Genomic DNA, 57,671 nt, shown 5'->3' with positions numbered 1-57,671 from the left:
ATCCGAAACCGCCACCGCTAGTTTTCGCCCATCGTGCGACGGTTTCATATAGCCTTTTTTCTGCAAATGTGGATGTCCTGACCCATAAACCGATTGATGATTACTACCTACAGTATACACTTTGGCTGGCAGAATCAGGCCATTGTCGTTCAGCAGATAGACCACAAATGCATTGGTAGCAGCATCGTGGGCAATAATCCAGTGATTCAGGTTATTACAGTGTGGGATTGTCGTTATTTTTTCAGCCGCCGGAGCCAGTAGTTGCCGGTTTTTAAAGGTGAGGCCACCGAGTCCGCCATTCAGATTCATATCCACCTGCGCATACTGAATCCCTCCCGGTTCGTTCTGGCCAGCAACCGAAAAAACATAAAACAGCGCATCGCTGTTTTGATAGGGAACAATCAGCGCCGACTGCGAACTCTGGCTGCTTCCTCCCAGATTGGTAGCCCCCGCCATCACGTCATGATTACGGTTCCAGATCGTACGGCCGTCGGTATAAAACAATAACTGGCCATTGGGCCCCGATCGGGCAGCGCATCCTTCTCTGGTATGTACCTTCCCATTCGTTAGCGCCTGGGGAGCTCCGCCATTGAACGTAAGGCCAGCGCCTTCGCCAAAGTACCAATTGCTGTTACGTTTAGACGACTGCGCCTTTGCCGAACCAGCAAAAACCAGCACGGCCAGCAAACAGCCTGTTAGCAAACACACATCCGAACAATTCAACAGAAGGTAGTGGTGGTGTAAATAGGTCAACTTCATCGGTCTATAAGGCTAAAAGCGAAACAAATAGCACTCTTGCACGCACCTGTTGATGTTTGCCATTTTTATACTAACCGAAAGACATATGATAACCGACTTACTCTAATCGTTGGAATTTTTAATCTCTTTTTTAATAAACATTCTCCAGAAAACCACAAAAAACCAACCCTTTGCTTCCTAATCAGGTCTTATTCATAAAACAGCAAGTACTATGAACACGATACAGATAGGCATTTTATGCACTGGCTTACTCTTGCTTGGGACTGGCTGTCGGCAGAACAGCTCGCCGGTAGCCCCCGATCCAAATTATGCCGTATACTCGGCCATAATTGATTCAGACTGCCCTACTACCCAATCCGGTCAGCAGGCATTTCTGATTATCAACCCTAAAACGGCCAAACCAGGCATAAGCGACTGGAATTCTCTGATACAGCAAATCAATCAGCCTTCGATCAGCAATGACCCAGCCTGGCAGCAGTTCATTCTCTCAATCGACTCTACCGCATTTAACACCAATCCGCTAACGGGGTCTGTTCCATCAACCTGTTTTAGAACCCAGGTGCTGACCGATGAGCAATGGATGCATTATTTCGGAACACCAACCAATCCGGGTATTGAGGGATTACGCAACGATTTTTCGGGCTTTAGCTCTTACCTAACATTCTCGTCGGTGGTCTATTCTGCTGATCAAACCAAAGCCATTTGCTATCGGGCTTCGGTTTGCGGTGGGCTTTGCGGTAGTGGCAATCTGTTCTTTCTGGAGCGAAAATCGGCAACCTGGACCGTTGTTGGTTCGGTTCTGTTATGGATTTCCTGACAAACTACAGTTTGTGTTTTCCTATATGGTTTTTTCTGCCAACTTTGGGCTATAAAACTAAGCCCTTAAGACCTTGAAAACCCTCTTTTTCTGCCCAATGTGGGGCATGGAAAGCCTTTCCTATGGCGAAGCCGCCAAGCGTGTCAAAGCGGTTGGCTACGATGGTATGGAAATTGCTGCGAGCCCCGATCAACGTAAAGAAGCCGTTCGGGTTATGCACGACAACGGCCTCGAGGTTATTTTGATGGCCTTTGGCAGCGGCAGTAACTTCAGCGAGCACAAAAAAAAGTACTACGACGATCTGCTCGACATTGCGTCATACAAACCGTTGTTCATCAATGCCCACACTGGTCACGACTATTTTACCTTCGAGCAGAATGCCGAACTGATACGGGTAGCAACCGACGTGCAGAAACAAACAGGCATTCGGATTCTGCACGAAACACACCGGGGACGGTTTTCGTATAGCGCCCCCGCCATTCAATATTACCTGCATCAACTTCCGGAACTTCGGCTAACGGCCGATTATTCGCATTGGGTAAACGTAGCGGAGTCTTATCTGAGCGATCAGATGGAGAACGTGAATCGGGCCATTGCCGTCAGCGACCATATTCATTGCCGGGTGGGTCATCCCGAAGGGCCGCAGGTGAATGACCCTCGGGCACCCGAGTGGAACGATGCACTCGAAAGTCATGCCAAATGGTGGGATTCTATCCGTAACAGATTACAGAAAGCCAATTCGCCAACGCTGACCATTACCTGCGAATTTGGCCCCGCCGGGTATCTACCTACGCTCCCCTATACGCAGCAGCCCATTGCCAGCCAATGGGACATCAATGTGTTCATGAAAGACTATCTGAAAAAAAGATGGCAGGTCTGATAAGACCCATATAATAAAGCACAAAGTACGATTTTTGCTCTGGATCGTTAATCGTAGATCATACTTTGTAAATTTGGTCCTATGGTGCGCACGCTACATATCTGCTGCTTGCTTTTTCTGGGAATAGCGGTGCTTCCACTACGGGCCCAGCTAACCAATTCCCTACGCATTGAAATTCCATCAAACCCTAACGAATCGGAAACCTTCGACGTTACGCCACTGGCCGAACGCGGAGTACTAATGACTATTGGTTCGGGCGGTTATTATAGCAACTCGCCCAACCATTTTAGTTTTCAACGGTATAATACCGATCTGAAGCAGATCTGGAAACGGGAATTTTCGCAGGATATAAAGTACCGGCCGCTGCAAACCTACAACAATGAGCACTTTGTGTATTACCTCTTCCAGGAATACGACACCGACCAGTTTCAGTTTCTGCGTCTTCACCTCGACGATGGTGTTATTGAAACCTTTGAGGGTACATTACTCGACCAGTTCGATATACAGCATTTTAAGGTAATGGGCAGCCAGGCCTATGTTGGAGGTTATCATCATAGTCGGCCGGTGGTGATGTCGTTTTCATTTTTCGATCAATCGACCAAAGTGCTGCCCGGCATGTATGTCAATCATATGGAGTTGAGTAGCCTCGAAATTGACGAAGGGCGTCAGGAAGTGAACGTGCTCGTTCACTCTACCAAACGAAATTGCCGGTTTTCGATCAGGACCTATTCATACGACAGCAAACTCCTGCGAACTGTCGATTTCGACAAAGCCAAATACACACTAATTACAGGAAAACTATTACCCGTCAGCCAGACAGAGTCGTTGCTGGTCGGCAATTACTCGACCGATTGCACACCTTATTCGCAGGGCATTTACATAACCCGCATTCATCATAGCGATCAGATCGATGCGTCGGACGATGCCGTCAAAAACCTTCAGTACATCGAGTTTTCGCAACTAAAAAACTTTTTTAATTTTCTAAAGCCTCACCGGCAACAGAAACTGCTGGCTCGGGCCCTGAAAAAAAAGGAAGAAGGTAAGGATTTTAAGTTCCACTATCGGCTACTGGTCCACGACCTTCAGCCTACCCCCGATGGACTGACGCTGATTGCCGAAGTTTATTATCCGCAATATCGGGGCAACACGCTGGCCTATGGTGGCTATTTGCGGGGTAGCAACCGCTACGATGGTTATCGGTATACTCACGCGTTCGTTTGCGGTTTCGATTTGCAGGGCAAACTTCTGTGGGATAATTGCTTCCCGATTAAAGAGCTCCTCAGCCCCGAACTTACCGAAATGGTTCAGGTTTCGTTTCAGGACGACCGCATGGTGCTGGCCTATCCTAATGACGGCGAAATCAACACCGAAGTAATTCAGGGGAGTAAAGTGCTGAAAGAAACCGAAAAATTTAAGCTACAGACCAATGTTGAAGACGAAAAAATAACGTTTTCGTCGCAGGAGAACCTGATGGCCTGGTACGGCCGCCATTTCATTGCCTATGGTTTTCAGAAAATTGCTCCGACCAGAAATTACGCCAGCCAGCGGGACGTTTTCTATCTGAACAAACTAACCTATACACCCGAGAATGCGTCGGGAAAACCAGCCGAGGTGACTACCCGAAAAAACGACGGATCAGAACGATAATCAGATTCAGCACAATGCTGACCACAATGCAGGTTACGACAGGAAAGTAAAATCCACTGCCATTTTTGCCTTCTATCCGAATATCGCCGGGTAAACGCCCTAGCCAATTGAGTTTTTCGCCAAAAAAATAAACAACGGCTCCAATCAGCACCAATGCCAGCCCGATCAGAATAATGTATTTACCCAAAGTCGAATTCATAGAAACCGAATTAGCGTAGAAGAAACTATAGCTCATACAAAGGTACTCAGATCGCGAGGCTTTTTTTCGTCATTGATCATCAATCAGGCGGGCCACAAGAGCAGTTTGGCCGTTAACAGTTCATACAAAAATAAGCCCGGCTGGCCTGAGCTTACCGAAGCAAATAACCTAACCAGACCCTTTAGGCGTATATTTATCGGGCAGCCCTAAAGAAGATTCTCACAGCAGAAATCGACGATGACCAACGTGCTTTTAGCTTATTTACTAGCCTCTATCTCCTTAACACTTTTCGCTCAGAAACCCGTGCCGGTTAAACCCCGCATCCTGATCAGCACCGACATCGGTGGCACCGATCCGGACGACAATCAGTCGATGACCCATTTCCTGATGTATAGCAACCTGTTCGATACCGAGGGGCTGGTTTCTTCACCATCTTATGGCAATGGCACAAAGCAGAACATACGGGATATGATCGATCTGTATGCTAAAGACCTGCCCAAATTGAGTCGACACAGAACGGATTATCCGGCTCCAGATGCATTGCGGGCGGTCTGCAAACAAGGACGGCATGGTGCGGCTCCGTATAAAGGCTATACTACCGCCACCGAAGGATCGGACTGGATAATCAGATGCGCTAACAAACAAAGCACACAGCCACTTTGGGTGCTGGTCTGGGGTGGTCTGGACGATCTGGCTCAGGCCCTGCACGATGCTCCTACGATCCAAAGCAAGATTAAGGTATACTGGATCGGCGGCCCCAATAAAAAGTGGAGCGCCAATAGCTACGCTTACATTGCCAAAAACTTTCCGAACCTGTGGTTTATCGAAGCGAACGGCTCGTACAACGGGTTCTTTTCGAACAATGGTTCACCCGATAGTCTGAATACGCGTAACTATTACGACCGTTATATCTGCGAAGCCGGTAATCTGGGCAAGGATTTCAAAAGTTATTACAAGGGCAACCCCAAAATGGGCGACACCCCTTCTCTGCTTTACGTAATGGATGGTGATCCGAACGATCCGGTTAAAGAAAGCTGGGGTGGCCGTTTTGAAAAATTCAAGCATAGTCCACGAAGTATTTTCAACCGCAATACCACTCTTGCCGATACGGTAGGTGTTTATTCGGTCATGGAATTTCACTTCAACGGGCCGAAGGTCAATATCCCGGCAGATTCGGTCTGTTTTACCATGACTGTTCAGGCGCAAATTGGCGAGCAGAAATGGCCGGGTTATTACCTGGGCACTGGCAACTACGCGATTCTATATGTTCCGAAACAGGCCGAAACATTGACCTATACGATTAGTTCCACTATTCCTGGCTTTACACCACAGACCGGAAAATTTGTTGTCAACAATAGCTGGCCGGGCCAACCGGATGCGGATGATTTTCGTCTGGGCCCTAACTGGTACACCGATCGCTCCGACCCTTCGCTTTTTGACGGCCGACAGCAGGGTGCCAAAACCGTGTTAAAATGGCGCAGTGCCGTACTACTGGATTGGGCCAGGCGGTGGGCATGGTTGAAATAAGGCTATTTGATTGGTGGCGGTCTGTTCAGTTGGCACATAGTATGGCATTCGCGGTTTCTTTGTTCATCGGAAGTAAATTTCATTCGAGCCAACGAGTCCGATTAAACTATAGGCAAACAAAAACCACCCGGCGAATTTTGCGTATTGCCTTAGCGCCCTAGGCGATCATCAACCCTGGCTCCAGGCTGCCTCTATAACGCTGATAACCGACCCTTTGCATGACACAACCCTTCAGATACCGCGTGCTACACATCATAGGAGCTATGTGGCTAATAACAACCGCAGCCTGGGCGCAGTTGGGACCGACAGGAGGCCGGGACACGTCATTCACAGTACGAAAATCCTATCAGCAGGAAAAGAAATTTCATCCTGAACTAACACTGGCCGATTCAACCATACCCGCTGGTGTGCACGTAGTTAGAAATATTCCGTATAGCACTCCGGTTGCCAGTCGAAAATTAGTGCTGGATGTTTATGCACCAGCGGCAAATACGGAAAAACAGTTGCCAGCAATTCTGATGGTTCATGGTGGGGGCTGGCGTTCCGGCGACCGTTCGCATAATAATCCATTGGCCAGACAACTGGCGGCTAAAGGGTTTGTTGCCATTCCGGTTGAGTACCGCCTGTCAACGGAAGCGTTGTACCCGGCTGCCGTTCACGACGTGAAAGCAGCCATCCGCTGGATGCGGGCCAATGCCAGTACGTATGGTATTGACCCGAAACGAATTGCGATTCTTGGATTTTCGGCCGGAGGACAATTAGCCGCACTGGTTGGAAGCACGAACAGGAATCCAGCCTTTGAAGGATCGGGTGGAAATGCAACGTATTCGAGTGAAGTACAGGCTATTGTGGATATTGACGGCGTCCTGGCGTTTATTCATCCCGAATCGGCTGAAGGAAATGATTCAACATCAATCTCTGCCGGAACGCACTGGTTTGGCTATTCAAAAGCGGAAAAACCGGAGCTATGGCAGGAGGCTTCGGCACTGAATCATATCGATAAGCTGACCCCTCCCATTCTGTTCATTAACAGTTCCGTAGATCGGATGCACGCTGGGCGCGACGATCTGATTGCCAAACTCAAGCCGTTCGGCACGTACTCGGAAGTACATACGTTCGCCAATGCACCCCATACATTTATGTTCTTCAATCCCTGGTTCACGCCCACGCTGACGTACATAACCGATTTTCTGCATAAGGTGTGGATGTTTTAAGATTGAGTTTTTCTTCCCAAAACGTTCCGAAAGCTTAGAGCATTCTGGAATTTAGTTAATCTGATCGCTTTTAATTCGAAAATCTTTCAAACGTATAAGTCATGCCCTGAAATGTATAAGCCGACCGCTGTTTTTCGCGAGACCTTTGCCATGAAATAATCAGTGGATAAAACGATGGCAAAAACAGTTTTTATTACCGGAGCGTCCTCAGGATTTGGCAAACAAACCGCTCTTCTTTTTCAGAAAAACGGCTGGAACGTAATCGCGACCATGCGTTCGCCCGAAAAAGAAACGCAGCTCACTCAATTAGAAAACGTACTGATCGAACGGCTGGATGTTCAGGATACCGAATCCATCCAACAGGTGATTAAAGCGGGGATCGATACGTTCGGCCCGATCGACGTACTGATCAACAACGCGGGCTACGGTGTAATGGGCGTTTTTGAGTCGGCAACGCAGGAACAAATTCAGCAGCAATACGCGGTGAATGTATTCGGAATGATGCATGTTACGCAGGCTGTTTTGCCATATATGCGAGCTCAGAGCAGTGGTGTCATTATCAATATTTCTTCGTTTGGGGGTGTTGTTGCTTTACCATTCGGGAGTTTGTATAACAGCTCAAAATTTGCCATGGAAGGCTTTTCCGAAGCTTTATCGCACGAGGTTTTCCCTTTTGGTATCAGCGTCAAAATCGTTGAACCGGGCGGTGTAGACACTAATTTCCGGAATGGACTGGATATGATTAAAAACGACATTCCGGCCTACAACCCGCTGCTGGCTTCGTTCTTCGGGCGATATGCCCAAACAACCGGACATCTTCCTAAAGCGAGCCCCAAACAGGTTGCAGCAATCATCTACGAAGCGGCTACCGATGGCAAACAACAACTACGCTACGTAGTAGGTCAGGACGCCCAGTTCTACATCGATACCAAAACCAGGAACAGCGATGCAGCCTATATGCAGTTGATGCGTAATTACTTTATCAATTAGCTATTGAAGGCCTAAACCGTAAAGTATACATAATTGCTACGTACAGGTCCCGGAAGTCATACGTTGCGATCTTTGCGGTGTAAGCTTCATAACAACTTTGACCGTGATGAGTCAGTATGTCGATATTAAATCCATTAGCGCGTTGCACCATTTATATGGCATTGCCAGACCTGCTCACCCGCTGATTACACGGATTGATTTACAGCAGGTCCATCGACACAAGCTGGAGCCAGATACGTTGTACCGGCTCGGGTTTTATACCATCTTTTACAAGCACCTAAAAGGTACGTTGCCCTACGGAAAATCCCGTTACGATTTTGAAGAAGGCACTCTGATGTTTACAGCACCGAATCAGGTAGTTGCTCCCACGCTGGATAGCCCGGCCGTGGAAGGCTGGGGGCTTTGTTTTCATCCGGATCTGTTGAATCGAACTCATCTTGGACGTACCATCAACAGCTATTCGTTTTTCCAGTACGAATCGAACGAAGGACTACATCTTTCTGATGAGGAAAAAATGATTCTAACCGATTGCATAAACACTATTCATCGCGAATATTCCCGGCCTGTCGACAAGCACACTGAACCGCTCATTATCAATCAACTTGACTCATTATTAACCTATTGCGACCGATTTTACGACCGGCAGTTTATCACGCGTGCGAAGGTGAATAAGGACATCGTACAGCGTTTTGAAGCCTTGTTGACCAATTATTTCTCTCAGGACCTGACCGAAGCAGGCTTACCCGATGTGAAGTACTTTGCCTCGCGGGTCAACCTATCGCCCAATTACCTGTCGGACGTACTGCACAGATACACAGGCAAAACCACCCAGGAACATATTCACCTTAAGCTGATCGAAACGGCGAAATCACTCTTGTGGAGCACCGAGAAACCCATCAGCGAAATCGCTTATGAACTAGGCTTTGCGCATCCGTCGCATTTCACCAAGCTATTCAAAATCAAAACCGGCCAGACTCCGCTTGCTTACCGGCAGGCCAGTTAAAGCTCGTCAGTTTGGCACCAGCCGTCCCTTGGCATCCTCTACGTGCGGGCGGTTCAGGTCCAGTCCATCTAAGACCAACACGCCCTGAATGGACGATTGTTGCTTCGGGTCCTGTTTCCACGACCAAACCAGCTTGCCCGCAGGTGTATACTCCAGTATCTGTGTACCGCTCGCTCCATGATCAGCACCGTGCCCCTGCCAGTTCGCAACGACCCAGTTGCCATTTTTCAGAATCTGAAAACCGGCGAAAAAATGCGGATTGACAACTGGCGGCCCACTGACACTATCGGCAAAAGCCCCTTTCCGGTCGAATCGCTGAAAATTGGCCGAATAGCCCCCACTCACCAGTGTTTGCCCATTCCCCAGCCGTTGCGCCTGCCAGGCATGTTGTGCTTTATCCTGTTTCGTAAGCTGAGCCTGCCAAACGATAGAGCCATCCGACTTTCCTTCGAAAACCCGATCGTTGGACGTAAGCAGGAAGTTACCGTCTACTGTTTCCCGAATCAGCCGGACATACGTGAAGTCGGGATAATTAATGGTTCGCTGCACCGCCTGATGCTGATCTAGTTCCACCAGAACAATACCTTTTTTGTTCTGCCAGTTTAGGCCCACGAGCATAACATGTCCATTACGTAAGCGTCGGGCGGCAATGGTTCCGTCGTATGTAGTTAATTCAGCGACCTTATTTCCGGTTTTAATGTCCCGCTCTTCGTAGCCTTTTCCTGTACCGAGCATCACCCGGCCCTGCCCAATCAGTTGCAGATCCCGACCAGCCGGAACTGATACGTAGTAGTTTCGTTCGGGATGGGCGAGATCTACATAATTCAATTTGGAAAGCCCTTCATCCCGTAACAACATCTGCCTGGCCGGGTAAGTACCTGTAGAAGGCTGGGCACTGCTGTTCTGCCAGAACAGCAACCATGAGACAACGAGCAAATGAATAACACGGGAAGTTCTCATACAGTGAAAGCGTCGTTTAATGGGTTAAAGCCAAAGCAGAGCGTGAAAGTATTATAGACTCAACCAGCAAAGGTAGTCGAACTCGTTTTCTGTGCTCATCTCCCCCCTGTCGTTTCAAGCTATTTTTAGGTTTATACGCTTATTCAGGCTTGGTATTTGGCATCCATACCGACTGTGCTGAGAAGATATTGGCTAGTGTATACGGTTTGGCCTCTTTGTCTGAAAGCTGCTTTGCCCATCCAACTCGCTTCGAGGGGTTCCCACCGGGCCCTGTGCTCTTGTATTCGGCGTAAAGGACCGTCTTCTCATTGTCAGCATTGTCCCAGTTGTCCCAACCTAGAGGCAGAATATGTTCGCCCATTGTGGTCCGAATAAAAATCGTTTTGGCATATGGCCGCCAGGGGCGACCCAGATACACTTTTTTGGCCGCAGCATCGGCAATCAGTTTGCAGTCGAAGAAAACAAAACCATACTTCTGATAAGACGGGGTAGCGGCAGCGGTAATGAACGAATCAGAAAGGCTTTTGATAGTACATGACTGAAACACCGAAATCGATTTGCCAAAGATAAAATCGGTCGTGCCTTCGATATAACAATTTTCATAATATTGCCGACTCCCCTCAGCGGCAGCATAAAGAGTATCCTGATTGCCAAGCAGATTGCAGTTTTTGCAAACAAACCGATCGCCATCGACATGCAGCGCTACTGCCTGCCCTACTCGCCCGGCGGTGTTCCGTATGGTCAGATTTTCCAGAATAATATCGGGCGCATCGACGAAAACAGAATAGGAGGTATACGTACTGTATTTGCGGTTGCCTATCCAGTCTTTACCGCCTGGATACGCTTTCCCCGAATAGTCATCGCCCGTGATAATGACTCCTTCCTTGCTCTCGCCAAGAACATGAATATTGGGTTTCCAGGATGGGATAACGAGTTTTTCGGCATAAATGCCATTTTTCACGAACAACGTCACACGCACCTGCATATGATCGCGAAAACTGTTGACAGCCTCCTGAATGGTCTTGTAGTTGCCGCTTCCATCGTGAGCAACGGTAAAGGTTATAGAAGTTGTGGGCGATAGCGTTGCCTGGCTCCAGGCGGCATGCGCACCGGCTACGAAGCAAAAGAACAAAAGCAGTTGTTTCATTTGACAGGAAATAGAATGTTCGGCGGGCTCAATGCTCTTCGAAGGAACATCGAAACGGTTGTTACAACCATATTATGCCTTCGGCATTGATAAACTTTTGACCGCTGCCCGTACGGATAGCGGTCAAAAGTGCTATTTGGCCGTTTCTGGCGTTACAATGCGGTCGGCCAGATCAAGCTTTAACGACTTTATATTCGCCAGCACAATTTCGGCCATTCGACGGGCACCCAATTCGCTGAAATGCGTATTATCTTCTTTTCCTGCTGGATAATTAGGGTGTTCGCCCGGTGCGAGTTGCAGGAATAAAAGTTTCGAATTTTCTACGCCAAACTGCTGTAAAAGCTGCTGGCTTTGGGTGTCTAAATCAATCAAGAGTGTATTCTGATTAGCAGCTACGTTACGTACCAATTCGGAATAGACCGGATGGGTACCTTCAATTTTTCCGGCATCGTCGAATTTCCGACGGGCAACGGGTGTAATGAGTACGGGCGTGGCTTTCTTCGCCCGCGTTTCAGTAATGAATCGAATCAGATTGGCCTGAAAATCAGCTTCCGTCGTGTAGCTTTTCTTGGTCGGGACTTCATCGTTATGCCCAAACTGAATGAACACATAGTCGCCTTCTTTCAAATTATCCACAACGGACTGCCAGCGATTTTCTTCGATGAATGTTCGGGTGCTACGTCCGTTCTGTGCCCGGTTATCGACCGTGACGGTTTCATCGAATAGACCGTAATCTTACCGGGTGGTGAGACAAAAGCGAAAAGCGCCAGCAGGCTACATAAAGCCCAAAATCGGATCAGGGTTTTCATAGCCTTTCCTCACTTCGACGTCAGGTTCTTTTCCAGAGCACCTTTGGCAAATTCAGCTTGTGTCTGGGCTTTTGTCAAATCGGTGTTTTTTACCTCAATGGCCTGACTCCGTTCACCGTTTATGGAAAACAACAGGCTGGCCTTCGGGTCGTACTGGATGGCGTCGAAGGTTAGATTGTTGCTGTTGTCGACCAGAATAACGGGCTTGGTGTCTTTGGTGATTAGCCGAACATCCTTGAGTTGTATCCTGCTGGCATCGATCAGTTCCACCCCTTTATCGGCCTGCAACACGAGCTTTTCCATGGTAATATTCTTGATCGGCATTTCGGGTAATCCACGGATGAATACGCCCTTGGCAGCGCCATTGCAAACGATATTCTCAAACTTCATATCCCGGAATATGGGCGTGCCTTCATTGACAACCGGGCGCATATCCCGCTCCCCATCCGTTGCGAACTTCACGAAATAATACATATCGAAGAAGATGGCTTCTCCGGCAATGTCTTTCATGTAAATGTCTTTCGCGTAGATGTGCTCGACTACCCCACCCCGACCCCGTACTGACTTAAACCGCAAACCTTTATCGGTGCCCATGAACGTACAATTATACACGAAAATATTCCGCGCTCCTCCGCTCATTTCGCTGCCGACCACAAAACCACCATGACCGTTATAGACGTTGTTGTTTCGGATAATGCCGTTTTCCGTTGGCATCCCCCGTTTACGTCCTTCTTCGTCTTTGCCCGATTTGATACAAATCGCATCGTCGCCAACATCGAGCGTACACCCTTCGATCAGGAAGTTTTTGCAGGATTCAATATCCATGCCGTCACCGTTGTGCGCATATTCAGGATTCTTCGTCGTTACGTTGCGAATTGTCAAATCCTGGCACATGAGCGGATGCAGGCACCAGGCCGGTGAATTCTGGAAGGTAACGCCATCTAGCAAAACCTTTTTGCAACTCGTCAGCACTACCAGGTTCGGCCGCAGAAAATCTTTCATATCGGCAAAATCCTGTGGCGTTTTGCCAGCCGTCAACAACATGCTTTTGTTTTCGGTACTGGCCCGCTTGAACTGCTCACTCGGATACCAGGTTTTGCCATCCTCTTTCAAAACCCCACCCGATTCCACTTTCTCTTTCCACTGCGGTTCGGTCAACTGGTTTTTATTGACCGCCCGCCAGACATCACCATTACCATCCACAATGCCCTGCCCCGTTATCGCTACGTTCTCCAGACTGATACCCGATATCGGCGACTGATTGCGAGCTGCTTTTTTACCCTCATACGTTCCCTCAACCAGCGCATACTGGCTTTTGTCGGTCGTAAACAGCAACGTAGCGGCCTTTTTCAGGTGCAGATTGACGTTGCTTTTCAACTCAATTGGCCCGGTTATCCATAGTCCGGCAGGCACCAGCACAACTCCGCCCCCTTTTTGGCTACACACCAGGATAGCCGTGTTGATTGCTTTTGTGTTCAATGTAACACCGTCGGGTTTGGCGCCGTGGGTCAGAATCGATACGGTATCTTTCCGAAAAGTCGGCTGGGCTATTTTCGGCAGGTTTGTCCAGCTATACACAGGCGCAGTTTGAGCTTGTGTAGCCAACGAAGTTAGCGTAGTGCCGATCAGGCTCAGGAATCGATATTTCTTCAGCATAGTTTTTTGTACCAGACGCATCCGGTGGCAGGTAATTTGATGGTTTCGGTACCGATTTGCGTTTTTAAATTTTTCTTAGAAAAAGCGTTTTTACCCCTATTTTCGGCAGTGCATAAGATTTCATTAACTTCCATAGTTTCCGTAACGATACCAAGCAAAAGTTTACTTTTTTCTATGAAATCGTTGCCGGGAACGTTGCCAAATTCTAAAAAAAAGAATTATCGACTCTATTATTGGCTGCACCTGCACGAATAGAGGTTTTTTCACCTACTGAGCCATCTACCTTAAAATTATATTTATTCAAGAAACCACCTGATCGTACTATTGATATACGGGCCTTCGATCGCAATTGAATTATATCGGTACAGTCCAACAGTTCTACTGATTTCATTACCAATCCAGTGGTAGTTACCAAGGGCCCTCTGATGCAGTGCCTAAGCCATTATTGGCCAGGCTAATTTTAGAAGTACCCTCAATTCGAACGTAATGGCCAGGCATCGGGGGCTCAGTTTCTAGAATAAGTACAATTAATAGTATCTTAATTTGTTATTGATAAAATGTTCCCTTATTTTTGCACTAAATTTCACAAGCGACATCCGTCGTATCTCTGTTTCTCTCCTTTTAATACGCTGAGTTAGGTCTGACAGAGCCGGGTACGGATGTACAGGATGGGTTTTCTGTGTGGACGCTCCCCGAGTGGGGCACTTGCGCGTGGGCTAATCGTAAAATCGATTTTATTGTCTTCCCCTTTGTTGAGGTTAGGGGAATTTGGTCCTTGTTGGGTCGTTTGGGCAATTCTCGCATTATCGCGCCGTTCACCGGCACACACTCGTCTTCGCTTGGAGTCTATATACTATTTTTCCAAGTTAATGAAAACGAAAAACAACAACACAGATATCCAGGACGACGTACTGGATCAAATGCCAGTAGAAGCGGTGCAAACCGACGAGAACGATATGGAAGCTCCCGTTGCTTCTGCTGATGTTGAGCAGGCCGTCGATCAAGTAATTTCTGTGCAGGAGCCAACAGAAACGGCCCCAAAAAACGATCCTAACCAACTTCTTTTTTCGAGCCTGAATATTTCCGACGACTTGCTGAAGGCCGTAACGGATATGGGATTTGTTAGCCCATCGCCCATTCAGGCCGAAGCTATTCCTCCCATCCTGGATGGCCGCGATGTGATTGGCCAGGCTCAAACCGGCACGGGTAAGACCGCGGCCTTTGGTATTCCAGCCCTCGAATTAATTGATGTACAGGATCGTTCCGTACAAACATTGATTCTGTGCCCAACGCGCGAACTGGCCCTGCAGGTAGCCGACGAAATCCGTAAACTAGCCAAATACAAGCGTGGCGTTCGCATTGAAGCCATCTATGGTGGCGACTCTATCGATCGTCAGATTCGTTCGCTTCGCAATGGCGTTCATATCGTTATCGGTACGCCTGGTCGGGTTATGGACCATATGGAGCGCAATACGCTCAAGCTCGACAATGTCAAGATGATGATCCTTGACGAAGCCGATGAAATGCTCGACATGGGCTTCCGCGAAGATATTGAAAGCATTCTGGACGATATGCCCCAAGAACGGCAGACGATTCTGTTCTCGGCTACGATGTCGAAGCCGATCATGCAGATCACGCAGAAGTTCCAGAAAAATCCGGTACTGGTGAAAGTGGTTAAGAAAGAATTGACCAACACCAACATCGAACAAGTCTATTTTGAAGTAAAACCCAAAGCAAAAGTTGAGGTTATGTGTCGTTTGATCGATATGTATGACCTCAAGCTGCTTCTGGTGTTCTGTAATACCAAACGTAAGGTCGATGAGATTGTCGAAGACCTGCAAATTCGGGGTTATCAGGCCGAAGGGTTGCATGGCGATCTGCGTCAGGCACAGCGTAACAACGTTATGAGTAAGTTCCGCGCCGGTACAACCAGCATTCTGGTAGCAACGGACGTAGCCGCCCGCGGTATCGATGTCGATGATGTTGATGCAGTTATCAACTTCGACATTCCGCTCGATGAAGAATATTATGTTCACCGTATTGGCCGGACAGGGCGGGCGGGCAAATCGGGCCGGGCGTTCTCTATGGTTGGCCGCGATGAAAAATACCGGTTCCGCGAAATTCAGTCTTATACTAAAGTTCGCGTTGAAAAAGGTGTAATTCCATCCTTCGAAGACATTGTTGGCGTTCGGAAAGCACGCTTTATCGAACAAATTCGACACACGATTCAGGAAGGTCAGGATCTCGACCTATATGCTGATATGCTGACTCAGCTACACCATGCCGGTTTCTCTACCGAACAGATTGTAGCCGCTCTGGTAAAACGGAGCATGGGTCTGGAGAAAAACGAATTTGCCGATCAGAACCTGGGTCTGGAAGACGACCGCCGTCGGGAGCGCGATGATCGCCGGGATCGCTATGGCGATCGTAATGACCGCCGGAGCGAAGGCCGCTTTGATGACCGTCGCGGTCGGGGTGACAACCGCTTTGGCGATCGGGATCGTAACGACCGCGGAAGCGCACGATTCGATCGTAATGATGACCGCCGGGGCCGTTTTGGCGATCGGGATCGCAACGACCGGAGTTTTGGTCCACGTGAGGGAGGTCGTGGCGAAGGAGCCGGCCGTAATGGCTATTTCGATCGCGACGATAAACGAACTCCCCGCGAGCGCGATGCGAACATGACTCGCCTGATGGTGACGATTGGCCGTAAAGATTACGTTCGTCCGGGCGACATTGTTGGTGCCATTGCTGGCGAGGCCAACATTCCGGGCAACAGCATCGGTAGCATCGATATTTTCGATAAGTTCACCTACGTAGATGTACCGAAAGATGTGGCCAACCGCGTTCTGGACGCTATGGAAGGCAATACAATCAAAGGACGCCGGATCAATATTGAAGTAGCCCGGTAGTCTGTTCTGATCCTGTTTAGTATGAAAAAAGGCCGCTCAATGCGGCCTTTTTTCGTTCATTGAGAAAACGTCTCTTTACCCTATTTTTCGTAATAGTACCCAAAAATGATGCCCATCTCATCGTCGCTGGTTAGCCCAAATCGAACCGTCTTGCTGGTCGTATTGTTGTAGGTTATTTCTGACGTCAGTCCCTCCCCTTTCTGTAAACTGATTGGTATTTTATAAGTAATGATATCGGGATGCTCCCAATCGGTTGAGGTATAGATTACTTCGCCATCCCGGCTCCCCCCTTTAAGTTTAATCACAAATTTTTCGCCCAGCTTATGCATGTGCGATGTTAGGGTCAGAATTTCGCGCGGCTTATCGAAGATAAATGATTTGGTGAGTGTAACCCGGCTATTGGCAGCAATGGTAAGGTTCGTATTCCCGAGATCCAAAGTCTGCACAACCTGCTTTACTTTCAATTTGTCAATTATATAAAGGTTAATCTGCGCTTCACCCTGCATAACTGCCGTTGTTTTATTGACGAAATGTGAATTCAAATCGAGTGATGTGCCTGCCGGTATCAATAGAGCAACGCCTTCGGGAAATGTATAATCCTGATACTGAGCTTGCGAACCCGCCAGATAAACATGGTTCGCCATCGAAAGCATTGTGGTCAGGTTGAGCGAATTGTCTGGATTCCGCAAATCCCGAATATCGTTCATAGGCGGTAATAAGCTCTGATCCCGAAAACTATAGGCCACAAAATGATGGCTTCCGCTCCTCATTTTCGTTTCGTAACGATTTACGTAAATATCCTGCGTGTTGCCTACCTGCCGACGCAAAAAAACCTCCCGTTCAAAAGTAGGCTGGACATCAAATGCCGGAACAGCCATCTGAAAACCTGTTCCGGCTACTGGCACCGCCAAAGGCTCATAGACAGGCGTCGAAATGGTTTTGTCGAGTAGTACCGTCGTGTCGACAACACTACTGCTTTTGGAAGCTCCAGCCTCAATCCATCGACGGATAAACTCAATTTGCCCATTGGTCAAAGGTTGCCCGCCTAAAGGCATTGGATTACCATATTGCTGCCCCGTGTGGTGTATGGCCGAACTGTTCAGTTTGTAATACAACAGACTTTCCAGCGCCGAATAAGCCTTTACCCGTTTGAGTCCGTCGGCTTTTGCGGCACTGTTTTTCGGGTCGATACCAACCAGGTAGTAATAAGCAAACCCATCGGCCAGCACCAGACCATGCTGCGAAAAAGTGGCATCTTTTTCAGACGCATGACAACCCGATAGGGCACAGGACGGTGTCAGAATTTTTTTCTGGATTAACTCGAACGACGATAGCGAAGCCGGGTTGGAACCCCCACCATCGTTCTGATGGCATGACACCAGCAGAAGCGATAGCCCAAATAACCCCAGATTAACGCGGATAGACATGGGGAAGCTCATGGTTATTATACCAGAAAATCAGGCAGAAAGATAACAAATTTCTATCTGTATCCGCATAGAAATCAGCATGATTGGTTCTGCGAAAAAGAGTCGCCAACCAGCCCTAAAACTGAAGTATAAAATCCTGCCGGGGCTGCTCTTTCCGAAAGAAAACCAAGCCTACCCAAAATAAATCGACGGTTACCGTAACGGCGGGATGCGCTTTTATGTAAGCCCAGGCCTGTTCCATCTCGTCTGACCAGTGTATATCGTCGAAAACGAATACGGTATCGTTATGAATAGTTGTCAGGCAGATCTCGAAATAGCGCACAGTAGGTTCATACCGATGGTTGGCATCAAAAAAAACCAGATCGAGCGGCTTCTCCAATTGAGATACCTGAGCCGGTAACGTATCATCAATATTCCCAACCACTACATCGACGTTTTGCAACCGCAACTCATCAAAGTTTTGTCGGGCAATGGTGGCCGTTTGCGGGCATCCTTCAAAGGTTAGTACCCGACCGTTGTTCAGTCGGGCCGCTTCGGCCATATAAGCGGTTGTGATTCCGAGCGAGGTTCCTAAATCCAGGCTATTTTTCGCATCAAATCGGCGAATCAGACGAAACAACAATCGGCCAAAACGAGCTGGTTTCTGCGAGTGCCGGGCAATATCGCCAATAGATCGCTGCCGTGACGAATTAACTTTTGAGCCTGCGCCAAAATCAGTAATATCGATTAATTGCCGATTCTGACGAAGCTTTTTTTGCAGGCTTCGAATAGTCGAAAATACCGTTTCTGAACGATTGTCAACCCGGATAAACTGGGTGTAAAGCGCAAATAAAAAGGGAGAATGAAGCGAATGTTCGTCGCGGGCGCGAGCGAGATAACGTAAGTAAGCTAACCACATAAGGAATGGATAATGCAAAAATGAATAGCGCTGCCCTAACGAGGCCTATTACTCATTATCCATTAGTCATTAATTCAATTTATAAGGAACAATCATTGTGAATTCAGGAATCGCCACCCGAACCTGTTTTCCATCGATGATGCGCTCAACGAGATAGGTACCCGACATTTTACCCATGCTGGAGCGCAGATTACAACCCGAAACATACTGGTGCACTTCGCCCGGTTCCAGCACAGGTTGCAGCCCAACTACACCTTCACCCTCCACTTCGCGAACGGTTCCATTGGAGTCGAATATTGTCCAATGACGACGAAGCAGTTGAATGGTGTATTCACTGGCATTCTCAATCGTGATCCGATATGTGAAGACATAGTGCGCTTGCAAAGGGCTGGAGTAATCGGCCTGGTACTCTGTCTTTACGCTCACTTTTACGCCTTCTGTGACTGACGATACCATAAATTAAGTGTCGTTTGCAACCTTAGAACGAAAATTAAGTTGATTAGTTTTGTTACGCAAGAAGCAGTATCAAAAAATTTTCGATAAATGGTTTCTTCCGTTTTTAGGCCTATAATGCCGAATCACCCTTATCAGTTCCCTACATGAACGTAACTATTGCAGAATCGTGGAAAACACAGTTGCAGCCCGAATTCGATAAACCTTATTTTGGCCAACTAGCGGAGTTTCTCCGCCACGAGTATAGTACTCAGCGTGTGTATCCGCCCGGCCGTCTGATTTTCAATGCGTTTAACTCTTGTAGCTTCGACGACACACGCGTTGTCATTCTCGGCCAGGACCCCTATCATGGCGAAGGCCAGGCCAATGGACTTGCCTTTTCGGTAGCCGATGGTATTCCCAAGCCCCCGTCGCTGATCAATATTTTCAAGGAAATTCAGGATGATCTTGGAAAACCCATTCCCAAGTCGGGTAATCTTGAACGCTGGGCCCATCAGGGAGTTATGCTACTCAATGCAACGCTGACCGTTCGGGCCGGACAGGCAGGTTCGCATCAGGGGAAAGGGTGGGAAACGTTTACGGATGCGGTTGTTAACTTAATTTCTGCCCAAAAAGACCATGTTGTGTTTATGCTTTGGGGGGCATATGCGCAAAAAAAAGGGGCCGTAATCGACCAAACAAAGCACCTGATTCTGAAAGCCAGGCACCCTTCGCCTATGGCGGCTAACTACGGCGGCTGGTTTGGCAATAAGCATTTTAGCCAGGCCAATGCTTATCTGGAAAGCAAGGGACTGGCTCCGATAGAGTGGTAGTCAGGTTTATGGTTTATGGTTGCTCCGCCTGTTAGCTTGCCTTTATGCGAAGCAACCATAAACCATAAACTCATTTCCCCCTATAGTCTGCCCGGATACCGTCGCAGATCCAGTTGGCCAGAGCCTGTCGGTTATCGGCCAACAGAAAACGACGTTGGTCTTTCTCATTACGGATATTCCCTAACTCAATAAAAACGGTTGGTGGAAGGCAATTTCGAACAACAAACAAACTGCTTCGGTCCGATACGGTACCCAGATAATTGCGGTTCGGCTGACTACGTTTGTAACGACTGTCGAAGCTCCGGTGAATGTGTTTTGCCAATTTTTTGCCAGGAGCGCTTTTGTCGTGATGATAAAAAAATACGTCGATCATTTCGCCAACGCTACGACTATCGACATGAATCGTAATCAGGCGCTGGTAAGCTCCTTTATGTTTTCGGTATAAGCGATTTACTGCATCCGTACATTGCCGTAAACGCGCTGTCTGATTCAATGGAATCGTCTGGTTGGGATACGTGACTTCATCGTGATCCAGCCGAAGAATTTTTTCATCCCGAATGCCATCGTTCGGGTCCCGAATAATCATGTAGACCGTGGCGTCATGTTCAAGTAAGGCCCTGGCCAGCCGCAGTGTTACATCATAGGCATATTCGTCTTCGGCAAGTGCTGCTTTTCCGTAATGCCCTATTGCACCCGGATCAGGGCCACCATGGCCAGAAGCCAGATAATACACCGCTCCGCTCAATCGATGGTCTTTAATGGCAACCCGTGCGTGTTTCGGGCCCAGCAACGATAGCGTTGTAGCGGTTGCCTTCTGCCCAGCGGTTTTTGTTGGCTTACTTACCCGATGCGTTGGTTTACGGGTTTTGGCAGAAGGCCGCTTTTTTACAGCTGTAACCGTATGCTTTTTGCCCGAATTTGCCCCACCGACTCGCGTATGAATTTGCCTCGCCTGAGCTTGCCGATACAGTCCCTGACTAACGATAAATGGCAAAAGAAGAAAAAAAATAAAATAGCGAATTGGGTAGGTGTTTCGTTTCTGCAATGCTTTCAGGCTGTTATTCATAGGCAAAACAACGTTTTTTTTCAATGCAGTGACTTATAATCAGCGTTTTGTTAGCGAATAGACCAACGAAAAACCCCAATCTTTCATACAGTTGCCTGCACGGGATTGGGGTTTATTAGGCGGCTGGTTCCCGCAAAAATATGAACCTGTGTTCTCTTTAGAACTGGTTACAGACTGTCTGCTTGTTAGTCAATTGTTCTGAACACACGGTTCCAGCGGATTTTATTCCAGATATTGACCGGATTGGGATCGAGTGACATCCAGACAAATACGGCCTTACCAACAATGTGATCTTCGGGCACAAAGCCCCAGAAACGCGAGTCAAGAGAATTGTCGCGGTTATCGCCCATCATAAAATAATAATTCTGTTTGAAGGTATAGGATTTTATGGGTTGCCCGCCAATTTTGATGCTATTGGGGTCTACTTCAACCTTGTCATTTCCTTCATATAGCTCAATAACAGGCCCATAGAGTGCTATTGTTTGCGGATTAATCTGAATAGTTGCTCCCTTCTTAGGAATGGTGAGGGGTCCAAAATTATCGTGATTCCAGTTGAACGTTGGCGTACCATAAATACCCGGCGTCATGTCTCCGGGTTTATCAGCCATTGGTTCAATGCCTTTAACCCAATCGAATCCTTTAAATTTTGCGATTACATCCTCCGTTGTGTTAACCATATACCCAACCATCGACGAAGTTTTGGTTGAGTCGTTATATTGCTCCAGTGGTTTCCAGTTTTCGGTTGGCTGGTTCGGGTCGCGGTAATCGTTAACGATTTCGTATTTCCGAAAAAATGTCGCATCGAGCACTTCGGTTGTTTTTACGAAATATTTCTGCTCCGACCGGGGCGGTTTAGGAAAGGGTTTTCCATTAACAAATACTTCACGCTGGCGTATTTCGAGCACATCGCCCGGAATACCGACGCAACGTTTTATGTAGTTGGTTTTCAGATCGACCGGATAGTCGATATTATCGTTCAGGTATTTTGGCGGAACGTTAAAGACAACGACATCACCGTTTTTGACGTGTGTAAAACCGGGCAATCGATACGATGGAAGCTGAATAAGCGTACTGTAGGATGGGATGTTGGTACCCCAGATTTTCTGGTGTGTGAGGGGCACTTGCAGCGGTGTTCGTGGCGTTCGGGTTCCGTAGTGCAGTTTGCTCACAAACAGGAAATCGCCTACCATCAGGCTGTTTTCCATGGAAGGCGTTGGGATAGTAAACGCTTCCATAAACAGCCATCGTATGAGCGTTGCGGCCACAACGGCGAACAAAACAGAATCGAGCCACTCACGAATGGCGGATTTTTTTGGTTTAGCCGGTGGAGTTTCGGCCTTCGTTTTGGTTACTGACACGTTCAATAATAATGAGTTATGACTAATTAACTATGTAGGTTGAGCCAATAGGGACCCCGGTAAACTTATAACGAAATTACGAAGATGTTAGGTTTTATTGACCGTTTTATCATTCATAATGTATCATTTATCCGTGCCCAGCAGGTCATCCATACCAAAAATACCCTCGCGCCCGATAAGCCATTCAGCAGCAACTACTGCCCCAAGCGCAAACCCCTGTCGGTTATGCGCAATATGTTTGATCTCAATTCGATCTACATCCGACTCATACCGGATAATATGTGTTCCAGGAACGGTTCCTTCGCGCAGCGACTCAATCTCAATGGCATCTGCCGACTCAATCGATACGTCTTTGGTTCCCTGGTCTTTATCTATCCAACGGTGTTTATTGGGTAAGTGTTCCATAATTCCTTCCGCCAGTGTGATTGCCGTACCGCTGGGAGCATCTTTCTTTTCGGTATGATGAATTTCGGTCATCGAAACGCCATACGATGGATAGTTGCGCATGAATTTTGCCAGCGTTTTGTTTAACCGAAAAAACAGATTAACGCCAATGCTGTAATTCGACGCATAGAAAAAAGCCCCTTTTGTTTCGCGACAAAGCTGCTCAATTTCAGCCCGGTGGCCCAACCAGCCGGTTGTACCACAAACAACCGGCCAACCACGCCCGAGCGAACTTTTGATATTCTCGACGGCCGATTCGGGCGAGCTAAATTCAATAACTACATCAACCGATTCGGCAGGAATTGTTTCCAGATCTGCCCGATTATTGGCATCGATGCGAGCCGCGATCTGATGGCCACGATCGAGCGCGATCTGCTCAATGGTTTTACCCATTTTCCCGTAGCCAAGTAGAAGGATATTCATAGACAAATACAATAGAGGAGAGAAAGGGGAACAAGCGTGTTTCTTGTCCCCCTTTCTCCTTTGCAATTAATTTATTTAAATGTAAACGCAACCCGGACTCCCGGAACAAATCCAGTACCTGGCACGGGCATGGCTCTTGGTTCAACCCGCATCGATATGTCGTCTGAAAGGTCAAATGTTTTCAGGTGAGCCGCCACATTGGCTTCAACAATGTTAATTGCCCACAACCCAACCGATAACAGGATATTCAGATCCCGATACCGGCGATATAGATCATAGCCTGCCTTAGCACCCGTTGTTGTATGAATGATTTGATTTCCAATTACAACCTGGTCTACAGTTACATGAACCGAAGCCGTTTTTTCAATTAAATTGGGAACAGTGTTTACCGGCAATGAGACATCTAAATTATAGCCATACAACAACAATCGGTATCCATTTTCGGCTTGTTTGGCTAAATCACGGTATTTAACGAACAGATAGCCCATTACACCAAAGCCAGCGTAAATAAACGGGATTTTATAATACTGGCGGTTGTAGGCCTGTCCCAAACCCGGCAAAATAAGCGAACGGATTGTTGCTTTCTTAGGCACGATTTTCCGAATAGCTGCTTCCTGCTTAGGCGTTACTTCTGTTGTATCGGTAGCTATAGCTGCCGAATCGCCCTCTGGTACTAATACAGAACTACCAACCTGTATGGGTTTCCCCAAACGATCGGTCTTCGGCCCTAAAGGAGGAATGGTATCGTATGCCGAACGTATTTGCCGGGTAGAATCAACAGCCGGTGGCGTTGGTGCTGGTGTAATTGCGGGATTTTGTGCAAACAATGAACCAGCCGACAAGGTGAACAACAGAATAACCAGGGATAAAGGTGGCAATTGTTTCATAACTACAAAACGCCCGGAACCCACCCATGCCAGCCGCATGTCTACCTTTTTAAGGTAATTTAACAAGGCTAGGTCTGTGAATTAAGAACTTCCAGAATCTTAGCTAGTTCTTCCTGGGAGCTGAATGGAATTTTAATTTCACCCTTATGTTTTTCGTCAGCCTTAATGGAAACTTTTGTACCAAACATAGACGACAACTTAAACTGAAGGCTGCGCATTTCCTGCTTAGGCAGCGTTACCCGCCGAACGGCAACCGGCTCTTCGGTTTCGTCGGAGAGGTTCCGAACGGCTTCTTCGACTTTTCGAACCGACCATTCTTCATCAACAGCGCGATTAAACAGGCGAATTTGGGCATCGGGGTTTTCGATATTAATAATAGCCCGGGCGTGGCCCATCGAAATTTTGTTGTCGCGCAGGGCAGCCTGAATAACGGGCGGCAGTTTCAACAACCGAATGTAGTTATTGACTGTTGTCCGGTTTTTACCGACACGTTCACCCAACTCTTCCTGCTTCAGACTGCACTCGGTTATCAGCCGCTGATAACTCAGCGCAATTTCTATGGAATTAAGGTTTTCACGCTGAATGTTCTCAATCAGTGCCATTTCCAGCATTTGCTGGTCGTTGGCTGTCCGGACATAAGCCGGAATATGAGTCATCCCAATCAGTTTGGATGCCTGAAGGCGTCGCTCACCCGAAATCAGTTGATAGCGTTCTTTGCCAAGCTGCCGAACCGTAATTGGCTGAATTATTCCCTGAACCCGGATCGACTCGGCCAGTTCATGCAAGGCTTCTTCGTCAAAACGGCTACGCGGTTGAAACGGGTTCGTTTCAATCATCGACAGGCCAATTTCGGTCATCGTACTGATGGACTCAAACGGCGATGTTTTCGTTTGCCGATTGACCGCGTCGCTGTCGTGCAGCAAGGCACCTAAGCCACGGCCCAATCCTATCATCTTCTTATTCGGTGCTTTGGTGTTCGCGTTGTCCATGATAAAAACGTATGATATAGGATGTATGATGAAGGATATTGAGCTACCCGCAGGCAATCATAATCCTGTATCATACATATTTTACACTTCATGCGGCATCATGCCGTTTTTAGCCAAAATTTCACGGGCCAGATTCAAATAGCTAACCGCACCTTTACTGTCGGCATCCTGCGCCAACGCTGGCACACCAAAACTTGGCGATTCGCTCAGGCGAATATTACGCGGGATGATGGTATTAAACACCATTTGCTGGAAATGGGTAGTTACCTCGCCCACTACCTGATTCGACAGTCGAACACGCAGGTCGTACATGGTTAGCAATATGCCTTCGATGGACAAATGCGTATTTAATCGCGATTGAATGATTTTGATCGTGTTGAGAAGCTTACCCAACCCTTCGAGCGCAAAATATTCGCACTGAACCGGAATAATCACCGAATCGGCGGCTGTCAGGCTGTTAATGGTGATCAACCCCAGCGACGGCGAACAGTCGATAATAATGAAATCGTACTCGTCGCGAATGCTATCGAGTGCATTTTTCATTTTATCCTCCCGATTCTGAAGGTTTATCATCTCGATTTCGGCACCTACAAGGTCAATGTGCGAAGGCAACAAATTCAGGTTCGGAAAATCCGTCTGAATAATTGCATCCTGTGGACGAACTCCTTCGACCATGCACTCGTAAATGCTGTTCTCGATTTCTTTGGGATTGTATCCTAGTCCAGAGGTGGAATTCGCCTGCGGATCTGCGTCTACAATAAGCGTCTGAAATTCGAGGGCGGCCAAGCTGGCGGCCAAATTGATTGTTGTCGTAGTTTTACCGACGCCCCCCTTTTGGTTGGCGATAGCAATGACTTTACCCATGGGTCTGTACGTTGCAGTCCCAAATATGCCAGATAGTTTTCACGAATCCAAAAATGTTCCACGGAATGTTTCACAAAACGAAGGAGCGGGTAAGCGAAAAAGGGAAAAGAGCGAATTATAATTCACCGATTAATGGCCATCTGAGTACCTATCCTTGAAAATGCCTGTACGATTTCAACAGAACAACCATAAAGTAATGATTTCTTAATCTACCTGTTTAGAAATCGGCGTCATGGTTCATCGAGAAGAAGCACTACCTTATTTTTTTAGCTTTATTTCATTGCTGGGTCGGTAACCGATTCGTTGAGCCACTACCCGGAGCGAATCGCCCGGCTGAAGCATCAATTTTTGTCCATCGTAGACCTGCCAGCTATTCGATTGGCCAGTACCATGCTTGAGTATGTAGCCAATGGAGGCTCCTCGGGTAGCGCATGTTATCGAAACGCTGTTTCCGGCCATAGTCAGCATTGGGGCGGCAGTTTGGGGCGGTTCAGAAGCGCCATTCCACATCTGTTTCAGCATGGTAGCCTCGGGTAAAGCACTCTTATCGCCTACTTTTTTCAGCCAGTTGTCCAGTTGAGTCCGCAGTTCGCGAATTTTTGTTTCATAGGCGTCCTTCCCAATCAGGTTCGTAAACTCATCGGGGTCGGTTTGTGTATCATAAAACTCCTCAACGGGTTTGGTCTTACGAAACCACATCATCTGGGTTGGTGTCAGTTTTCCATCATCCCGCAACTGAAGCAGTTCTTTCATCATGGGCATGTTTAGCCGGTAGGCGATGTTCTGATAGTAGGGCTTTTCGGGCATAAAATTCCGATAATATTTATAGCGACCATCGCCAACGGCACGCACCCGGTCAACTTCAGTATCCATTCGGTCGCGACCGGCAAAAATGTATTTACGTGGAGAAATGGCCTGTTGATTGCCTAAAAACGACTGTCCCTGGATGTAATCAGGAATTTTTACATTAGCCAGAGAAAGCACTGTTGGGGCAAAATCGACAAAACTGATCAGTTGATTATCAGTAGTGCCAGCAGATTTGCTACCCTTTATCCGAAACGCTTCTGGAATACGCACAATCATTGGTACGCGCAGGCCTCGGTCATAGACCTCACGTTTTACGAAAGGAAGGCCATCGCCATGATCGGAGTAAAAGAAAATGATGGTGTTCTCATACAGTCCATCGTCTTTCAGTTCCTGAATGATGGTTCCCACAATTGAGTCCATCCGCATCACATTCGACAAATTCCGGGCGATGTCGTGCCGTACGGTTTTGGTATCTGGGTAATAGGCTGGCACGGTTACATCCTCGGGGCGAACCAATAGTGGCTCTTTCTCCCGAGTCCAAATCTGCGACTCGTGGGTAATCAGCAGATTGACAATAGAGAAAAAGGGTTTATTGGCTGGCCGATTCCGCCAGTGTGCTTTTTTGCTGCTTTCGTCCCAGACAGTTACGGGTGGCAAAAACTGATAATCCTGTTTTTCGTTATTTGAACAGTAATAACCTGCCTTTCGGAGGTATTCTGGAAAACAGCGAACATAGTCGGGAACGACGGCAGAATAGGTTTTTACGGGTGAAAATTTGTGGGGATAAGGGTCACCCTGGAGCGTGCGCATATGCTGGGTACCGATAGAGTTCTGATACATGCCGGTGATGATGGCCGATCGGCTCGGCGCACATACTCCTGCCGTTGAATACACATGCGTATAGCGAACTCCTTCCGTTGCGAGTTGGTCGAGATTGGGGGTCTTGACCTCCTTATCGCCAAAGCAGGCCAGATGAAGCGACATATCCTCGCAGGTAATCCAGAGAATATTGGGTTGCGAGGGTGTTTCCGGCACTGTTGGCTGAGCCAGAAAAGCCATACTTACCGTACAGGCCAGCAACAGGAAGAGCAGTAGCTTTTGCATAGACAATGTGATTCATTTCTGTACTAATGAACCAGTTGAGTGCAAATTTCTACTGATATATATCCAGGACTTTCGCTTATGGCCGCGCCAGGTTCTCTATTGCGTTTAACTAAACCCTGGCACGGCTATAAGCGAAAGCCCTTACATGACTATGCGGCCTGATTCTGATGCCATAGTCGGCACATGATGGTGAGTTACGCCCATACTTTTGTACCTTCTGTACAGTTGCGGCACATTTCTATCTCCGAACGCGATTGCAGCAACGTTTGTCGGAAATTCTGATAGGCATCGCCCTGCCAGAGATCGGCAAACGACTGATTCTGAAGATTGCCGAGTCGATGATGAGCATCTTTATCGAAACAGCAGGGAACCACCAGGCCATCCCAGGTAATGACACACGAATGCCACATTTTCCAGCAGTGATCACCAAAACCATTTTTGATACGATAGGTACCGTCGGTCTGAGCAGCATAGCGGCTATACTGATCGAGAGTAGGAATCAGGTCAGAGCCATTCTCATAATCATAGATCTGGGCCGTTTTTAACCCTACTTCATCGACGCCCAGTTCGCGCGCCAGTTGTTTCACTTCAGCAATCTGATGTTGATTCGGTTTCACAACCAGAAACTGAAAAACAACGTGTGGCGTACGCGATTTCAGTTCTTTTTTCCAGCGAATTATATGCTTTGTGCCCTCAAGCACTTTTTCGAGCTTCCCTCCCACCCGGTACTGCTGATACACTTCCTGGGTTGTACCATCGATGGAAATAATTAGCCGATCCAGTCCCGACTCTACAGTTTTTCGGGCATTGGCATCGGTCAGGTAATGGGCATTTGTGCTGGTAGCCGTATAAATATTTCGATCGGTAGCATAGCGGACTAAATCCAGAAACTGCGGGTGCAGATATGGCTCCCCCTGAAAGTAGAAAATCAGGTACAGCAGCGTTTCGTGAAGTTCGTCGATAGTACGTTTATAGAGGTCTTCACCAAGCATACCCGTTGGTCGCGTAAATGATCGCAAACCGCTTGGGCATTCAGGACAGCGTAGATTACAGGATGTAGTAGGTTCAAACGATACAGACATCGGCAGGCCCTGCTGCAAAGGCACACCCGTTCGCTGCGAACGATAATAGCTGTATAAAACCTTCAGCGCATTGACTACGCGCTTAGGCGTCAGTTTAGAAGCAAAGTTTAGTCCGTCGAGTAGGTTGCGATTCATGGAGTAAAGATAAAGCTCAACAGCCGCTGTAGCTATCATGGGTGTGAAAAGATAGGCCATAGTCTACGGACTAGCTCCTCTCCCATAAACACGTATAAAACCAACAATGCTTACAAGTCAATCACCTGCCAGACCCGACAGCCCGATTCATCGAAAATCAGGTTTGCCTCCGTTAAGCCCTCCACACCCGGAATTGCATCGGGTAGCGAGCCAGAGACCGACGCAGCAAACACATAGCCGGTTGGCTCAACATGCGTCCAGACTATATATTTGCCATTTACGTTCGGCTCGTCGGGAGCCACCAGCCAGCAGGTTTCTTTACCGGCAATAATGGGCCAGATTTGCTCGGCAAAAAGCCGTATTTGGACTATACTGATAAACTGCTCCGTATTTTGCCCCCATTCATAAGGCCCGTGTGTTACTTTGTCAGGCTCACGATCGTCTTCAATCCGAAAAACGTAGAGCTTCGAGTATTCTTCGTTATCGCCACGCTCCTGGTGTAGATTTCGCAATTCAAATCCCAGACCTACATAACTAGGCATATCGGTCAGAAACAGTGCCGTGAAGTAACGGAACAGATTACCCGTCCGGTAAAACTCATCGAACCGAGGATCATCTTTATCGGCGGTTATAACCGTAAAATTCGGCGCAAACCGGCGTGTTTTCAAAAGCGTATAATAATCGGCAAAGCGCTGCCGAAATTCAGGCGACGTAACGGGAACTGATTGCAGATCGCCAAGTGTCGACTCAGCCTCAATTGCTTCCAGATGATCCAGTTCATCGCCATAGCCCATCACATTGGGCGGAGCCAGAAATGTTTCGGCAAAAAAAGCGAAATGGGGCACACCATTTCCCCGAACGTATCGCTTGATGGCCCGAAGCGGGTCGTAGTAATGCCCAACCATATCGGGCACCCCATCGGGCCGCATCTGCACATGCGCCATATCGCCCCGCATAAAATCGAAGTTGTAGGCTTGCTGGCATTCATGCACTTTCTGGCAGATGTAGGCCCAGGCCGGATAATTGGGTCGATCAAAATCTAACTCCCATTGCAGATTATTGTCTTTAGCTTCGAAGAAACGATAGCGCGCCAGCGGTCCAAACACCCGCGACATAAGCTGTGGCTCATCGAACGCATACTGATACCAGGTCTGGTCATATTCGTCGATCACAAAATCGGTCGGGTCAATATGTATCCCCCGGTAAGGCGGAGCCATCGTCATCGGTAACGTTTCCAGCCCCTGCGCCGTCAGGTGGCGAATCAGGCTTATTCTGCGCTGCTGCCGCCCCCGGTAATCGTTAGGAAGGCCAAACAGAATCCGCAGGCGCCGGTCGTCGGTCAGCACAGCCAGATCCGACGAAAAGAACGTATCCTTCGCAAACGTCAATGGAGTGCCATCGGCTGCACCTACATATTTCAGATATTGCCATATGGCTTCTTCTACGTATTTATAAACCAGACTCGAATGATCGGCCAGCACGTCGCCCTCGCGCCGGACCCACTCAAATAAGGAAGGGCAGGCCAGCACCATTTCCGAGAACCGATCTGTATGCGGAATCACATCCATACCCACCGTTCGGCCCATAGCATGAAGCAGGTTCATAACAACTTTCAACTGCTTTTCAACCGTATCCAGCGCCGGAACATAGCGCGCTAGTTCGACATCAAAAAACTCCGGATTGATCTGCCAGCTTACCATGCCATACAGACTACCAACAACCCCTGGCTCCCAAACAGGCAAAAGATGAATACTATCGTGGCAAGCGGGCAAAGTGAGTACATAGTTGATCACCTGCCAGAACGAACCAATAGTTCGAACGTTGATGCCCACCATGTTGCTGCTTTTGATCCACTCACCATCCGAACAACCATTGACGGGGCTCGCAATCGTTTCGGCCGGACTTAAGGCCCGGCGCAGGGTTTCGTTACCCAGTCGTTTGTGCAGTAGTTCCAGCGTCTGATAAACCGAAAACTGCAAGGCATAGGGAGGCAATAAATTCGTAATAAACGACGCCCTACCCGATTGGTATGCCTCGGTATAGATGGCGTGGTTCAGTTGCCAGTCGGCTCTAAGATCGTGCGACAAGATAGACATGGAGCAAATGTAAAACGGTTTTTATAAAACCAAATACCGATTTTTATTGTCTTATCCTACTACTCAGGCTCTGCTGGAGCCAATAGCCCCGATGCCTGTATTGCGGTTTTCGATCAGGACACCGTATATTGCTAAAATTCCGTTCAGAGTATCATTGCTGGTTAAGAAACGGTTCTGGACTTGCTATGTTCAAAACAGACGTTGTGATTATCGGAGGTGGGTTGGCCGGATTGGTAAGCGCACTCGAATTGGCAAAAGCCGGCCATTCGGTTACGCTGGTTGAGCGAAAAACATACCCGTTTCATAAAGTTTGTGGCGAATATGTCTCTAACGAAGTAAAACCCTATCTCGAATCGCTGGGCGTTGATTTAGTCAATCTTGGTGCTGCTACCATCAATCATTTACAGGTATCGGCCCCCTCAGGGCGATCCTTATTTTCACCGCTCGATATGGGTGGTTTTGGCATCAGTCGATACACGCTCGACCACACTTTATATCAGCTTGGCCAGTCGGCCGGAGTTGATTTTCTGCTGCATCATCAGGTCGATAATGTCCAGTTCCACAACAATCAGTTTTCAGTAGTCGTCAGTAATCGGTATACGGGCCTGACCCAAACCCTGACCGCAAGGCTGGTTGTGGGTGCTTTTGGCAAACGATCTAAACTCGACAAAACCCTCGACCGATCCTTTATACGGCGGCCGTCGCCTTATATTGGTGTTAAATACCATATTAAGACAGATTTTCCCAACGATCTGATTGCCTTGCATAATTTCGCCGATGGGTACTGTGGCCTGTCGGCTATTGAAGCAGACAAATACTGCCTTTGTTATTTAACCAGCCGCCACAATCTGCGTCGGTTTGGTAGCATTTCCGATATGGAACAATCTGTTCTGTGGAAAAATCCGCATTTGAAAGCCGTTTTCACTAAGGCCGATTTTTTGTACGAAAAACCGGAGGTCATCAACGAATTTTCGTTCTCCGCCAAACGAGCCATTGAAAACCACATTCTGATGACGGGCGATTCGGCCGGGCTGATTACGCCCCTCTGTGGCAATGGAATGGCAATGGCCATTCGGGGAGCCAAGCTTGCCAGCGATCTGGCCAACGCATTTCTACACGGCCAGATCGCCCGTCAGGAACTCGAAAAGCGCTATCAGCAAAGCTGGGCCAATCAGTTTGCCCGTCGCCTGTGGATTGGGCGCACCGTACAGCGTTTCTTCGGAAAAACCTGGCTAACCGAACACGCCGTTCGAACACTGGATGTAGTTAAGCCTATGCTTCGCACAATTATCCGGCAAACGCACGGCAATGTAATGACAAGTTGAGCTGCGCTTATTGCATTTTCCGATAAACCCTCGAAAAACGAACCCGAATCAGTGTCCCTTTGTCGGGGGCTGTCTCAACGTCAAGATTAGCATCAAGTAGTTCACAAAGACGTTTCACAATATGTAGGCCAACACCTTCCCCTTTTGGCGTTACGGAATTTAAGCTGGCAGCAGGCTCTGGTAGTTGCCGACTATCGAACACAAGCGCACTTTCCGGCATGGGCTTTAACAAGCCAACCATCGACTGCACAATACTGCTGGACAGGCCGGGGCCTGTATCCTGTACGGCAATGTTAAACCGATAATCATCTTCTTCGCCCCAGGAAACCGAAACAACACCAGCCGACGTGTAATTGAGCGCGTTGACAAGCAGGTTTTGCACAATGCGTCGGATTTTTTCAGCATCACTTTCGATGAGCAGTTCGTATGGGCCATTGGCCAGTAATGTCAATTGACGCTGAGCAGCGAATGGCTGTGCATCTTCAACTAATTCACGCAATAATTTAGCGACATCGAACCGGCTAATCAGAGGCAGTTCCCGACCGGCTTCCAGACGTGCCAGATCCATTAAACTTTGCAACATCGTTTTCAGATTAGCCAGATTCCGATTCAGCATATCCATCAACTGTGTACGCTCTTCGGGGCTCTGGTTTTCCAGATCGAGCATAGCTGCCGCTCCCTGCGCAATGCCCACACTGCTGGTCAGGTCGTGGCTGGAGACTCGTAACAGATCGTTCCGACGGCGCGTCAGTTCACTAAGCTGATTGAGAGCAGACTGAAGTGTATCGGCCCGGCTGGAAGCTGCTGTACGTTCCATTTCGTCGTATCGGGCTGCGCTTCCTTCAACAGTAGCCTGATTCAGATGGAGTAATTTCTGATAAGCCTGCGTGAACACACTGGCATTGGCAGTTGAGTATAGCGTCTGATAACGATCAACCTCTTCTGAAACGACATGAAACAGATGCCCAATTTCCTTGAGCAGTTCCCGAAGTGTATAGCCTTTATGCCAGCGATGCAGACCATGTTCACTGGCTACCTGAATAGGATCGTTTTCTGGCTGTTCGTTATTCAACTGATGGCCCAGCACATTCAGAATAGTGGGCACCATATCGTTGAACTCTTCGCGCGAAAGTCCCGAAACGGCCTGGAGCGTTTCGTCCTGCTCGCAGACTGTCCGCCAGTTATTAAGAATAGCCTCTCGTCGGCCAAATAAGTAGGTAGCTAAATCGGGTTGTTTTGTGGATAACAAAGACTCGCTTTTCATAGGAATACCATACTGCTAATTAACGTGTAGATATGGATGGTTTGCTAACTAAATTGTAAACTCGGCTAAGTAGATCTCGTTATTAAATTGCGGCAGAAATGATCAAACGGCTTTTCGATTTTAACTCTTTTATTGCACTGACACACTGCCGATTCGCCAATTCCCGTTGTTATTTCTTGATTTTAGCCAGTATATTGCACCTGCTATGTCTTCCCCCGTACAGGTAAAATGATCGCAAAAGCCAACAGCCAGCCGGTTAGTAATCCCAATTTCAAACATGCCAGTTTGTTGGTTGTTGAAGATAATGATGACCATTGGCATCTTATCCAGTTAGCCATTGAACGATCGTTATCGGAGGTTAAAGCCGTACGGACGACCAATGTTGAAGAAACGCTGAACTATTTGCATACCTGCTCCCTACAGGCCCGCGACCTGCCTAAACTGATTTTACTGGATCTGTATCTGCCCGACCGGCAGGATGGCTGGAACATCCTTAAGCAGATTAAACATTCATCGTCTCCTTATAAACAACTCCCCGTTGTAATACTGAGCTACTCCAGCAATCGGGACGACATCACGGAATCATATTTTTATGGCAGTACGTCATACATTACGAAACCATCGGATATGGGCGAATGGGAGAAATACATTCAAACCCTACGCCTATACTGGTGGGAAACCGTTACACTCCCTAACGATCGGCTTGCTTTTTAGTAGTTTTCCTGGCTGTAGTTTACCGAACAAGCACGTGACTGGCTATTTTTTTCAATTAAAATTCTATTAATCAGGCTTTTTGCTTCGTACAATAGCTGTATTGTATTTACGCTGTCTTCATTTCATGATTTGCTGAAACTACTCAACTCCGAAAAACCCAGCTAACAACGTTGCGCCTAGGCTCTATTCACTCAAGGATTTAACAGTCTTTTAACAAATCCTTAAGCCCGATTTAAGCCCCCCACATCACCTTTGTTCCGGGGAAATTCACCACCTCACCAGTTCATGAATAAGTTCATAAAAGGAATTCTTACGTTCTCGCTGAAGAACAAGTTTTTCATATTTTTCCTGACGGCACTGGCCGTCATTGCTGGTATAATCAGCTATCAGAATACGCCAATCGAAGCCTTCCCGGATGTTACAAATACTCAAATCACACTCATTACCCAGTGGCCCGGCCGCTCGGCCGAAGAGGTTGAAAAGTTTGTAACGATTCCAATAGAGATTGGCCTCAATCCTGTTCAGAAACGCACCGACATCCGGTCTACTTCGCTTTTTGGGCTATCGGTAGTGAAGATATTGTTCGACGATGGAGTCGATGACGCCTTTGCCCGTCAGCAGGTCAATAACCTGCTTAATAGCGTTGAGCTACCCGAAGGCATCAAGCCCGATGTGCAGCCACCCTATGGCCCAACCGGCGAAATCTTCCGCTATACGCTTCAGTCGCCTACCCGAACCGCCCGCGAACTGAAAACTCTGCAGGACTGGGTTATCGATCGGCAGTTAAAAAGTGTTCCGGGCGTAGCCGATGTGGTTAGTTTTGGGGGTGAAGTGAAGACGTACGAGATTTCGGTTGATCCGCGTCGGCTCATCGATTACAACATCACTCCGTTGCAGTTATATCAGGCTGTGGCCAATTCCAACGTCAATGTGGGGGGCGATGTAATCAACAAAAACTCCGAAGCCTACGTTGTGCGCGGCATTGGTCTGCTCAAAAATCAGCAGGACATTCAGAACATTATCATCAAAAACATTAACGGCACCCCCATCATGGTTCGCAACGTGGCTCAGGTGTCGGAGTCTGCACTGCCCCGGCTCGGTCAGGCTGGGCGCGACAAACAGGACGATGTAGTTGAATGTATTGTGGTGATGCGGAAAGGCGAAAACCCCAGCGAAGTGATTGAACGCGTAAAAGCAAAGATCAACGAACTGAACACAAGCATTCTGCCCGCCGATGTGCAGATCAACACATTCTACAACCGCGAAACGCTCATCCATTTCGCTACGCATACCGTAACCCACAACCTCATCGAAGGCATTGTGTTCGTAACGGTAATTGTGTTTCTGTTTATGGCCGACTGGCGCACTACCATTACCGTATCGATCATTATTCCGCTGGCGCTCCTGTTTGCCTTTATTTGCCTGCGGCTCAAAGGTATGTCGGCCAACCTGCTCTCAATGGGTGCTATTGACTTCGGCATTATTGTCGACGGTGCCGTTGTGATGGTTGAAGGCATATTTGTAACCCTCGACGAGCTAGCTCATGAACGGGGAATGGCGCGGTTCAATAAGCTGGCCAAATTAGGCATTCTGCGAAAAACCGGTACCGAAATGGGGAAAGCCATTTTCTTTTCCAAGCTCATCATCATTACCTGTCTGGTACCTATTTTCTCGTTTCAGAAAGTAGAAGGTAAAATGTTCTCGCCCCTGGCCTGGACACTCGGCTTCGCCTTATTGGGCGCATTACTTTTTACGTTAACGCTGGTGCCAGTACTGGCCAGTCTGTTGCTGAACAAAAACGTTCGGGAAAAACACAACCCCTTCGTCAATGTCGTTACCAAATATGCTACTAAAGCCTTTGGCTTTACGTTTGCGCATAAGAAGTTGAGCCTGATCGTAACTTTTGTGGTTGTATTAATTGGTTTATCCGGCTTTACGTTGTTGGGAACGGAGTTTCTGCCCGAATTAAACGAAGGCTCGATTTACGTTCGGGCTACCATGCCCATGAGTATTTCGCTGCCCGAATCGGTCAAACAAACGATTCAGATGCGCCACATTTTCGAAGATTTCCCAGAGGTGAAAGGCGTTATTTCTCAAACCGGCCGACCCAACGATGGGACCGATCCAACGGGTTTCTACAACATCGAATTTCTGGTCGACATTTATCCGCAGGATCAGTGGAAAAGTGGGTTAACCAAAGAGCAGCTCATCGACAAAATGCAGGAACGGCTCAGTGTGTTTCCGGGGGTAAACTTCAACTTCTCGCAGCCCATTATGGACAACGTCGAAGAAGCCGTTTCAGGCGTAAAAGGGTCTATTGCGGTTAAGATTTATGGCCCCGATCAAACTATTCTTGAAGAGAAAGGAGCTGAAATTCAGAAACAACTGGCTACCGTTCGGGGTATCGAAGACCTGGGGCTGATTCGTACAACTGGCCAGCCCGAAATGCGCGTAGAACTCGACGAACGCAAACTGGCGGTTTACGGGGTCAATAAATCCGATGCAGAAGCGGTCATTGAAATGGCTATTGGAGGCAAGGCGGCCACGCAGATCTACGAAGGCGAACGAAAATTCGACCTGCGGATTCGCTACGATTTACCCTTCCGCTCTAATGAGCAGCAAATTGCTCACCTGATGGTTCCGACCGAAAATGGTTCCATGATTCCGATTAAGGAAATCGCCAGTGTATATACCCAAACGGGACCAGTACTGATTTTCCGCGAGGCCGGCCAACGCTACGGAGCCGTTAAATTTTCGGTACGGGGTCGCGACATGGGGGGGGCTGTTGCCGAAGCGCAACAGAAAGTTGCCGCTAACGTAAAGTTACCAACGGGTTATACGGTAAAATGGGCGGGCGATTTTGAGAACCAGCAACGCGCCACACTCCGGCTGGAGCAGGTCGTACCCATTAGCCTGCTGGGAATTTTCTTTATCTTATTTGTGCTCTTTGGCAATGTAAAAGACGCGGGGCTTGTGTTGTTCAACGTCCCATTTGCCATCATTGGCGGCATTGCGGCTCTGCTCATTACGCATGTTAACTTCAGTATTTCGGCCGGAATTGGGTTCATTGCCCTCTTCGGCATCTGCATCCAGAATGGTGTGATTCTGATTTCGGTCTTCAAGAAAAACCTGCACAACAAGATGTCGCTCAACGATTCAATTCACCTGGGAGTCGTGTCGCGCATCAGACCCGTTGTGATGACGGCCATGATGGCCGGTATTGGTCTGATTCCGGCTGCGGTATCGCATGGAATCGGCTCCGAAACAGCCAAGCCGCTGGCCATTGTGGTCATCGGCGGCTTAATAACCGCTACCATACTGACACTCTTTGTGTTTCCACTGATTTTTTATGCCTTCTATCGGCATAAATTCTCTTCGCTCTAGTGCTAACAAACGCTCCCTGAACTCCCAATTCTTCAGGGAGCGTTTGTTAGAAACCAATTCGTTCGCGCTCCTGCGAAACGCCCATTGAGCGGAGAAGCTCGAACGCAATTCGGTCGTCGTATTTCCGTTTCCAGTAATCGGCTTCCAGTCGTAGTTTATCCAGTTCAAGCTGCTGTTTTTCAACAACCAGTTGCAGGCGTTCCAGTTCGTGCACGGTGCTGTCGTCGGTTTTATTCTCAATGACCTGGGCCGTAATCGGCTCATCAGAAAGAAGTATTAGTGGCGACAGTTCCAGAACCCTGGCAATCTGATTCAGACGAGAGAGCGTCAGATCGGTTTTACCACGCTCAATATCGCCATAAGCGGTTGTCGACAGGTTGAGCAAATCGGCCATATTTTCCTGCGAAAGCCCCCGCTGAAGCCTATGCAGCCGTATTTTTTCTTCAATTGATGTCTTCATATCAAGTAGCTACGATAAAATCTAAACTTAAACTGACACTGATTTTCGGAAGGATAACGCATTTTTGCAATGAAAGAATTCGAATCTATCAGATATTGGATGGTAGATGCTGGCTACCGATGTTAGGCTATGACGTTTTTTCTTCATAAGCATCAATATAAAGTCCGGCGTCTAACTTCCAAAGTCCAGTATTTAATTTTTCGAACCTGAATACCTCGTTATTCGTTTTCACCCAAAGGAGTAAACCCAATTATGAATTACGAAAAAGAATTCCGCAAATTCGCTGTACACCACATGGGCCTCAATGGCCTCACTGTTGATGGTTATGTAAATCACACCGTTGAAAATATGACTCGCTCGGTCATTGAAGAACGTCCGATGAACTTCCGTGAAGTTGACGTTTTCTCGCGACTGATGGCCGACCGGATTATTTTCATGGGCCTGCCCGTCGATGATAATATTGCAAACATCATTGTGGCACAGTTGCTATTCCTCGAATCGGCTGATCCTAAAAAAGATATTCTGATGTATCTGAACAGCCCTGGAGGATCGGTCTACGCTGGTCTGGGTATTTACGATACCATGCAATATGTTCGTCCCGACGTTGCTACGGTCTGCACCAGTCTGGCAGCCTCGATGGGGGCAGTATTGCTGGCAGGGGGCGCGGCTGGCAAACGGTCGGCCCTTCCTCACGCCCGCATCATGATCCACCAGCCATCGGGTGGTGCGCAGGGGCAGTCGGTCGATATCGAAATTACGGCCCGCGAAATTGTAAAACTCCGCGAAGAGCTATACCAGATTCTGGCCAGCCATTCGGGAAAAAGCGTTGAACAAATTGAAAAAGATTCGGACCGCGACAAATGGATGCGGGCCGAAGAAGCTAAAGAATACGGACTAATCGACGAAGTGCTTCGCCGGGAAAAATAATTCATGTTTAGCCGCAGAAAGCGTAAAGGGTTAAATCCTGGATAGCCTCTGCCGGTACTACAATTTACGTAAACAAAAGCGCAGATCATTTACATGAACCTGCGCTTTTGTTTTTAATAATGCCAGAATCCGGAAAATAGCTATCGATAAAGCAAAAAATATACATAGATGACTAACTGAACCTTGTCTGTATCGATGCCGATCAATAATTTTGTTAATCGTACCTGAGCCAATTATACTTTCGTCGCTATTTTATGACGAAGTTCGCTTAACAAAGAATTAACACGAACTGTTAACGGAGCAGATCAGTCCTTTTTCAACATAAGCACTGACTGCCATAACTACTTCATTTACACTGCAAACGTACATGCCACAAATAAGTTGCTCGTTCTGCGGACGGCGCAAAAACGAGGTACTGGTATTGCTATCGGGAATTGATGCGCACATCTGTAACTACTGCATTGAACAAGGTCATCAGGTAGTGCTGGATGAGATGCGCCCCCGAAAAAGCGAGCCGGATGAGGTGCATATTAACCTGATTAAGCCTCTGGAAATGAAGCGCCACCTCGACCAGTATGTTATTGGTCAGGACGATGCAAAAAAAGCAATTGCCGTTGCTGTTTACAATCACTATAAACGGTTGATGCAACCCAAAACAAACGACGATGTTACGATCGAAAAATCGAATATCCTGATGGTTGGGGAGACGGGTACGGGCAAAACCTATCTGGCCCGGTCGATTGCTAAAATTCTGGAAGTTCCCTTCTGCATTGCCGATGCTACAGTTATCACGGAAGCCGGTTATGTAGGCGAAGATGTAGAAACCATTCTGACACGGTTGTTGCAGGCCGCCGACTATAATGTTGAAGCTGCCGAGCGCGGCATTGTTTACATTGATGAGATCGACAAAATTGCCCGCAAATCAGACAACCCAAGCATTACCCGCGATGTCAGTGGCGAAGGCGTTCAACAAGCCCTACTGAAACTACTGGAAGGCTCTGTCGTAAATGTTCCTCCTCAGGGCGGTCGCAAACACCCCGACCAGCGTATGATTGCGCTCAACACCGAAAATATTCTGTTTATCTGCGGTGGCGCTTTCGACGGAATTGAACGGCACATTGCCAAGCGGGTAAACACCCGCCCCATTGGCTTCTCAGGCGACCGGCGACTGAATGATACGCTCGAAAAAGGGCATCTGATGCGCTACATTTCGGCCCTAGATCTCAAATCGTTTGGGTTAATTCCTGAACTTCTTGGGCGTTTACCGGTGCTTACTCACCTCGAACCCCTCGACCGCGAAGCACTGATGCGCATTTTGACTGAGCCCAAAAATGCGATTACCAAACAATATAACAAGTTGTTCCAGATGGAGGGCATTAAGCTAATGTGGGATGTTAGCGCGCTTAACTATATTGTTGATCAGGCATTACAGTATGGCCTGGGTGCGCGTGGCCTACGCTCCATCTGTGAGTCGATTATTACCGATGCCATGTTCGAAATGCCGTCGCAAACCAATGTTAAAGAACTGACGGTAAGTTTAGATTATGCCCGCGAAAAGTTTGGCAAATCGACGGCCTATCAATTACGGTCGGTTGCCTGAGCCAGGCTTTTCAGGTTAGTCCAATCCCCGGTTTCGACAGAGGCCGGGGATTTCTTTTCCACTGAATCGGAAATTCATACTGATTATCAACAAATAGCAGCCGAGCCTGTTTACTGAACGTAGTTCTTCATTGCACGTAAGCAAATCATTCAACACTATGAAAATCAGTACTCAACGTCTGCTGGCCGGTCTGGTAATGGCCACCATGTTCACTGCATGCAGCCGCCCGGTTGCTCACTTCCAGCCAACCCCACGCGAACATTTTGCTGTAGCAACATCCGCTCCGGTCACTTCGCCAACCGTTTCAACAGAAGCTCCGGCAATGGAGCCCTCTGCCGAAACCGCTCCAATACCCATGGCTCCGGCTACGCGCATTAGCGAAGCCCTCGATCAAATGGATGCCCTCGTTCGGAACGATAGCAAATTAGCCTCGAACAAAACCGTCCAGAAACGACTGAATCGCATTCGTACGCTCGTTGAGACAACCGCCACCCAATCGACTCTGGGTTTCTCGTCAACCAATTCGACAAAAAAAGCAGGGCTAATGGAACGGATGGTACTGAAGAAAATGAATAAAAAAATCAGCAGGCAACTAGCCCCCCAGAACCCCGACAAAACCATGATGAATTCGGGTATTCTGGCAACCGGAGCCGTACTGGTTATTGTTGGCCTCCTGCTCCTGCTGCTCACCTCAGGTACTGGTGCTACCGTAGGCTTAATTGTGCTGCTGGCGGGTGCGGTCATCTTACTGGTCGGCCTGCTCTAAAACCTTGTCTATACCGACTTCATGAAGTGCCATACAAAATCCCACTGGATAGCCATCTGGTGGGATTTTGTATGCCCTGTCTGGCTCGTTTGCTCGGATTCTTCCTTTTTTTTGCAGGAATGTATATCAACTACACAACAAACCCACTCTGATGCAGTTGATGTGGTTGACAATTTTATGGTCCCACTCAAAAACGTTCTATATGAGCGCGTTCTCCAAACACATTTTTGCAGCCCTACTTGGGGCTTCCATTCTATCGTCGTGTAGCCGTCCAGTTGCCTATTTTCAGCCCAGTCAACGCGAACACTTCACCTCGACCAAACCGCAGCCAGTAGCAACGGTCACTCCCAACGTTACGGTTGCAGAACCCGTCCAGGCTCCTGCTTCTGCCCTTGAATCAATGGCCCCCGCCGAGCAGGTTGCCCAGGCCAAACAGGCCATGAGTCAACTTGAAGCCTACGTACGCAACGACAGCAAACTGGCCTCGAACAAAAAACTGACCAAGCGGATGGAGAAGGTAAATAGCTTACTGGCCACCGCAAGTGAAAAAACCGTATCGACCAAAGCCGCTTCGGCCCACAAGCTGACGCTGGTTGAGAAAGCGATGCTGAAAAAGATGGATAAAAAGATTAAGAATCACGTAGCTCCCGATGAAGCGAAATACCTGAACAAGAATACCAAAAACGGTATCATCATCGGCGCTATTGGTCTTATCCTTTCCTTGCTTTTTGGTGGCGTAATTGGCGTAATTGGTCTGGTACTACTCATTGTAGGTATCGTACTGATTCTGCTCGGCGTTCTGGAATAAGGCTCCTGATAGGTAAAAAAGTCGGCGCTGGGATAACCAGCCCGACTTTTTTACGTCTATTGGCCACCGTTTACACTATTTCGCAGTGGGTTTTTATTGGATTAGGTGATTTTTCATACCTTTTGGTTAACAAAGCAATCAGTGCTTAGTTGTTGGGAATGACAACCAATCAATGTTCTTAAACGAAAACAACTCTATGAAAACAATGACCAAACACCTTTACGCAGCCTTGATCGGAGCTGCCGTTCTGTCGTCGTGCAGCCGTCCGGTCGCTTATTTCCAGCGTGGTCCTGTCGAAAATTACCACACCGCCAAAACTGAAACCATTGCCCCAACACCATCAGTGGTGTCAACTCCATCGGCCCAGCCCGAAGTTGTTACTGAAGCGATCGCCACTCCAGCAACCGAACCTGCCGAACAGGTTGCCCAGGCCAAACAAACCATGAATCAGATTGAAGCCTACGTACGCAACGACAGCAGGCTGGCTTCGAACAAAAAACTGACCAAGCGGATGGAGAAGGTAAAAAACCTGCTCAACTCAGCACCGGTTCAAACCACAGCGGCTCCTCAAACAAAAGCATCTACCAAAAAAATGACCCTGCTGGAGCGTGTAGCTACCAAGCAGATCAATAATAAAATCAAGCATAAACTGTCGCCAGAACGTACGATGGCTACGTCGATGCTGACAATTGGGCTCATCGTAGCAGCTGCTGGCTTATTATTACTACTCATCGGCAATGGCTTTGGTGCAGCCATTGGTGCCATTGCCTTAGTAGTTGGCCTCGTGCTGATTATTCTGGAGCTTATAAAACAATAACGTTTGCCGCTCATTCGTAACAAGTCAGAATTTATTTATTGCATTTGCCCACAGAGGCACAGGCATACCGAGAAGCAATTCATTGGTAGTCAATTCAATTGATTTCTCGGTATGCTCTGTGGACAATTAAGATATAACTCCTTAGCATGTCTGGTTCGTTCTCGTTAGTACTGATCCATGGTCATGGTGTAGATGCTTCCATCTGGGATAACATTCAACCCGAACTGTCGGCCGATATTCGGGTCATAAAACCCAATTTTGCGCACTCAACCTCTCATACAACCATTGAAGCCTATGCTGAAGAACTGAATGCCCAGCTACAATCGGCAGGTATTGATAAGGTTGTGCTGGCTGGTCATTCAATGGGTGGCTATATCGCGCTGGCTTATGCCGAACGTTATCCCGAACAGGTACACGGATTGGTGCTCTATCATTCAACAGCCTATGCAGATGATGCCGACCGCAAAATTCAGCGTCAGCAACTTATTGACACCATGAAGGCACAGGGCGGAGCACAGTTTATTGAGAAACAACTGCCGAAAATGGTCGCTCCCCATTACCCAGCCGAAAAAACGCAGGAACTGGTGGCTCGTTTTCGCGGCTTACCGACCGAAGCACTCATTGCCGGGATGAAAGCCATTGCCGGTCGCCCCGATCGGACGCATGTGCTGCGCGATGCCCAGTACCCTGTTTTGCTGGTGTTGGGCAGAGAAGATCAACTGATTTCGGTTGAAAAAACGAAGGCGCTGGCCGATTTGTCAGATCGGATCGGCGTTTCGATTATCGACAATGCCGGCCATTTGAGCATGATTGAGCAGCCCGAAACATCGGTTCTGGTCCTACGAAACTTCCTGCAACAAGCCGATAAGGCATAAGAAACCATACTCAGACCCAGGAAAGGGAAGTCGATTGGCTTCCTTTTCGCGTTTATACACCATTTTCCCCGCGATTCTCCGTAAACTTGCACTGGTTTTCACGAACCAGCTCATTTGATTATCATCGTAAACGCCGGGTGCAGTGGTTATCCGGTCTGGCAATGGCTGAGTTATTTAACGTTTACCCCCTTTACGACATTGAGCCGGTTCGCGCTCAGGGCAGCTATCTGTGGGATGTCGACGGCACTCGCTATCTCGATCTGTATGGCGGGCATGCCGTTATTTCGGTTGGTCATACGCATCCGCGCTATGTGCAGGCACTGACCGATCAGTTACATAAGATTTCGTTCTATTCCAACTCGGTTCGGATACCGCAGCAGCAGGAACTGGCCGATAAACTAACGAGCCTGTCGGACCATCCCGACTATGCGCTCTTTTTGTGTAACTCAGGTGCCGAAGCCAACGAAAATGCGCTAAAACTAGCCTCCTTTCACAACGGCCGCACTCAGGTCATTTCGTTCAGGAAGGGGTTTCATGGCCGAACAGCCGGAGCCGTTGCCGCCACCGACAACCCGGCTATAGTAGCCCCTGTCAACTACAACAAACACGTTACATTTCTACCCTATAACGACGCCGATGCCGCCCGGCAAGCTATCACGACAGAAACCTGTGCTGTTATTGTCGAAGGCATCCAGGGCGTTGGTGGCATTCATGTCGCCAGCGATGAGTTTCTGCAAACCCTCCGCCAACGCTGCGACGAAACCGGAGCGGTGCTGATTCTGGATGGCGTTCAGTGTGGCTACGGCCGTTCGGGAAAATTCTTTTCGCACCAGTTCAGCGGTATTCAGGCCGACATCATTTCGATGGCCAAAGGCATGGGCAACGGATTTCCGATCGGCGGTATTCTGATCTCGCCTAAATTTAAGCCCAGCTACGGTTTGCTAGGCACCACGTTTGGCGGTAACCATCTGGCCTGCACGGCCGCCGTTGCAGTACTGGATATTATGAAAGACGAAGGACTGATCGACAATGCTGTTCGTGTAGGCGATTATTTCCTGGACGGCATCCGACAGATCGGCGGTTATAAAGAATTGCGGGGCCGTGGACTGATGATTGGAATCGAGTACGATTTCCCGGTCGACACGTTGCGTAAAACACTGCTGTTCGAACACAAACAGTTTACGGGTGTTGCCGGTAAGAACACGATCCGGCTGTTGCCTTCGCTGGCCATTGGCATCAACGAAGCCGATATGTTCCTGGAAGCGCTCGAAAAGTGCCTGAAAACAGAAAACACGGCCGTTTAATTATTGAAATTAGCTAGTTAGCTTAGCGGTTTGACTGCATCGACCAACTTCTTAAGGCATTGAACTGGCAAGACTTTATCTATTCTGACGAAGCGGTGTTACTGGGCAAACCTGTCATAAAAGAAACAAGATTGTCCGTTGAGTTTTTGTTCGAACGTCTGGCTAATGGCTGGACCGAACAGGATTTACTAGATAATTACCCACGGCTTACAAAAGATGCCTTGCAAGCCGTATTCGCCTATGCACATACTAAGTGAATGAGTGAATTAAGCAACCTATTTGCCAATTCACTCATTCACTCAATCACTCAAGTCCCTGTTTCCCTGTGTTAAAAAATAAATGACCAACTTTCTTTCACTCGCCGACGTCACCGACCTCGACGCACTTATACAGTCTGGCCGCGACGCCAAGACCAACCCCTTTACTGATCAACACCTTGGTAAGAATAAAACCATTGGTCTTCTTTTCTTCAATTCCAGTCTTCGTACTCGCCTAAGCACACAAAAAGCCGCCCAAAACCTCGGTCTGAATGTGATTACGATGAACGTTGGGCAAGATAGCTGGGGGCTGGAAATGGAAGAAGGGGTCATTATGGATAGCGACAAAGCCGAACACGTTCGGGAAGCAGCCGCTGTTATTGGCCGCTATTGCGACATTATCGGTATCCGGGCGTTTGCCGGACTACAGGACCGTGAACTGGACTATAAGGAACAGGTAATGAATCAGTTCGCCAAATACGCGAACGTACCGATTGTCAATCTGGAATCGGCAACACGGCACCCGCTGCAATCGCTGGCCGATTGTATTACGATTGAAGAAGCCAAGACAAAAGCTCGCCCGAAAGTTGTATTGACCTGGCTCCCTCATTTTAAACCACTGCCGCAGGCCGTTGCCAATTCGTTTTGTGAATGGATGAATGCCCGCGCTCATTCGGGCGATGTTGAGTTTGTGGTTACGCATCCCAAAGGCTACGAGCTTGCCCCCGAATTTGTGGGAAATGCCCGCATCATATACAACCAGGACGAAGCCTTTGAAGGAGCCGATTTTATCTACGGCAAAAACTGGTCGTCTTATACGCATTACGGACAGGTGCTGACCAAAGATCCGTCGTGGGCCGTTACGATGGACGATATTCGCCGGTCCGATAATGGTAAGTTTATGCACTGCCTTCCTGTTCGGCGCAATCTGAAAGTATCAGACCAAGTACTGGATAGCCCCCATTCGCTGGTTATTGAACAGGCTGCCAACCGCGAATGGTCGGCTCAGGCCGTATTGAAAGAAATCCTGAAAAGTCTTTAAATAGACGCTGGAGGTTAGATATTGGACAAAAATTAATCCAATGTCTAACCTCCAATGTCTATTAATTAAGTCTTACATCCCCATATCCAATGTCCTTTTATGGATACGCTTACAGTTGTAAAAATAGGTGGTAATGTTATCGATGATCCGGCGGCACTCAAGCGGTTTCTGACTGCTTTTGCCGGACTGGCTGGCTCAAAAATACTGATTCACGGTGGCGGTAAAATAGCGACGCAGGTAGCTGAAAAACTAGGGATCAAAACAACGATGGTGGAAGGACGTCGGATTACCGATATGCCTATGCTCGACGTAGTAACGATGGTGTATGGTGGTCTGGTAAACAAACAGATCGTTGCCCGGCTTCAGGCGCTCGACGTCAATGCGATTGGCCTCACTGGCGCCGATGGCAGCACCATACTGGCCCGAAAACGCCCGGTTAAGGATATTGACTACGGTATGGTTGGCGATATTAAAGAAGTTGATTCGGGGCAAATCCAGTTTTTTCTGCGGCAGGATCTTACACCTGTTTTTGCCCCTATTACCTACAATGAAGCGGGCGATTTGCTAAACACGAATGCCGACACAATGGCTTCGGCCATTGCCGTAGATATGGCCCATCATGATTCGGTCACGCTTGTTTACTGCTTCGAAAAGAAAGGCGTTCTGGCCGACCCAAATGATGATACCAGTGTTATTGGCGAGCTGACCCCGCAGACCTATGCCGACCACAAAGCCGCGGGCACCATAAACAAGGGAATGGTGCCTAAGCTCGATAATGCATTTAAAGCCCTCAAAAATGGTGTTGAAAAAGTAATTATCTGCCATGCCGACGATGTAGCAGCCGCCCTGCAGCAGGGGGCCGGAACAACCCTTACATTGACCAGATAAAAGTCATTGGTATTAGATCCGAAAACGTTAAAGTCAAATGGCTGATCCCTAATTGTTCAGTACGGCCAATGACCAGTAGCCAAACAAAACCGGGAATGAGTTATGTGCTCATTCCCGGTTTTGTTTATTCCAGATTGCTCATTTATCCGTCAGCAAATGAACCACTCGCCGAACGCCAACAAAACGACGCTCATAGTAAGATGCATGGAGGTAATCGTATCGTACGCCACCATTCCAGGCAGAATGAATAAATTTAATCTGGTTACCAACAACTTCAGTAATTAATCCAACATGGCCAATTTGACTACCATGGGCGCTATGGCCTTTAAACAGAATTAAGTCGCCCGGTTGCGCATTGGCCTTGTCGACAGGCTGACCTACATTGCCCTGAGCGGCACTCGAATGGGGAAGAGAAATGCCGAATTGGCTAAAACAAAAACGGGTAAAACCAGAACAGTCGAACCCTCGTTTTGTTGTTCCGCCCAATCGATAACGAATTGACAGATGCTTTTTGGCAAAATCGATCAGATCGCCTACCAGAGGAATTTGCTCATAAAATGAGCGAGTAGTAGAAGTTACAGTGGGTATCTCTTGAGTTACGGTGAGCTTGTTGTCAGTTACGGCGGGCACTTCTGGGGTTACGGTCGATACGGTCTGGGCGCGAACGATGCCAAACGAGACAGCAGCAAGTGCTGTCAGGAGCATTTTCTTCGTCATAGGTATAGGTCAGTTACCAAGTTAGGTTGTATAAAAGTATAGTATTGTGGAATTATTGCCAAACAACTGAGGACTATTTTCCACAATTTTAATCTAAAAATTTCATGCCAATATTTCAACTAAACTGATTACCAACGCTATAAGCGCAAAATAGGCGACATTCTTTGTCTGAAAAATTAATCTATTGACTAAGTAGATTCCACATTGAGTTAAAAAAATCAGCAAAAAAAAGCGTTTTGTTGTGTTCCATTCTATTAAACATAGAACTTGTTCACAACAAAACGCTTAAAAGCAAATCAACAGGTTTATTATAATGAATGAACCATTACAAAATACGTTCGGTACTGGCCATAAACACACAGGTTTCTCTTTGTACTAATCCAGGCGGTAAGCAACTACTGATTTTGCCATAAATGTTGGCACATACACTATTCGTTGCACCGGATCGTAGCCAATGTCGGCCGTATTTTTTTTCTGTGCACGCGTGTCCAGCATGGTTTGTAGTTTACCGCTTTTGTCCATGTAATAAACGACGCCACCCCAGGTGGACACCACAAAATCACCATTTCCAACGGGTTCAATACCATCGCCACCCGTTTCCATTGTGCAAACAACGGTCTTGGTTTTATTGGCTCCTATTTTATAAACATCGTTGGCCGTTAAGGCATACAGATCCGTCCCAACTGCTTTCAGTCCGTTTACGCCTTTCAGGTCGCTCATCAGTAGCGTGGCTTTGCCGTTTTTAATTTGGTGCACATTTCCCAGCTTACTATCCGAAACATATACGGTACCCTGTTTATCGATAGTTATATCGTTCAGGCCGGTAGCGCCTTCGACCGGTATTTTCGTTTCAATTTTCCCATTCGCTAAATTAACCACAACCACCTCTGACACATCGGCCACGTAAAGTTTTCCGCGCCAGATCCCCATACCCTTCGGTGCATTCAGGCCAGTTACCCAACTAGGGTTCATAATTTTACCGTTTTTGCTCAGCTTAGCCACGCCACCCCGGCCGTCGGTATCCCAGGGCGATCCGTCGATTAGCGATACATAGAGCACATCGTTGTCGGGCAGTACCGATTCGGGTATAGCCAGCGTGCTATCGCTTTCCCAGATTTTTTTTAGTTGGTGTTGAGCCTGGCTATGGGCAACACAAAGCAGAGAACACAGCAAGAATAGAAGTTTCATAAGAGTTTTAGAATTGAGTGCAGGAGTCTATAAACGAAGAATAGACCTTAATAAATCTACTTGAAAGTGATTTCATCCTTTACCTGACTCTATAGAAAACAGCGCCTGCCTGGCGCATCAAAATGCCAGGCAGGCGCTGTTGAGCAAAGGCTATCGAAGCCTTATTAGTCGTTGCGCCGGAACCCCCGACCGCCATCGCCACCCATACCCTGCCGGTTATAGCGGTTGTTGGTGGGCGGTGTAAACCCGGCACTGAACTGGCGCAGGTTATACACAAAACTCAGCGTAAAATAGCGATTCAGTACCCGGCTCTGCACTTCTTCTACGTAGGTATCGGTTACGTTACGAACAATACTCCGGTTCTGATTCAGCAAATCGAAGACCTGAAACCGCAGTTCACCCTGCTTCTGTTTGAACAACTGACGGGCCAGGGCCATATTCAGCAATGTAAACGACTGATTATAACTACCCGACTGGCCACCGTAATGATTATATGTAACATTGGTGGTAAATGCAAACCGGAACGGTAACTGATAGAACAGATCCAGCGTGCCGGTCTGGTTCAGAAACGTGGTATTCTGCTGCGGCTGCAACGAATATTTGGCCGATTGCAGGTTAATGGTTCCAGCCAGATTAAGGTCTAGTTTGTCGTTGATGTTGGTGTTCAAACTCAACCCTTCGCCTATGAGCCAGTTCTGAGCCAGATTCGGACGACTGTTCACAAAGCTGGTTCCCCGGTTGTAGGTTGCGTTGGTATTCAGATTGATATTAATGCGATGTTCGTCAATTTTAATCGAACGACCCAGTGCCAGAAAGCCACTTAGCGTATAATAGCCATTGGTATTTACGGGCCGGGTTGTTTGTGCGCCCGAGGATGTAAACGACGTTGAGTTCACGATTTTGTTATCCGTCCGGCTGGCGTTGATCGATGCAAACAGGTTACGGAATGTAGACGGGTCGAAGCGGTTAAAATTCAGCGAAATCGTATGGCTATATTCGGGCTGTAGATTGGCATTGCCCAACTGAATATTCAGCGGATTCGTATTGTTCGGTACGGGCTGTAACTGATTTACCGATGGCGCATTGATCCGCGTACGATAGTTGAACCGGAGCCGTGTGTTTTTAGCGAAGTTGTAAGTAAACAACGCATTCGGCAGCAGGTTCGTAAACGTGCGGCTCAGCGTAGTGTCGCGGCTCAGGTTATTCGAATTCAGACTGGCCTGCTGTGCATCAACTCCAAACGCGTAGGTGTACTTCAAGCGTTTGGTTTGCCACGTCAAGCCCGCCCGATTGGTCATGTATGTATTAACAAAATTATTGCTCAGTGCCGCATTGGCCCGATCGTATTGTGCAGTTGCTTCGTTGAAATCAGTAACTGCCCGGTTCGACTCGTTATGATTGTTCGACAGATTGTAATGGAGTTCGAGGGTTTGCCGCATCGACAACGGTTCGGTATACGATACGTTGATGGTATTCGTCATCGCTCGTGTCTGCTGATCATTCTGCTGGTTGATCCTTTGTGTGTATAACCCACCCGTACCCGTCTGACTATCGGGTGCCCCGGTTGTTGCCGACAAGGGGGTTGTCGACTGCGTAACCGATTGGTTAATACCCAGGCTATTCTGGTTATTGAGGGCTACATTCCAGTTGACCGAAAATGTCCGTCCCTTCTTCTGAAACTTTCGGAACAACAGCACCGAATTATTTCCATTGAAGCCATTTCCATTCGAATGATAATTGGTTGTGCTGGTGTTCGTTGTAGCTCCCCCTCCATTGACCGTACGCGAATCACTTCCGTTCTGATAGTCGGATTGTAACCACGACAGATTCGGAATTACCCGAATTGTCGTCAGTGAATCAATCCGGTAATCGAGTCGCAGATTGAACCGGTTGTTGGTGTTAGTATTATCGGAACCGTTGGTCTGATTACGCACAAAGGTTGAGTCGGAGCGAGTAGTTGATGTACTGGTTCCGGGCAGGATATTTTCCCGGCGGCTGCTCTGCTGGGTTAGCGTGTTGGTATTCGATATGTTGTAGCTACCCGCCAGATCGACTTTTTTGCCGAAGCTATTGCGGTAGTTGATTCCGCCCGCCCACGATTTGGTGATGGCATTGTTGCCTACCTGACCACTGCTGCCACTACCGCCATTGCCACCGCTCCGACTCACACTACCCGATCCTGAGCCGCCACCCGAACCGTTGCCACTACCGCCAAAGTTGCTCCCTAAGCCAAGGTCCTGCGCCGTAAAACCCTGCTGGTTAACGTTATTGGCCATACCCAGAATCGACATCTGCTGCCCATTGTCGAAGCGGTTTAGCGTTGCTTTGGCAATATAGCGCGGATCGTCGCCGGGTTTAGGACCACCCGCTATCGACTGCTGCCCAAACGTACCTTTCCGTTTATCTTTTTTGGTTGTGATGTTGATCGTTTTAGACTGATCGCCATCTTCCACCCCCGAAAATGCCGACTGCTCCGACAACTGATCGAACAACTGCACCTTATCGATAATGTCGGCTGGCAAATTTCGGGTTGCCATCTTCGGATCATCACCAAAAAATGGTTTCCCATCAACCAGTACTTTTTTAACGGTCTGCCCCTGCGCCGTAATGTTGCCATCGCGGTCGACCTGAACTCCGGGAAGTTTCTTCAACAACTCTTCAACCTGCGCATTCGGCTGGGTTTTAAACGATCCGGCATTGAACTCCAGTGTATCCCCTTTCACGGCCATGGGCGCTTTTTCGCCCTGTACCGATACCTCATTCAGGGTCTGCGATTGCGCGATCAGTTCAATTGCACCAGCATCGGCTGTCGGATCGGCGCGGGTTATGGTTACTCGCTTAGCCCGGGTTGCATAGCCAACGTAGGTAACCAGAATCCGGTATTGGCCTTCAACAACATTTTTGAAAATAAACTGGCCTTCACCATCGGTGATTCCAAACGTAACCAGCGATGAATCGCGTGCTAATAGCAGCGACACCGATGCTTCGAGCAAAGGCTTACGCGTAACGGAATCAATGACGGAGCCTTTTACAACACCCGACTGAGCCTGTGCAGACACCGCTGCTACGCCTATTAGTGAACCAATAAGGCATACAATCGCTAACAACCGATGCCGGTAGCAAATGAAGTTCATTGTGGTTAATAATTGGTTATTGGTTGCGGGGGTTGGCATCATGGGCTATGAACCAGGTCGGGCCAGACGAGACCTAAAAGGTTTTTGAAACCTTTTAGGTCTGTTGTACCAATGTCCAATTTCCATTGACTAATTTCGGCCGGAACCGGGCATAGACGACATCATACGCTGGCGAAAATCGGCCATTGCTTTCCGGCGAATCTGCTCCATTTCTTCTGATGTAATGGTTTTCGCATTGGCAGGAGGTTCAACAGCCACTACATCGACAGCACCACTCGTCAGACCCGTTGCTTTATACGATTCACTATCCGACTCGATTTGCAGAACCACACCAGTGGGTGGCGTCAGATCGGCTACGGGCGAGTAGGTAAAAGGCAGATCGGTGGTATACCAGATCGTATAGGTTTCTTTCCGGCGGGTAGCGGTAGCTTTATGGCAAACATAACCAGCTATTTTTTTTGTCTTTTCGCTGGTTTGCCAGTCGGTTGCGGTTGGCATTGGGCGCTCGGCCCGATACACCTGCTGGACCGAATCGCGGGTTACAGTCATCACGTCGATTCGTTTCCGATTACCCATATCCAGATATGTTTGCTGGTCGAACGGCGGGGTCATACGCATTGGTCGCGGAGCACCACCCGCATTTCCCGAGTTGTCGTCGCCCATTCGTCGGCGCATCATCATATTCTGCGGACGGTCGCGCTGCTCTTTAGCCATTGTTCCCGAAAACACCAGTTTCTGCGTAAACGAAATCACATCCGGTGCCCCCTCGGGTGCATCGGCACTCCCCGGCCGAACATCCTGTCCATTCATATTCATCCGCATCTGCGAACGGTCGAACTGGCGTAGACCTTCGTAGGTGATGGTACCCGAAGTTGGTTGAGACGTTTGAGCTGTAGCTCCTGAATATAAGGCTATTACACCAGCTATAGTAAGATAAATTAGTTGCGCTTTCATATCCGTAATGAGGAAATGTACTCTGTAAAAGTTGCACATAAATTCGTATTAATACGATCAGATTTGCTAAATGGCACAAAACAGGCGCTAAAGACGTAATTTTGAATACTGAATGCCCAATTTATGGCTCCTCAACGCATTATTTCGCTGGTTCCGTCGCAAACGGAACTCCTCTTCGACCTGGGTCTCGATGCCGAAATAGCAGGTATTACAAAGTTCTGTATCCACCCCGCCGACAAAGTTCATAGCAAGCCCAGTATGGGCGGCACCAAAACGCTGCATATGGATCGGATTCATGCGCTAAAGCCCGATCTGATCATTGCCAATAAAGAAGAAAATACCCGCCAAGAAGTTGAGTACTTACAACAACAATACCCGGTTTATGTCAGCGATGTTGCAACCATAGCCGATGCACTCACGATGATTCGGGAAATAGGCACGCTGGTTGGCAAACGTTCGGAAGCCGATGCGCTGGCCAACCAAATCAGCCAAACCCTTTATCCTGCGCCCCAATCGCTCCGGAAAACGGTTGCCTATTTTATCTGGCGAAAACCCTACATGGCGGCCGCCAGCCATACATTTATCGACTCAATGCTAACTATGGCGGGATTTACGAACGTATTTGCAGCACAAACCCGCTACCCGGAAATTAACCCCGAAACGTTATCAACCGCTCAGCCCGATCTGATTTTTCTATCGTCGGAACCGTACCCGTTCACGCAAAAACATATTGACGAGTTTAAGGCTATTTGCCCTTCAGCTACCGTCGTGCTGGTCGATGGCGAAGTGTTTTCGTGGTACGGCAGTCGGTTATTGCGAGCCAGCGACTATTTTAGGAACTTGCATACTGAAATTGTCCGGCAACAGTCATGATCACCGATATAACTCAGCTCGATTCGAACGGCACCTATACCTATGCCGATTACCTGAAATGGCAATTCGACGAAAGCGTTGAATTGATTAAGGGGAAATTGTACAGGATGTCGCCAGTTCCGAAACGAAAACACCAGGATGCTTCCATAAATCTGGAGTTTGCTTTGTTGAAATACTTTGAGGACAAGACATTCAAAGTTTACGATGCTCCTTTTGATGTCCGTCTTCCTGTTCAAAATCGTAAGACTCCTAATCAGATTTATACGGTTGTGCAGCCAGACATTTGTGTAATATGTGATCTCTCAAAATTAGATGAAGACGGTTGTCTGGGCGCTCCCGATTGGGTTATCGAAATTACGTCGGAACGGCTAAAAACGATTTCAACGAGAAGTATAATCTGTATGAAGAAGCAGGCGTGCGGGAGTACTGGATCGTGCAACCGAAAGAAAAAGCGGTCAACGTTTACGTTCTGGAAGATGGTCAGTATGCACTTGTCGATGTCTATGAATCGACCGATATTCCCTGCCGGATTTTCCCGGATCTGACTATTTCGCACGAACGACTTTTCGAATAATTAACGCTTGCCCCATGCCTACAGCCAGCCATACGCTATCGGTTTCTTCGGTCAATATCATCCTGTTTGCAGCCCGGCAACGCGGTGCCGACACCGATCAACTGGCCCGCTCGGTAGGCATCGCTCCCGAACAGCTTCGCGACCCCGATGGCCGTGTTCTGATTCGGCAGGTGCAGGCGCTCTGGCGCGAAGTCATTGCGGTTACGGGCGACCCGACCATTGCGCTGAAACTGGGCGAAATGATCAATCCGGTGGCAGTAGGCGTGTTGGCGTATGTAATGATGCACTGCCCTACATTAGGGAAAGCTTTCGAAAAGCTATGTCAATATCAGGATATTGTTTGCGAAGGCGTACTGACAAAGGGACAAACAATTCATACCAGCAAGCCCGACGGTAGCAGTAGCCAGTTATTTGTATTATCGCTACACCTTATCAGCCCGGACATTATTTATCCCGAATATGCTCTCAACTCCGAACTGTCGGTGTATCAGTCGGCTATTCGGGCTCTGACGGGTTTACCCATTTCGCCCGGTGAAATTCGGTTTGCCTATCCCCGTCCAATCGATAGTAGCGAACACCAGCGCGTATTTGCGCCGGCCCATCTGACGTTCGATGCCGATGTTACGGCTATGGTATTCGATGCATCGCTGCTCGATACGCCCGTGCTGAATGCCAATCCAAGCCTTTCGGCCATGTTTGAGCAACACGCAACCGGATTGCTGAATCGGCTCAAAACGCCTTCACTGAGCAGCCGGGTTAAAGCCGAAATTGTCAGTTTAATGAAAGGTGAAGAGCCTACACTGGCCACCGTCGCCGACCGGCTGGCAATGGGCGTCAGAACTTTACAACTGCACCTGAAAGACGAAGGCACTACGTATCAGCAACTGCTGGACGAAACCCGGAAAGAGCTGGCCATTCAGCACCTGCGGGAACCGAACCTAAGCACTACCGACATCGCCTACCTGCTGGGCTTTGCCGAACCGAGCGTTTTTTTCCGGTCGTTCAAAAAATGGACGGGCGTTACGCCGGGCGCGTTCCGGCTCAATCAGGCCGCGTAGTATTGGTCTAGGACTGTTGGCTCACAACATCCCCAGACTGGTATGCTTAAAACTATCGGGGTATTTCAGGCCATAGCCCATCATGCGGTCCATACTCGAATGGGCGAAGAGAATAATGCCCACCAGCATCAGGTTCTGATTGCCGGTCATCAGCCCCAGCAAACCAATAACGATGCCTAGTCCTTTGTGGTGAAATACGTTGTAGAGCACCGCTCCTACCGCCGGATTGATCAGATAGCCAATCATACTTATGTCGGGCAACAGAATCAGCGCCGGAAACCACCACCAGGCAAACTGCAATCGGGAAAACAGATAAATAGCGCCCAGAAACTGAATCAATTCTTCGGATTTGAGTAAGATTTTCATGTGTATGTTGGTATAATGGTTTTATAAACAGGGGTTTGGCAAAAGACCGTGCCACGGTTAGTTTGCGCATAATGAGAGAACCGTGGCACGGTCTTTTGCCAAACTCCCGATAAAATCAGGCCGCAATGGTAGCTGGCTCAAAGGAGCGATGGAGCCGATGCTCGGCAAACCAGGCCAGCGTTTCGGTCAGGGCATCATCCATTGGCGTTGGCGTAAAATCGGGGAAGAGCGTCCGCACTTTTTTGTCGTCGAGCAGAATCGTGTTTTCATACAGATAGAGCATCTCTTTCACCTCCCGAAGAACAGGCATAAACACGCCAAGCACCGTCACCATCAACCGGCTATAGACCTCAACCTTCAACGGTTTGCCGACCAAACGGCTGATTTGCGTAAACCACGAACGAAGCGACGGTACGGTTGTGCCGCCGTAGTTCCATACCTGATAGGCAGCGGTAGTTGGTTTCTCCCATTCGCGCAGCATCAGGCGGGCAATAATTTCGGCGGCATCACTGGTAAATACGGCCTGATGCGGAATGTCGGCATTGGCTACCCACGGCAGGGCTTTCCCATTCAGAGCATTTTCAAAAATGGGCGCAACACCTTCGTTCAGCACGTTAGGCCCCCAAAAATCTGGCAACCGCACATTGATTACCCGACAATGGCCCGCGTTAGCAGCCTGCTCCATCATGCTCTCGATGGCAACACGAAGCTGGCCTTTGCGCGTACACGGATTGGGTAGACTATCTTCGCGAATCGGTTCTTTTGTGTTTCCGAAGTTGTAGACGTTACCCGGAAAAACAATTGTGGCTTGGTTCTTCGTGGCCGCATCGATTACCTTCTGCGTAACCGTATCCATATTGCCAAACCACTTATTGTAGGGGTAATTGATGCCGTGAAAAATAAAGTCTTTACCGATGGCCAACTGGTTAAGCAGCGCGGCATCCTGCGCATCGCCCTCAACGATAGTAAGCGTTGGCTGATTCGGGAACAAGGCTTCGGCTTTAGCCCGAT

The 57,671-nt window shown here is 48.2% G+C and carries 51 protein-coding genes and 1 pseudogene (2 of these 52 running past the window's edge); 26 read left to right on the top strand and 26 right to left on the bottom strand.

Annotation, left to right across the window (positions count from 1 at the left end):
- Window positions 1-759, bottom strand: partial view of a gliding motility-associated C-terminal domain-containing protein gene (locus WBJ53_RS07985; RefSeq protein WP_338875543.1) — the start only. The gene continues 1,686 nt to the left of window position 1, outside the view; only the first 759 of its 2,445 coding nucleotides appear in the window; its start codon is at window positions 757-759; its stop codon lies off the left edge, out of view.
- Between the two features lie 211 nt (window positions 760-970).
- Between WBJ53_RS07985 and WBJ53_RS07980 the strand changes: the two genes are divergently transcribed.
- From WBJ53_RS07980 to WBJ53_RS07970, 3 genes are all read left to right on the top strand, one after another.
- Window positions 971-1,576: a hypothetical protein gene (locus WBJ53_RS07980; RefSeq protein ID WP_338875542.1), complete on the top strand. Its 606-nt coding sequence runs from the start codon at window positions 971-973 to the stop codon at window positions 1,574-1,576.
- A 73-nt stretch (window positions 1,577-1,649) separates the two neighbouring features.
- Window positions 1,650-2,456: a TIM barrel protein gene (locus WBJ53_RS07975; RefSeq protein WP_338875541.1), complete on the top strand. Its 807-nt coding sequence runs from the start codon at window positions 1,650-1,652 to the stop codon at window positions 2,454-2,456.
- An 81-nt stretch (window positions 2,457-2,537) separates the two neighbouring features.
- On the top strand, window positions 2,538-4,103 hold the full coding sequence (locus tag WBJ53_RS07970; protein WP_338875540.1) for a hypothetical protein: 1,566 nt from the start codon (window positions 2,538-2,540) through the stop codon (window positions 4,101-4,103).
- Here WBJ53_RS07970 and WBJ53_RS07965 read toward each other — a convergent pair.
- Window positions 4,072-4,302, bottom strand: coding sequence for a DUF2905 domain-containing protein (locus WBJ53_RS07965; RefSeq protein WP_338875539.1), 231 nt, complete (start codon window positions 4,300-4,302; stop codon window positions 4,072-4,074). The two genes, WBJ53_RS07970 and WBJ53_RS07965, sit on opposite strands and share 32 nt — an antisense overlap.
- Before the next feature lie 237 nt (window positions 4,303-4,539).
- Here WBJ53_RS07965 and WBJ53_RS07960 point away from each other — a divergent pair, with 237 nt between their 5' ends.
- From WBJ53_RS07960 to WBJ53_RS07945, 4 genes are all read left to right on the top strand, one after another.
- On the top strand, window positions 4,540-5,829 hold the full coding sequence (locus tag WBJ53_RS07960; protein WP_338875538.1) for a nucleoside hydrolase-like domain-containing protein: 1,290 nt from the start codon (window positions 4,540-4,542) through the stop codon (window positions 5,827-5,829).
- Between the two features lie 218 nt (window positions 5,830-6,047).
- Entirely contained in the window at window positions 6,048-7,043 is a 996-nt protein-coding gene (locus tag WBJ53_RS07955) for an alpha/beta hydrolase (RefSeq protein ID WP_338875537.1), read from the top strand.
- A gap of 174 nt (window positions 7,044-7,217) precedes the next feature.
- Entirely contained in the window at window positions 7,218-8,033 is an 816-nt protein-coding gene (locus WBJ53_RS07950) for an SDR family oxidoreductase (protein WP_338875536.1), read from the top strand.
- A gap of 106 nt (window positions 8,034-8,139) precedes the next feature.
- Window positions 8,140-9,036, top strand: coding sequence for a helix-turn-helix domain-containing protein (locus tag WBJ53_RS07945; protein ID WP_338877172.1), 897 nt, complete (start codon window positions 8,140-8,142; stop codon window positions 9,034-9,036).
- A gap of 6 nt (window positions 9,037-9,042) precedes the next feature.
- On the opposite strand, the gene WBJ53_RS07940 is transcribed toward WBJ53_RS07945, so the two are convergent.
- From WBJ53_RS07940 to WBJ53_RS07925, 4 genes are all read right to left on the bottom strand, one after another.
- On the bottom strand, window positions 9,043-9,996 hold the full coding sequence (locus tag WBJ53_RS07940; protein ID WP_338875535.1) for a hypothetical protein: 954 nt from the start codon (window positions 9,994-9,996) through the stop codon (window positions 9,043-9,045).
- A 139-nt stretch (window positions 9,997-10,135) separates the two neighbouring features.
- Window positions 10,136-11,143, bottom strand: coding sequence for a pectinesterase family protein (locus WBJ53_RS07935; protein WP_338875534.1), 1,008 nt, complete (start codon window positions 11,141-11,143; stop codon window positions 10,136-10,138).
- Window positions 11,144-11,275: 132 nt separating this feature from the next.
- The gene (locus WBJ53_RS07930; RefSeq protein WP_338877171.1) at window positions 11,276-11,806 is read right to left on the bottom strand and encodes a GDSL-type esterase/lipase family protein; all 531 of its coding nucleotides are present in this window, start codon (window positions 11,804-11,806) and stop codon (window positions 11,276-11,278) included.
- Window positions 11,807-11,961: 155 nt separating this feature from the next.
- Window positions 11,962-13,608, bottom strand: coding sequence for a glycoside hydrolase family 28 protein (locus WBJ53_RS07925; RefSeq protein WP_338875533.1), 1,647 nt, complete (start codon window positions 13,606-13,608; stop codon window positions 11,962-11,964).
- An 869-nt stretch (window positions 13,609-14,477) separates the two neighbouring features.
- Here WBJ53_RS07925 and WBJ53_RS07920 point away from each other — a divergent pair.
- Complete coding sequence (locus WBJ53_RS07920; protein ID WP_338875532.1) at window positions 14,478-16,520, top strand: DEAD/DEAH box helicase; 2,043 nt, start codon at window positions 14,478-14,480, stop codon at window positions 16,518-16,520.
- Window positions 16,521-16,600: 80 nt separating this feature from the next.
- Here the strand turns inward: WBJ53_RS07920 and WBJ53_RS07915 are convergent, their stop codons facing one another.
- The 3 genes from WBJ53_RS07915 to apaG all read right to left on the bottom strand — a co-directional run bounded on the left by WBJ53_RS07915 (window position 16,601) and on the right by apaG (window position 19,301).
- On the bottom strand, window positions 16,601-17,947 hold the full coding sequence (locus WBJ53_RS07915) for a hypothetical protein (protein WP_338875531.1): 1,347 nt from the start codon (window positions 17,945-17,947) through the stop codon (window positions 16,601-16,603).
- 115 nt (window positions 17,948-18,062) lie between these two features.
- A complete protein-coding gene (locus WBJ53_RS07910; RefSeq protein WP_338875530.1) occupies window positions 18,063-18,845 on the bottom strand; it encodes a class I SAM-dependent methyltransferase in 783 nt (260 codons plus the stop codon).
- A gap of 69 nt (window positions 18,846-18,914) precedes the next feature.
- Complete coding sequence (apaG, locus tag WBJ53_RS07905) at window positions 18,915-19,301, bottom strand: Co2+/Mg2+ efflux protein ApaG (protein ID WP_338875529.1); 387 nt, start codon at window positions 19,299-19,301, stop codon at window positions 18,915-18,917.
- Window positions 19,302-19,444: 143 nt separating this feature from the next.
- Here apaG and ung point away from each other — a divergent pair, with 143 nt between their 5' ends.
- Complete coding sequence (gene ung, locus WBJ53_RS07900) at window positions 19,445-20,110, top strand: uracil-DNA glycosylase (protein WP_338875528.1); 666 nt, start codon at window positions 19,445-19,447, stop codon at window positions 20,108-20,110.
- 70 nt (window positions 20,111-20,180) lie between these two features.
- Here the strand turns inward: ung and WBJ53_RS07895 are convergent, their stop codons facing one another.
- The 9 genes from WBJ53_RS07895 to WBJ53_RS07855 all read right to left on the bottom strand — a co-directional run bounded on the left by WBJ53_RS07895 (window position 20,181) and on the right by WBJ53_RS07855 (window position 31,365).
- A complete protein-coding gene (locus WBJ53_RS07895; RefSeq protein ID WP_338875527.1) occupies window positions 20,181-21,176 on the bottom strand; it encodes an N-acetylmuramoyl-L-alanine amidase in 996 nt (331 codons plus the stop codon).
- A 185-nt stretch (window positions 21,177-21,361) separates the two neighbouring features.
- Window positions 21,362-22,534, bottom strand: a complete 1,173-nt coding sequence (gene lepB / locus WBJ53_RS07890) for a signal peptidase I (protein WP_338875525.1) — start codon at window positions 22,532-22,534, stop codon at window positions 21,362-21,364.
- 123 nt (window positions 22,535-22,657) lie between these two features.
- Window positions 22,658-23,401, bottom strand: a complete 744-nt coding sequence (dapB, locus tag WBJ53_RS07885; RefSeq protein WP_338875524.1) for a 4-hydroxy-tetrahydrodipicolinate reductase — start codon at window positions 23,399-23,401, stop codon at window positions 22,658-22,660.
- A gap of 71 nt (window positions 23,402-23,472) precedes the next feature.
- Entirely contained in the window at window positions 23,473-24,288 is an 816-nt protein-coding gene (locus WBJ53_RS07880) for a DUF5683 domain-containing protein (RefSeq protein ID WP_338875523.1), read from the bottom strand.
- A 68-nt stretch (window positions 24,289-24,356) separates the two neighbouring features.
- Window positions 24,357-25,277 (bottom strand): ParB/RepB/Spo0J family partition protein, encoded by a 921-nt coding sequence (locus WBJ53_RS07875; protein ID WP_338875522.1) that lies wholly within the window; start codon window positions 25,275-25,277, stop codon window positions 24,357-24,359.
- A gap of 81 nt (window positions 25,278-25,358) precedes the next feature.
- Window positions 25,359-26,141 carry an AAA family ATPase gene (locus WBJ53_RS07870; protein ID WP_338875521.1) on the bottom strand — a complete coding sequence of 261 codons (783 nt, stop codon included), beginning with the start codon at window positions 26,139-26,141 and terminating at the stop codon, window positions 25,359-25,361.
- A gap of 258 nt (window positions 26,142-26,399) precedes the next feature.
- Window positions 26,400-28,052 (bottom strand): sulfatase, encoded by a 1,653-nt coding sequence (locus tag WBJ53_RS07865; protein ID WP_338875520.1) that lies wholly within the window; start codon window positions 28,050-28,052, stop codon window positions 26,400-26,402.
- A 194-nt stretch (window positions 28,053-28,246) separates the two neighbouring features.
- The gene (locus tag WBJ53_RS07860; RefSeq protein ID WP_338875519.1) at window positions 28,247-29,269 is read right to left on the bottom strand and encodes an SPASM domain-containing protein; all 1,023 of its coding nucleotides are present in this window, start codon (window positions 29,267-29,269) and stop codon (window positions 28,247-28,249) included.
- A gap of 110 nt (window positions 29,270-29,379) precedes the next feature.
- A complete protein-coding gene (locus WBJ53_RS07855; RefSeq protein WP_338875518.1) occupies window positions 29,380-31,365 on the bottom strand; it encodes a hypothetical protein in 1,986 nt (661 codons plus the stop codon).
- Between the two features lie 185 nt (window positions 31,366-31,550).
- Between WBJ53_RS07855 and WBJ53_RS07850 the strand changes: the two genes are divergently transcribed.
- Entirely contained in the window at window positions 31,551-32,690 is a 1,140-nt protein-coding gene (locus WBJ53_RS07850) for an NAD(P)/FAD-dependent oxidoreductase (protein ID WP_338875517.1), read from the top strand.
- Between the two features lie 7 nt (window positions 32,691-32,697).
- Here the strand turns inward: WBJ53_RS07850 and WBJ53_RS07845 are convergent, their stop codons facing one another.
- Window positions 32,698-33,954 (bottom strand): HAMP domain-containing sensor histidine kinase, encoded by a 1,257-nt coding sequence (locus WBJ53_RS07845; RefSeq protein WP_338875516.1) that lies wholly within the window; start codon window positions 33,952-33,954, stop codon window positions 32,698-32,700.
- 228 nt (window positions 33,955-34,182) lie between these two features.
- Between WBJ53_RS07845 and WBJ53_RS07840 the strand changes: the two genes are divergently transcribed.
- Both WBJ53_RS07840 and WBJ53_RS07835 read left to right on the top strand, forming a co-directional pair.
- Window positions 34,183-34,668 (top strand): response regulator, encoded by a 486-nt coding sequence (locus WBJ53_RS07840; RefSeq protein ID WP_338875515.1) that lies wholly within the window; start codon window positions 34,183-34,185, stop codon window positions 34,666-34,668.
- Between the two features lie 285 nt (window positions 34,669-34,953).
- The gene (locus tag WBJ53_RS07835; RefSeq protein WP_338875514.1) at window positions 34,954-38,052 is read left to right on the top strand and encodes a CusA/CzcA family heavy metal efflux RND transporter; all 3,099 of its coding nucleotides are present in this window, start codon (window positions 34,954-34,956) and stop codon (window positions 38,050-38,052) included.
- A gap of 46 nt (window positions 38,053-38,098) precedes the next feature.
- Here the strand turns inward: WBJ53_RS07835 and WBJ53_RS07830 are convergent, their stop codons facing one another.
- The gene (locus tag WBJ53_RS07830) at window positions 38,099-38,512 is read right to left on the bottom strand and encodes a helix-turn-helix domain-containing protein (RefSeq protein WP_338875513.1); all 414 of its coding nucleotides are present in this window, start codon (window positions 38,510-38,512) and stop codon (window positions 38,099-38,101) included.
- Between the two features lie 252 nt (window positions 38,513-38,764).
- On the opposite strand from WBJ53_RS07830, the gene WBJ53_RS07825 reads away from it, so the two are divergent.
- The 10 genes from WBJ53_RS07825 (at window position 38,765) to argB (ending at window position 47,796) form a co-directional block, all read left to right on the top strand.
- Window positions 38,765-39,439: an ATP-dependent Clp protease proteolytic subunit gene (locus tag WBJ53_RS07825; protein WP_338875512.1), complete on the top strand. Its 675-nt coding sequence runs from the start codon at window positions 38,765-38,767 to the stop codon at window positions 39,437-39,439.
- A 367-nt stretch (window positions 39,440-39,806) separates the two neighbouring features.
- Window positions 39,807-41,039: an ATP-dependent Clp protease ATP-binding subunit ClpX gene (gene clpX / locus WBJ53_RS07820; protein WP_338875511.1), complete on the top strand. Its 1,233-nt coding sequence runs from the start codon at window positions 39,807-39,809 to the stop codon at window positions 41,037-41,039.
- A gap of 157 nt (window positions 41,040-41,196) precedes the next feature.
- Window positions 41,197-41,805, top strand: coding sequence for a hypothetical protein (locus WBJ53_RS07815; RefSeq protein ID WP_338875510.1), 609 nt, complete (start codon window positions 41,197-41,199; stop codon window positions 41,803-41,805).
- 202 nt (window positions 41,806-42,007) lie between these two features.
- Window positions 42,008-42,613: a hypothetical protein gene (locus tag WBJ53_RS07810; protein ID WP_338875509.1), complete on the top strand. Its 606-nt coding sequence runs from the start codon at window positions 42,008-42,010 to the stop codon at window positions 42,611-42,613.
- Window positions 42,614-42,809: 196 nt separating this feature from the next.
- On the top strand, window positions 42,810-43,430 hold the full coding sequence (locus WBJ53_RS07805) for a hypothetical protein (protein WP_338875508.1): 621 nt from the start codon (window positions 42,810-42,812) through the stop codon (window positions 43,428-43,430).
- A gap of 146 nt (window positions 43,431-43,576) precedes the next feature.
- Window positions 43,577-44,305, top strand: a complete 729-nt coding sequence (locus WBJ53_RS07800) for an alpha/beta hydrolase (protein ID WP_338875507.1) — start codon at window positions 43,577-43,579, stop codon at window positions 44,303-44,305.
- Window positions 44,306-44,466: 161 nt separating this feature from the next.
- Window positions 44,467-45,609, top strand: coding sequence for an aminotransferase class III-fold pyridoxal phosphate-dependent enzyme (locus WBJ53_RS07795; protein ID WP_338877170.1), 1,143 nt, complete (start codon window positions 44,467-44,469; stop codon window positions 45,607-45,609).
- A 59-nt stretch (window positions 45,610-45,668) separates the two neighbouring features.
- Window positions 45,669-45,866 (top strand): DUF433 domain-containing protein, encoded by a 198-nt coding sequence (locus tag WBJ53_RS07790; RefSeq protein ID WP_338875506.1) that lies wholly within the window; start codon window positions 45,669-45,671, stop codon window positions 45,864-45,866.
- 82 nt (window positions 45,867-45,948) lie between these two features.
- A complete protein-coding gene (locus tag WBJ53_RS07785; protein WP_338875505.1) occupies window positions 45,949-46,908 on the top strand; it encodes an N-acetylornithine carbamoyltransferase in 960 nt (319 codons plus the stop codon).
- Window positions 46,909-47,007: 99 nt separating this feature from the next.
- Window positions 47,008-47,796: an acetylglutamate kinase gene (gene argB / locus WBJ53_RS07780; RefSeq protein WP_338875504.1), complete on the top strand. Its 789-nt coding sequence runs from the start codon at window positions 47,008-47,010 to the stop codon at window positions 47,794-47,796.
- Between the two features lie 138 nt (window positions 47,797-47,934).
- Here the strand turns inward: argB and WBJ53_RS07775 are convergent, their stop codons facing one another.
- From WBJ53_RS07775 to WBJ53_RS07760, 4 genes are all read right to left on the bottom strand, one after another.
- Complete coding sequence (locus WBJ53_RS07775; protein WP_338875503.1) at window positions 47,935-48,513, bottom strand: C40 family peptidase; 579 nt, start codon at window positions 48,511-48,513, stop codon at window positions 47,935-47,937.
- A 375-nt stretch (window positions 48,514-48,888) separates the two neighbouring features.
- The gene (locus WBJ53_RS07770) at window positions 48,889-49,701 is read right to left on the bottom strand and encodes an ATP/GTP-binding protein (protein WP_338875502.1); all 813 of its coding nucleotides are present in this window, start codon (window positions 49,699-49,701) and stop codon (window positions 48,889-48,891) included.
- A gap of 164 nt (window positions 49,702-49,865) precedes the next feature.
- Window positions 49,866-52,835 carry an outer membrane beta-barrel family protein gene (locus tag WBJ53_RS07765; protein ID WP_338875501.1) on the bottom strand — a complete coding sequence of 990 codons (2,970 nt, stop codon included), beginning with the start codon at window positions 52,833-52,835 and terminating at the stop codon, window positions 49,866-49,868.
- 129 nt (window positions 52,836-52,964) lie between these two features.
- Entirely contained in the window at window positions 52,965-53,789 is an 825-nt protein-coding gene (locus WBJ53_RS07760; protein ID WP_338875500.1) for a GLPGLI family protein, read from the bottom strand.
- A 123-nt stretch (window positions 53,790-53,912) separates the two neighbouring features.
- On the opposite strand from WBJ53_RS07760, the gene WBJ53_RS07755 reads away from it, so the two are divergent.
- From WBJ53_RS07755 to WBJ53_RS07740, 4 genes and pseudogenes are all read left to right on the top strand, one after another.
- Window positions 53,913-54,662, top strand: a complete 750-nt coding sequence (locus WBJ53_RS07755) for a helical backbone metal receptor (RefSeq protein ID WP_338875499.1) — start codon at window positions 53,913-53,915, stop codon at window positions 54,660-54,662.
- Window positions 54,659-54,973, top strand: a pseudogene (locus WBJ53_RS07750) (Uma2 family endonuclease); the annotation flags it as partial. The gene WBJ53_RS07755 and the pseudogene WBJ53_RS07750, both read left to right, overlap by 4 nt.
- Window positions 54,974-54,984: 11 nt before the next feature.
- Window positions 54,985-55,236 (top strand): Uma2 family endonuclease, encoded by a 252-nt coding sequence (locus WBJ53_RS07745; RefSeq protein ID WP_338875498.1) that lies wholly within the window; start codon window positions 54,985-54,987, stop codon window positions 55,234-55,236.
- Between the two features lie 14 nt (window positions 55,237-55,250).
- A complete protein-coding gene (locus tag WBJ53_RS07740) occupies window positions 55,251-56,294 on the top strand; it encodes an AraC family transcriptional regulator (RefSeq protein WP_338875497.1) in 1,044 nt (347 codons plus the stop codon).
- 21 nt (window positions 56,295-56,315) lie between these two features.
- On the opposite strand, the gene WBJ53_RS07735 is transcribed toward WBJ53_RS07740, so the two are convergent.
- Both WBJ53_RS07735 and WBJ53_RS07730 read right to left on the bottom strand, forming a co-directional pair.
- The gene (locus WBJ53_RS07735) at window positions 56,316-56,660 is read right to left on the bottom strand and encodes a DUF4260 domain-containing protein (RefSeq protein ID WP_338875496.1); all 345 of its coding nucleotides are present in this window, start codon (window positions 56,658-56,660) and stop codon (window positions 56,316-56,318) included.
- 115 nt (window positions 56,661-56,775) lie between these two features.
- A protein-coding gene (locus tag WBJ53_RS07730) for an NAD(P)H-binding protein (RefSeq protein ID WP_338875495.1) crosses the window boundary here: on the bottom strand, window positions 56,776-57,671 show its 3' portion. It continues 124 nt past the right edge of the window; only the last 896 of its 1,020 coding nucleotides appear in the window; its start codon lies off the right edge, out of view; the stop codon is at window positions 56,776-56,778.

Source organism: Spirosoma sp. SC4-14 (assembly GCF_037201965.1).
In the GTDB taxonomy this organism is placed as follows: domain Bacteria; phylum Bacteroidota; class Bacteroidia; order Cytophagales; family Spirosomataceae; genus Spirosoma.
Note: the sequence above shows the minus strand (reverse complement) of the source record. Positions and strands in the feature narration are given on the sequence as shown.

What these genes read in the sequence shown, in the direction of transcription:
- WBJ53_RS07980 (WP_338875542.1), top strand. Translation starts at nt 971, where the DNA reads ATGAACACGATACAGATAGGCATTTTATGCACTGGCTTACTCTTGCTT.
- WBJ53_RS07970 (WP_338875540.1), top strand. Translation starts at nt 2,538, where the DNA reads ATGGTGCGCACGCTACATATCTGCTGCTTGCTTTTTCTGGGAATAGCG.
- WBJ53_RS07965 (WP_338875539.1), bottom strand. Translation starts at nt 4,302, where the DNA reads ATGAATTCGACTTTGGGTAAATACATTATTCTGATCGGGCTGGCATTG.
- WBJ53_RS07960 (WP_338875538.1), top strand. Translation starts at nt 4,540, where the DNA reads ATGACCAACGTGCTTTTAGCTTATTTACTAGCCTCTATCTCCTTAACA.
- WBJ53_RS07955 (WP_338875537.1), top strand. Translation starts at nt 6,048, where the DNA reads ATGACACAACCCTTCAGATACCGCGTGCTACACATCATAGGAGCTATG.
- WBJ53_RS07950 (WP_338875536.1), top strand. Translation starts at nt 7,218, where the DNA reads ATGGCAAAAACAGTTTTTATTACCGGAGCGTCCTCAGGATTTGGCAAA.
- WBJ53_RS07945 (WP_338877172.1), top strand. Translation starts at nt 8,140, where the DNA reads ATGAGTCAGTATGTCGATATTAAATCCATTAGCGCGTTGCACCATTTA.
- WBJ53_RS07940 (WP_338875535.1), bottom strand. Translation starts at nt 9,996, where the DNA reads ATGAGAACTTCCCGTGTTATTCATTTGCTCGTTGTCTCATGGTTGCTG.
- WBJ53_RS07935 (WP_338875534.1), bottom strand. Translation starts at nt 11,143, where the DNA reads ATGAAACAACTGCTTTTGTTCTTTTGCTTCGTAGCCGGTGCGCATGCC.
- WBJ53_RS07925 (WP_338875533.1), bottom strand. Translation starts at nt 13,608, where the DNA reads ATGCTGAAGAAATATCGATTCCTGAGCCTGATCGGCACTACGCTAACT.
- WBJ53_RS07920 (WP_338875532.1), top strand. Translation starts at nt 14,478, where the DNA reads ATGAAAACGAAAAACAACAACACAGATATCCAGGACGACGTACTGGAT.
- WBJ53_RS07915 (WP_338875531.1), bottom strand. Translation starts at nt 17,947, where the DNA reads ATGTCTATCCGCGTTAATCTGGGGTTATTTGGGCTATCGCTTCTGCTG.
- WBJ53_RS07910 (WP_338875530.1), bottom strand. Translation starts at nt 18,845, where the DNA reads ATGTGGTTAGCTTACTTACGTTATCTCGCTCGCGCCCGCGACGAACAT.
- apaG (WP_338875529.1), bottom strand. Translation starts at nt 19,301, where the DNA reads ATGGTATCGTCAGTCACAGAAGGCGTAAAAGTGAGCGTAAAGACAGAG.
- ung (WP_338875528.1), top strand. Translation starts at nt 19,445, where the DNA reads ATGAACGTAACTATTGCAGAATCGTGGAAAACACAGTTGCAGCCCGAA.
- WBJ53_RS07895 (WP_338875527.1), bottom strand. Translation starts at nt 21,176, where the DNA reads ATGAATAACAGCCTGAAAGCATTGCAGAAACGAAACACCTACCCAATT.
- dapB (WP_338875524.1), bottom strand. Translation starts at nt 23,401, where the DNA reads ATGAATATCCTTCTACTTGGCTACGGGAAAATGGGTAAAACCATTGAG.
- WBJ53_RS07880 (WP_338875523.1), bottom strand. Translation starts at nt 24,288, where the DNA reads ATGAAACAATTGCCACCTTTATCCCTGGTTATTCTGTTGTTCACCTTG.
- WBJ53_RS07875 (WP_338875522.1), bottom strand. Translation starts at nt 25,277, where the DNA reads ATGGACAACGCGAACACCAAAGCACCGAATAAGAAGATGATAGGATTG.
- WBJ53_RS07870 (WP_338875521.1), bottom strand. Translation starts at nt 26,141, where the DNA reads ATGGGTAAAGTCATTGCTATCGCCAACCAAAAGGGGGGCGTCGGTAAA.
- WBJ53_RS07865 (WP_338875520.1), bottom strand. Translation starts at nt 28,052, where the DNA reads ATGCAAAAGCTACTGCTCTTCCTGTTGCTGGCCTGTACGGTAAGTATG.
- WBJ53_RS07860 (WP_338875519.1), bottom strand. Translation starts at nt 29,269, where the DNA reads ATGAATCGCAACCTACTCGACGGACTAAACTTTGCTTCTAAACTGACG.
- WBJ53_RS07855 (WP_338875518.1), bottom strand. Translation starts at nt 31,365, where the DNA reads ATGTCTATCTTGTCGCACGATCTTAGAGCCGACTGGCAACTGAACCAC.
- WBJ53_RS07850 (WP_338875517.1), top strand. Translation starts at nt 31,551, where the DNA reads ATGTTCAAAACAGACGTTGTGATTATCGGAGGTGGGTTGGCCGGATTG.
- WBJ53_RS07845 (WP_338875516.1), bottom strand. Translation starts at nt 33,954, where the DNA reads ATGAAAAGCGAGTCTTTGTTATCCACAAAACAACCCGATTTAGCTACC.
- WBJ53_RS07840 (WP_338875515.1), top strand. Translation starts at nt 34,183, where the DNA reads ATGATCGCAAAAGCCAACAGCCAGCCGGTTAGTAATCCCAATTTCAAA.
- WBJ53_RS07835 (WP_338875514.1), top strand. Translation starts at nt 34,954, where the DNA reads ATGAATAAGTTCATAAAAGGAATTCTTACGTTCTCGCTGAAGAACAAG.
- WBJ53_RS07830 (WP_338875513.1), bottom strand. Translation starts at nt 38,512, where the DNA reads ATGAAGACATCAATTGAAGAAAAAATACGGCTGCATAGGCTTCAGCGG.
- WBJ53_RS07825 (WP_338875512.1), top strand. Translation starts at nt 38,765, where the DNA reads ATGAATTACGAAAAAGAATTCCGCAAATTCGCTGTACACCACATGGGC.
- clpX (WP_338875511.1), top strand. Translation starts at nt 39,807, where the DNA reads ATGCCACAAATAAGTTGCTCGTTCTGCGGACGGCGCAAAAACGAGGTA.
- WBJ53_RS07815 (WP_338875510.1), top strand. Translation starts at nt 41,197, where the DNA reads ATGAAAATCAGTACTCAACGTCTGCTGGCCGGTCTGGTAATGGCCACC.
- WBJ53_RS07810 (WP_338875509.1), top strand. Translation starts at nt 42,008, where the DNA reads ATGAGCGCGTTCTCCAAACACATTTTTGCAGCCCTACTTGGGGCTTCC.
- WBJ53_RS07805 (WP_338875508.1), top strand. Translation starts at nt 42,810, where the DNA reads ATGAAAACAATGACCAAACACCTTTACGCAGCCTTGATCGGAGCTGCC.
- WBJ53_RS07800 (WP_338875507.1), top strand. Translation starts at nt 43,577, where the DNA reads ATGTCTGGTTCGTTCTCGTTAGTACTGATCCATGGTCATGGTGTAGAT.
- WBJ53_RS07795 (WP_338877170.1), top strand. Translation starts at nt 44,467, where the DNA reads ATGGCTGAGTTATTTAACGTTTACCCCCTTTACGACATTGAGCCGGTT.
- WBJ53_RS07785 (WP_338875505.1), top strand. Translation starts at nt 45,949, where the DNA reads ATGACCAACTTTCTTTCACTCGCCGACGTCACCGACCTCGACGCACTT.
- argB (WP_338875504.1), top strand. Translation starts at nt 47,008, where the DNA reads ATGGATACGCTTACAGTTGTAAAAATAGGTGGTAATGTTATCGATGAT.
- WBJ53_RS07775 (WP_338875503.1), bottom strand. Translation starts at nt 48,513, where the DNA reads ATGACGAAGAAAATGCTCCTGACAGCACTTGCTGCTGTCTCGTTTGGC.
- WBJ53_RS07770 (WP_338875502.1), bottom strand. Translation starts at nt 49,701, where the DNA reads ATGAAACTTCTATTCTTGCTGTGTTCTCTGCTTTGTGTTGCCCATAGC.
- WBJ53_RS07765 (WP_338875501.1), bottom strand. Translation starts at nt 52,835, where the DNA reads ATGAACTTCATTTGCTACCGGCATCGGTTGTTAGCGATTGTATGCCTT.
- WBJ53_RS07760 (WP_338875500.1), bottom strand. Translation starts at nt 53,789, where the DNA reads ATGAAAGCGCAACTAATTTATCTTACTATAGCTGGTGTAATAGCCTTA.
- WBJ53_RS07755 (WP_338875499.1), top strand. Translation starts at nt 53,913, where the DNA reads ATGGCTCCTCAACGCATTATTTCGCTGGTTCCGTCGCAAACGGAACTC.
- WBJ53_RS07740 (WP_338875497.1), top strand. Translation starts at nt 55,251, where the DNA reads ATGCCTACAGCCAGCCATACGCTATCGGTTTCTTCGGTCAATATCATC.
- WBJ53_RS07735 (WP_338875496.1), bottom strand. Translation starts at nt 56,660, where the DNA reads ATGAAAATCTTACTCAAATCCGAAGAATTGATTCAGTTTCTGGGCGCT.